The 57,671-nt window shown below is 55.9% G+C and carries 37 protein-coding genes; 28 read left to right on the forward strand and 9 right to left on the reverse strand.

Going from position 1 to position 57,671, the window contains the following annotated elements; translation table 11 throughout:
* The first annotated feature begins 518 nt into the window (after positions 1–518).
* A complete protein-coding gene (locus VMJ32_03690; GenBank protein HTQ38102.1) occupies positions 519–1,154 on the forward strand; it encodes a phosphatase PAP2 family protein in 636 nt (211 codons plus the stop codon).
* A gap of 439 nt (positions 1,155–1,593) precedes the next feature.
* Positions 1,594–2,880 (forward strand): hypothetical protein, encoded by a 1,287-nt coding sequence (locus tag VMJ32_03695; GenBank protein ID HTQ38103.1) that lies wholly within the window; start codon positions 1,594–1,596, stop codon positions 2,878–2,880.
* 147 nt (positions 2,881–3,027) lie between these two features.
* Here the strand turns inward: VMJ32_03695 and VMJ32_03700 are convergent, their stop codons facing one another.
* Positions 3,028–9,636, reverse strand: coding sequence for an autotransporter-associated beta strand repeat-containing protein (locus VMJ32_03700; GenBank protein HTQ38104.1), 6,609 nt, complete (start codon positions 9,634–9,636; stop codon positions 3,028–3,030).
* 674 nt (positions 9,637–10,310) lie between these two features.
* On the reverse strand, positions 10,311–11,663 hold the full coding sequence (locus VMJ32_03705; GenBank protein HTQ38105.1) for a PEP-CTERM sorting domain-containing protein: 1,353 nt from the start codon (positions 11,661–11,663) through the stop codon (positions 10,311–10,313).
* Between the two features lie 782 nt (positions 11,664–12,445).
* Here VMJ32_03705 and VMJ32_03710 point away from each other — a divergent pair.
* On the forward strand, positions 12,446–16,567 hold the full coding sequence (locus tag VMJ32_03710; protein HTQ38106.1) for a secretin N-terminal domain-containing protein: 4,122 nt from the start codon (positions 12,446–12,448) through the stop codon (positions 16,565–16,567).
* 398 nt (positions 16,568–16,965) lie between these two features.
* Positions 16,966–18,108, forward strand: coding sequence for a glycosyltransferase (locus VMJ32_03715; GenBank protein HTQ38107.1), 1,143 nt, complete (start codon positions 16,966–16,968; stop codon positions 18,106–18,108).
* Positions 18,109–18,203: 95 nt separating this feature from the next.
* Here the strand turns inward: VMJ32_03715 and VMJ32_03720 are convergent, their stop codons facing one another.
* Entirely contained in the window at positions 18,204–19,211 is a 1,008-nt protein-coding gene (locus VMJ32_03720) for a hypothetical protein (GenBank protein HTQ38108.1), read from the reverse strand.
* Entirely contained in the window at positions 19,151–19,675 is a 525-nt protein-coding gene (locus VMJ32_03725) for a hypothetical protein (protein HTQ38109.1), read from the reverse strand. The genes VMJ32_03720 and VMJ32_03725 overlap by 61 nt, the downstream gene beginning before the upstream one ends.
* 379 nt (positions 19,676–20,054) lie before the next feature.
* Here VMJ32_03725 and VMJ32_03730 point away from each other — a divergent pair, with 379 nt between their 5' ends.
* From VMJ32_03730 to VMJ32_03775, 10 genes are all read left to right on the forward strand, one after another.
* Positions 20,055–20,801: a hypothetical protein gene (locus VMJ32_03730; GenBank protein ID HTQ38110.1), complete on the forward strand. Its 747-nt coding sequence runs from the start codon at positions 20,055–20,057 to the stop codon at positions 20,799–20,801.
* Positions 20,802–21,117: 316 nt separating this feature from the next.
* The gene (locus tag VMJ32_03735; protein ID HTQ38111.1) at positions 21,118–22,830 is read left to right on the forward strand and encodes an ATPase, T2SS/T4P/T4SS family; all 1,713 of its coding nucleotides are present in this window, start codon (positions 21,118–21,120) and stop codon (positions 22,828–22,830) included.
* A gap of 61 nt (positions 22,831–22,891) precedes the next feature.
* Positions 22,892–24,103, forward strand: coding sequence for a type II secretion system F family protein (locus VMJ32_03740; GenBank protein HTQ38112.1), 1,212 nt, complete (start codon positions 22,892–22,894; stop codon positions 24,101–24,103).
* Between the two features lie 184 nt (positions 24,104–24,287).
* Complete coding sequence (gene gspG, locus VMJ32_03745; GenBank protein ID HTQ38113.1) at positions 24,288–24,710, forward strand: type II secretion system major pseudopilin GspG; 423 nt, start codon at positions 24,288–24,290, stop codon at positions 24,708–24,710.
* A gap of 109 nt (positions 24,711–24,819) precedes the next feature.
* Positions 24,820–25,491 (forward strand): prepilin-type N-terminal cleavage/methylation domain-containing protein, encoded by a 672-nt coding sequence (locus tag VMJ32_03750; GenBank protein HTQ38114.1) that lies wholly within the window; start codon positions 24,820–24,822, stop codon positions 25,489–25,491.
* Positions 25,488–26,015 (forward strand): prepilin-type N-terminal cleavage/methylation domain-containing protein, encoded by a 528-nt coding sequence (locus VMJ32_03755; protein ID HTQ38115.1) that lies wholly within the window; start codon positions 25,488–25,490, stop codon positions 26,013–26,015. The genes VMJ32_03750 and VMJ32_03755 overlap by 4 nt, the downstream gene beginning before the upstream one ends.
* Positions 26,015–27,178 (forward strand): hypothetical protein, encoded by a 1,164-nt coding sequence (locus tag VMJ32_03760; GenBank protein ID HTQ38116.1) that lies wholly within the window; start codon positions 26,015–26,017, stop codon positions 27,176–27,178. The genes VMJ32_03755 and VMJ32_03760 overlap by 1 nt, the downstream gene beginning before the upstream one ends.
* Positions 27,179–27,191: 13 nt before the next feature.
* Positions 27,192–29,549: a hypothetical protein gene (locus VMJ32_03765; GenBank protein ID HTQ38117.1), complete on the forward strand. Its 2,358-nt coding sequence runs from the start codon at positions 27,192–27,194 to the stop codon at positions 29,547–29,549.
* Positions 29,550–29,628: 79 nt separating this feature from the next.
* Positions 29,629–31,257, forward strand: a complete 1,629-nt coding sequence (locus VMJ32_03770; protein ID HTQ38118.1) for a hypothetical protein — start codon at positions 29,629–29,631, stop codon at positions 31,255–31,257.
* Positions 31,254–32,213: a hypothetical protein gene (locus VMJ32_03775; GenBank protein ID HTQ38119.1), complete on the forward strand. Its 960-nt coding sequence runs from the start codon at positions 31,254–31,256 to the stop codon at positions 32,211–32,213. The genes VMJ32_03770 and VMJ32_03775 overlap by 4 nt, the downstream gene beginning before the upstream one ends.
* Positions 32,214–32,432: 219 nt before the next feature.
* Here VMJ32_03775 and VMJ32_03780 read toward each other — a convergent pair whose 3' ends face one another.
* From VMJ32_03780 to VMJ32_03790, 3 genes are all read right to left on the reverse strand, one after another.
* Positions 32,433–32,744, reverse strand: a complete 312-nt coding sequence (locus VMJ32_03780; GenBank protein HTQ38120.1) for a hypothetical protein — start codon at positions 32,742–32,744, stop codon at positions 32,433–32,435.
* A gap of 347 nt (positions 32,745–33,091) precedes the next feature.
* Positions 33,092–34,462, reverse strand: a complete 1,371-nt coding sequence (locus VMJ32_03785; GenBank protein HTQ38121.1) for a hypothetical protein — start codon at positions 34,460–34,462, stop codon at positions 33,092–33,094.
* A gap of 88 nt (positions 34,463–34,550) precedes the next feature.
* Complete coding sequence (locus VMJ32_03790) at positions 34,551–38,381, reverse strand: secretin N-terminal domain-containing protein (protein ID HTQ38122.1); 3,831 nt, start codon at positions 38,379–38,381, stop codon at positions 34,551–34,553.
* Positions 38,382–38,779: 398 nt separating this feature from the next.
* Here VMJ32_03790 and VMJ32_03795 point away from each other — a divergent pair, with 398 nt between their 5' ends.
* Entirely contained in the window at positions 38,780–40,723 is a 1,944-nt protein-coding gene (locus VMJ32_03795; GenBank protein HTQ38123.1) for a hypothetical protein, read from the forward strand.
* Between the two features lie 62 nt (positions 40,724–40,785).
* Here VMJ32_03795 and VMJ32_03800 read toward each other — a convergent pair whose 3' ends face one another.
* The gene (locus VMJ32_03800) at positions 40,786–42,960 is read right to left on the reverse strand and encodes a hypothetical protein (protein ID HTQ38124.1); all 2,175 of its coding nucleotides are present in this window, start codon (positions 42,958–42,960) and stop codon (positions 40,786–40,788) included.
* A 201-nt stretch (positions 42,961–43,161) separates the two neighbouring features.
* On the opposite strand from VMJ32_03800, the gene VMJ32_03805 reads away from it, so the two are divergent.
* From VMJ32_03805 to hemQ, 12 genes are all read left to right on the forward strand, one after another.
* Complete coding sequence (locus tag VMJ32_03805) at positions 43,162–43,896, forward strand: dolichyl-phosphate beta-glucosyltransferase (protein ID HTQ38125.1); 735 nt, start codon at positions 43,162–43,164, stop codon at positions 43,894–43,896.
* 142 nt (positions 43,897–44,038) lie between these two features.
* Complete coding sequence (locus tag VMJ32_03810) at positions 44,039–44,485, forward strand: TIGR03067 domain-containing protein (GenBank protein HTQ38126.1); 447 nt, start codon at positions 44,039–44,041, stop codon at positions 44,483–44,485.
* Between the two features lie 316 nt (positions 44,486–44,801).
* The gene (locus VMJ32_03815) at positions 44,802–45,293 is read left to right on the forward strand and encodes a response regulator (GenBank protein ID HTQ38127.1); all 492 of its coding nucleotides are present in this window, start codon (positions 44,802–44,804) and stop codon (positions 45,291–45,293) included.
* A 429-nt stretch (positions 45,294–45,722) separates the two neighbouring features.
* Positions 45,723–47,768, forward strand: coding sequence for a serine protein kinase (locus tag VMJ32_03820; protein HTQ38128.1), 2,046 nt, complete (start codon positions 45,723–45,725; stop codon positions 47,766–47,768).
* 57 nt (positions 47,769–47,825) lie between these two features.
* Positions 47,826–48,941, forward strand: coding sequence for a DUF444 family protein (locus VMJ32_03825; protein HTQ38129.1), 1,116 nt, complete (start codon positions 47,826–47,828; stop codon positions 48,939–48,941).
* A gap of 77 nt (positions 48,942–49,018) precedes the next feature.
* Positions 49,019–50,533 (forward strand): SpoVR family protein, encoded by a 1,515-nt coding sequence (locus VMJ32_03830; protein ID HTQ38130.1) that lies wholly within the window; start codon positions 49,019–49,021, stop codon positions 50,531–50,533.
* Between the two features lie 249 nt (positions 50,534–50,782).
* Complete coding sequence (locus VMJ32_03835) at positions 50,783–51,262, forward strand: hypothetical protein (GenBank protein ID HTQ38131.1); 480 nt, start codon at positions 50,783–50,785, stop codon at positions 51,260–51,262.
* A gap of 198 nt (positions 51,263–51,460) precedes the next feature.
* Positions 51,461–52,123 carry an RNA polymerase sigma factor gene (locus tag VMJ32_03840; GenBank protein ID HTQ38132.1) on the forward strand — a complete coding sequence of 221 codons (663 nt, stop codon included), beginning with the start codon at positions 51,461–51,463 and terminating at the stop codon, positions 52,121–52,123.
* Positions 52,124–52,233: 110 nt separating this feature from the next.
* Complete coding sequence (locus tag VMJ32_03845; GenBank protein HTQ38133.1) at positions 52,234–52,680, forward strand: hypothetical protein; 447 nt, start codon at positions 52,234–52,236, stop codon at positions 52,678–52,680.
* A 14-nt stretch (positions 52,681–52,694) separates the two neighbouring features.
* Positions 52,695–54,029, forward strand: a complete 1,335-nt coding sequence (locus tag VMJ32_03850) for a hypothetical protein (protein ID HTQ38134.1) — start codon at positions 52,695–52,697, stop codon at positions 54,027–54,029.
* 74 nt (positions 54,030–54,103) lie between these two features.
* Complete coding sequence (locus VMJ32_03855) at positions 54,104–55,045, forward strand: hypothetical protein (GenBank protein ID HTQ38135.1); 942 nt, start codon at positions 54,104–54,106, stop codon at positions 55,043–55,045.
* Positions 55,046–55,076: 31 nt separating this feature from the next.
* Positions 55,077–55,913 carry a hydrogen peroxide-dependent heme synthase gene (gene hemQ, locus VMJ32_03860; GenBank protein ID HTQ38136.1) on the forward strand — a complete coding sequence of 279 codons (837 nt, stop codon included), beginning with the start codon at positions 55,077–55,079 and terminating at the stop codon, positions 55,911–55,913.
* 1 nt (position 55,914) lies between these two features.
* On the opposite strand, the gene VMJ32_03865 is transcribed toward hemQ, so the two are convergent.
* A complete protein-coding gene (locus tag VMJ32_03865) occupies positions 55,915–56,715 on the reverse strand; it encodes a YdjY domain-containing protein (GenBank protein HTQ38137.1) in 801 nt (266 codons plus the stop codon).
* 133 nt (positions 56,716–56,848) lie between these two features.
* Between VMJ32_03865 and VMJ32_03870 the strand changes: the two genes are divergently transcribed.
* Positions 56,849–57,601, forward strand: coding sequence for a YggS family pyridoxal phosphate-dependent enzyme (locus VMJ32_03870; protein ID HTQ38138.1), 753 nt, complete (start codon positions 56,849–56,851; stop codon positions 57,599–57,601).
* The last annotated feature ends 70 nt before the right edge of the window (positions 57,602–57,671 follow it).

Below are 57,671 nucleotides of genomic sequence, written 5' to 3' on the forward strand. Positions count from 1 at the left end.
AACTCAAAACTTTGAGTGACAAACAAAATGCGTGCGGGTTTTACGGGCATCGTTGGCGAATTTTCGGCCCCCGCCAAATTGCTGTCGGTAGTGAATAAGGCCACCGCCAGCGCTGCGATGACCAGCGCCAAGCGCGGCAAACGAGATAGCAACATTTTGCGGACTCCCCTTAATCGATTGTTTCTTTGCTGCCCACTCGGCCCACAACGGCATCGTAGCAGCATGATTCTGTAAGTTCAACTACGCCAGTAAGTTGGGCGGAGTTCAAATGAGGCTGCCGGATAATTAGAGACGCCATTTTGACATATGCTCAGAGCAGCAGACGCGTTATTCTTCGCCTGCGATGTTTGATTGGGCAAGCCCTTTCTCGCGTGAGCTACTGCCACCTTCGTGAAAAATGGTTTTGAGTGATGAGTGTATCCACGGAAAGCAATCACCCCACCGCCAAGAAGGCTCCAACGCCTTGGCATCGATTGGTTGGTGCAGCACCAAGCCGGACAACGACCAACCGAGTTGCGATGCGGCGCCTTGCTGCACCTGGATTTTTCACCGTGCTGGGATTTGCGGCGCTGGCAATCGATCTTCCACTGGCACGATGGATTAGCACGCAACCCCTTCCAGGCTTTTTGGAAAAGACTTGCGGTCTAGCCGAAGTGTTTGGCCACGGTCTGGGGGTGGCCGCAATTTTGGTTACGGTGTGGGTCTTGGGACCTCATCTGCGCAGCCGCTTGCCACGGGTCATTTGTTGTGCGTTTTTGGCAGGACTTATCGCAGACGGCATGAAATTACTGTTGTCACGAAGCCGACCATACAAAACCGATTTTGCTTCGATAACCAGCGTGTGGGAAACTTTCCAGCACTGGTTTCCATTTGTTTCCGCCGGCAGTGGGCAACAAAGCTTTCTCTCGGCGCACACCGCCACAGCCGTTGGATTGGCGCTGGGACTTTCGTGGCTTTTGCCCCGGGGCAAGTGGCTGTTTGCTTTTTTTGCTCTGCTCGTTGCATTGCAGCGGATAGCAGGGACAGATCACTTTGCCAGCGATACGCTATGGGGCGCAGCCTTAGGCTGGCTGGTGGCCGCTGCATTCTTACCCGGCGGGTGGCTAGCGGCGCGATTCGATCGGCTGGAACACCCATTGTCTGCTGCTTGGTGAATCCATTGCGAGCCGGGATGTGTCGGATAGCGATGATTGGCGATCGTCTCGGCTGATTGCCAGTGGTACATTTCCGCGTCGCTCAAGCCAGGCGGCAATCCGCATTTTTCTACGTCGATTTCAAAACGTCGACATCCTCGTGCGTTGGCCGTTTCTTCTGGCGCGTGTTAAGCTGCACAAAAGGCCTTGGGTTTGCGGATTCCGTTGAGTTTTCTGGCCGCCGTAACTTGCTATCCAGCAATCGCTTAGCAGCAAAATACTAGTTTAGGAATTGGCGCGGAAAATCCGACAATTCCATTGCCTCCAAACCGATAACCAATGATGAGTGTAGCGGACATGCAGGTGTTGCCGGTCGACTCCGCCCCGATCCGGTAGCCGCCAGCCACTCTTCACCATCACCTAATTTAAGACGCGCGGTATCTCGAAGGAGTGAGAAAACATGGCACGGAAGCCTATCCATTGGATTTTGCGAGCGGCACTGGGCTTGGCTCTGCCGGTCCTCTCGACCGCTATTGCGGACGAAATGCCCTCGATCGCGATCAACCCGCCCAGCGCCAGCGATTCAGGCGTTCAGCACGCGGTGGCCACGGAGGCTGCCCCACCGGCCGTCAGCAACAGTCCGACCGAGGCCGCGCCCCTGAACGCAGACGACAAAGCATCAGGAAGTGATACGGAAAACGGCATCGAAGTGATTCGGGAACGCTACCCCGATTCGACGGTCAAAGTTGAGCGGCACGTCACCCAAGACTCTGAAGGCAACTACTACAATCACGGTCTGTGGACCGAATGGGACGAAAAAGGCCGTTTAGTCGGCAGCGGTGAATATCGCTACGGAAAACGCCAGGGGCGCTGGCTCCGCTGGTACGGACAATCGGAAGCGCCGATGTTCGGTGGCCCGCTGTACAAGGATTTTCAACCGCCGTTTGTCGGAGAAGCCACCTTTGAAGACGGCGTGCTTAACGGCACCTGGAAGATATTCGATTCCAAGAACCGCAAGGTCAGCGAATGGGAATTCGACCACGGCGAACGCACCGGCAAAAGCGTGTGGTATTATCCCACTGGCCAAAAGCACCGTGAGGTAGATTATCGCCAAGGCGAAATCGACGGCGAAGTGTTGGAATGGGGACCAGATTACAAATTGGCCTCGCGTGAGAAATATGTCGACGGTCGACGCCTGGCGGAGCAGGACGATTATTATTCGCCGGGGCAAAAACGCGCCGAGGGTTGGATTTTATACGCCAAGGAAGTCACGAAATCGAACTACGATTTTTGGAATGGCGTAGCTTCGACCCAGGTAGTCGGCACCGAAGGTGCGAATCAGCGCCATGGTTTGTGGACCTGGTGGCACAAAAACGGCCAGAAACAAATGGAAGGCCGCTACGAAGCCGACCAGCCCGTGGGTAAATTCACCTGGTGGTATCCCAACGGCCAAAAGCAATTGGAAGGGGAGTACTTGGCCGGCAAGCAACAAGGCAAATTTACTTGGTGGCACCCCACCGGCCAGAAGCAGTTGGAAGGCTCCTACGTAGCCGGAGTGCTTACCGGCAAGTGGACCCGTTGGAATGCCGAAGGACATGTGGTCGAGGTCGGCGATTACACCGCCGATGGCAAACAGTTGGCCCAGGAACCTCGCCCGCTGCCCAACGCCGACGAAAGCTCCGCTACTCCCAACTTGGAGGCCGAGCAACCGTCGAACTTGGAATCATCTTCACGGCTGAAACGCTAGGCGGGTTGCGTTGGAGCCATTGTGCAAACGCCGTCAAAGCAAGTCGTTTTCAAAACAAAAAGCCCAGGGGGTTATCCCCCTGGGCTTTTTCACTTGCAAAGTTAACTGTTGGAAAAGAACTCTTTCATCACGAACACCATAAGTTCGTTATGCAGGTTTTCTGCGGCGACGTGAGGCTACCCATACCGCCGGCAGTGCCAAGCCAAACAGAACCAACGAACTCGGTTCTGGAACACCCGCAGTGTTGCCGTGGCCACCGTTGAGATAGCCTATGAATGATTGCAGGTCGGCGTAGTTGACTAATCCGTCACCGTTGATATCCATGATGTCTTGCACATCTGCAAAATCGTAACCGTTCGTCGATTCATAGCCTGCTAGGTTCGCCAAAGCCTGTTCGAACGGCAGAATCTGGTTGGCATCGACATGCGGATAACTAGGGTTGACTTCGCCCAAGATGAGGTGGGTCGAGGAGTTAAGCGGTACAATTTCGCCGCTGCTCCCCACGAATTTCGCTCCGGTTAAGTAGCCGTTAAAGTGGACGTCAGCCAGTTGACCGGCACTCAAGCCGCTGCTGCTTCCAAACAACACTTGGTCCTGGCCACCGCCACCGGCGAGTCCAACCCAATCTTTAATCCGTAGAATACTGCTCCAAGCAACTAGATGGCTGTCCGCAAATTGGAGATGATCCGACGCATCTTGGGTAGTACCAAAGTCCAACGCCGAGTTCGTCCCCTGAACTTGCAGGGTGCTCAGCGATTGGTTGTGTCCACCCGAGGACAGCGTACCACCGTTAAGTACGATTGCCGATTGGTTGGAAATGGCATTCACAATTCCCATGGCCAGGGTACCCTGGTTGACGGTAGTTGGGCCGTTGTATGTGGAGGAGAGGTCCGGGCCAGGATCGCCCAGCGTAAGAGTTCCCAGGCCGCTCTTGGTTAAGCCATCGTCCAAGCCGGCACCCAAAGTTGGATCGTGAATCAGCGGTGCGACAATTGTGATCGCAAAACCATTGGTATTAATCTTGGCGCCGAGAGCCTGAACGACGGGCCCCTGCTGATTGAAGGAAGCATTCGTACTACCTGTATTGAGGACCGGAATAAAATTGGTTGTAGACTCACCTGCAACAATAGTTCCACCATTCAAATTGAACGCAGTCCCGCCGGTTGACAAGCTAGTCCCAGGAGTTTGCGTAAAGTCGCCAACATTCAACGTACCGCCGTTTAATTGAAGCGTGGTTACCGAGGTGCCCCCTTCCCCATTGAGCTCAAAACCACCAGGCGCCCCACTCAACGCAAGAGTTACAGCAGCATTGTCCTGTACCGTAAAAATAGATGACGTCGTCGTGGCGCCACCTGCCGCAAGAATAATCGCTGGAACAGTCATCGTCGAATTATTTTTAACCGTGAACGTTGTCGAGTTTCCAGCGCTTCGACCAACCCACAGCGTCTCGCTTGTGGTAACGTTAAACTGACCAGTACCAGCAACAACAAAATCACCACGTTCCAAATCGAAGAAGCTGAGCGGCGCGAAATTTGCAATGCCGGTAAAAGTAACCGAAGTAGTTGTATCGCCTGCAACACCGCCGGCAACTAATCTTAATTGCGCACTGGACGTGATGCCGGTCGTTGTAATATTACCGCTGATTGTTGGATTCGATCCTGCGACAACATCCAACGAGTCATTGATGTTCGAGCCATTTGGGGCAAAATTGACATTCGCAGCCACATTGATGTTGCCGGACAATTGCAACACACCATTCGTGGTTGGATTCGTGTGGACTTGGATTGTTGTTCCGGCCGCGACGGCGGTGCTGCTGGTCAGCGTTAAAATGCCGCCATTGATGGTAGTGTTACCGCTATAGGTATTGATTCCTGAGAGCGTAAGATTTCCAGTACCAGCCAAGGTCAGCGCAACGGTCCCACCGGAGGGTCCGGCGGTGTTTTGGATATTACCAGAGAATGCGGTAGTTGTAGTCTGGTTGTCCGTTAATACTGAAGCAGTAGTCGAGCTAACATTATCGATGGTGCCACTGCCGCTAAGCGAATTGACGGAAGGACTAGCCCCATTCAAATCCAAAATGCCGCTGGTCATAGTCAGATTACCCGTACCAATATTACTGCCGCTGCCAATCTGAAGGGTTCCTGAATTAATTGTGGTGGACCAAGCGCCGCTGTTTGCGCCGCTTAGCGTGGTCATGCCACCGCCGGATTGAATGAACGTTCCGCCTCCGGTAATCGAATTCGTAACGTTATAGGCGTTGGGCCGATTTACTGTCAGCGTGCCGTTCAATGCGACGCTTCCAGTTCCCAGCGAGGCAGTTGTCGATGTGCCGTTGCCAATTTGCAAGGCATTGTTCAAGTCAATGGAAGTATTCGCATAGGAGTTTGCGCTGGTGAAAATAACATTGCCAGCTCCATTACTAACGGACACGTTGTAACTGCCGCCGCTGATGCTGCCCGTGCTGCCGCTACTGTTTCCAATGGTGAGCGTATCCGTCGGATTGGTAGCCGTCAGGGTAACGTTATCGGCCAAGGTGACGTTCGCAGTGATGGCATGATTGCCATTGGTGACAACAACGGAAGCTCCATGGGTGTTGTTATTGAGCGTTAGCGTACCGGCCGGACTGCCCGGATCGATCGAAAACTGCGCGGCTGTGTCATTGAAAGTAACCGAACCTGCCGTCCTAGCGCCATTCAGGGCGATGCTGGTGGCTCCCGAGGCTGCGGAGTTGGTCGAGTTAAATGAAACCGAATCGCCTGGATTACCGGGCGCAGTCCCTTGATCCCAGTTCGTGCCAGTTTGCCAGTTCTCACCGGAACTGTGAATCCAGTTGTAGATTGGCGTCAATCCACTGATTTGCAAAGTAATGTTAGTGCCACCGCCGCCGTCAGAGGACTCACCCCAGGTGTACATGGCTCCGCCTGCTGGATTATTGATGACGACATCGGAATTCAATGTTCCAAGCGAGGGCACTGTGCCGCTCTTAATGTCAAACAATGTAAATGTTCCATTAAGCGTATACTGACTCAACGAACCGCCCGCGTACAAATTCAGTTTCGTCCCACTGTTTAGATTCAGCCCATTGGTGGAAATGGTCTTATCGTTGGCGCCGCCCGAAAGATCTTCATTCAGAATAGAACCCGTGGCAAAAGTCAGGCCTCCTACGGTCAAAGTCCCGAAGCCACTAAAGCCATTGGCAGCCGGGATACCTGGAGAAAGTTGGCCGCCACTTTGAAGAGAAACGGCGCCGGTGATAAATCCTGCCGTGCCTCCGGCATTACCGCCGCCTAATATACCATTGCCCCCGACGGTGACTGCACCGGTGCCGGTAGCCGACGAGCCTGAAGCATTGCCGGCATACAAAGCACCATACACAACATTCGTGCCGCCGGTATAGGTATTGGCTCCGCTAAGCTGCACACCACCGCCAGTTAGGACCTGTGCATTGGCAGTGCCTGTTCCAGTTCCAGGAAGTTGGCCGATGACGCTTCCGTTTGCGCTGGAAGACGGCACACCGATGGTGAGCGGGCCAGACCCACTAACCACACCACTCACGGTCATGTAGTTGTTGGTTGCGGTCGTGGTGGCCGCAATTCCGCCTCCTGAGAGGCCAAGCACAACCGGCCGTTTATTGGCGCCTGCGTTATCCAATGTGTATGATCCGCTGGCAACATTTCCCACTAAAGTGCCGCCGTTCAAGTTCAATTGGGCACCGGTGGTAACAGTTCCCAAGCTTCCGTTAGAAAAGATTTCTGTGTATCCGCCGTTAAGATACGTTTGCCCCGTATAGGAGTTGGCAACAGAAGTCGGCATGACGACCGTACCCAAACCGGCGACAACATAAGCGCTGCCTGCAGTCTTACCATCGCCCAAGGCCGTATTGAATACCAAATTACCCAGAGTATTATTTTGCCAGAGCACCATCGAACCGGCGCTGGAGCTGCGCAAGCCCGGCTGAAGGTCGCCATTGGGTCCCGAGACGGTTACGTTAAATGCTCCGATATTCGGCGTAACTAAAACTCCTCCCGTGCTGACAACCCCCGTAAGTGTCCATGTAACGGCAGAAGTATTACCGGGGAGGTTGAAACGCACTGTGTTGGGATTGTCGGTATTGTGACTTCCCAAAGCTGCCGTGGACGCATCAACATTGCCCGCCAAAGTGGCGTTGCCGGTTTGTGGGTTATAGAAATTAGGAACCTGGCTGCCGCCGATAATGGTATACGGACTGGTTCCCAACGTTCCGTCAGTCAAGCTGGTGCTGGCCCAGTCATACAAACCGACCGTGGCGTAGGCTGCCGCATAGGAAGTGCCCGTGTTGTTAAAGGAAGTGAGGACGCCATTGCCATTGCCGGCGCCTGTCGCCGCAACTCCTGCAGTCGTCGTCTTAATAATTCCTGTAGCAGCAACGTTGCCGCCACCGTTAACGGTTGCTGGCCCATTAAACACCACGGTGGAGCCAGTGTTATAAGTTAGCGCGCCCAACGCCAAGATGGGCAAATTTCCCATTGAACCTGTCGTGGGGGCCACGGAGACAACCGAAGCGCCTGCATTGAGGGTTGTGCTGGCAAACGTTTGCGAGTTTCCTCCGCTAAAATCTTGATTACCATTGACGATCAGCGAACCGCCGCCCAAGGCGAGCTTCCCGCTGCTATTAACAATGTTGGAAGTTAGAGAACTGCTCGGGAAATCAAGGATCAACGAACCCCCGTTGGCTGCTACGGTTCCGCTGAACCCGCTAGCGTTTCTCAATAACAATGAGCCGGTTCCGCCGGTGCTCGCAACAGTGATTGTGCCGGTTCCGCTGAAAGTATTTGGATAAGTCTGGCTGTCACTGCGGTTGTAAATCAAGTTGGCACTGGGACCGATTGCCACATTGCCGCTCCCTAAAGATCCGCTTGTCCCTCCGTTGCCGATTTGCAAGCTGCCTCCCGAGACATCGGTAACCCCGGCATACGTATTAGAGCCAATTAGGGTCGCAAGTCCGCCGCCAAGTTTGGTCAGACTGCTGGTTCCGTTGTCAACAATCGCCGAACCAATCGTCAAGTTGCCGGCAGTGTTTTGTTGATTCAAAATCAATTCTCCGCCGGACGAGGCCTGCAGGTTGCCTCCGGTAATGACCGAGGAATTACTGCCTACCGCGCTGCTAACTAAAATGCCGCCGGAGGTGATGGTGTTTGTTCCGCTTAAGGTAACCGTATTGGCCGCAGCGGACCCAAAGCGCAGGCTGTTGGTGGTCGAGCTGGAAGTCGGACTGGAACTTGTTGTGACCGTCGTGTTATTCCCCGCGGACCACGTATCGTTGGTGTAGCTGCCAAGGACAGTGATTGCTCCCGCAATCGAGCCGTTACCGGCGCTGACAGCCCAATCGGTTCCGCCGACGGTGGCCCAGCCGCCCAGAATCGAACTGCCGGTATTGGCATTAATGGCGGTAATGCTGCCGGATGTCGGCAGGGTGAAATTGACGCCTGCTCCCGTATTCCGAGTAATGGTGTTCAAGGCCAAAACGCCGCTGCCGGCGACAGTGGCCGCTGTGCCAATATTGCCGCCGGTCAACGCCGTGAGAATTGTCCCGCCGGTAAAGCTATCGCCCGTTCCGGCAACGAACGTGCCGTTGCCGAGGTTCAATTGCGTAGCGCTAGTGGCCCCGGTAAGCGTCATGGTGCCGCCGGCAACGTTAAGCGTAGTGGCCGAGGAACTGGTTCCGGTCACAGTGAGCGTGCCGGCATTGATGGTCATTGTTGTGGCGCTGGAGTTTCCACCAATCGACAGCGAACCACCGTTCACGAGTACCGTAGATGCCGCCGCATTGCCGCTAACCGTCATCGTGCCGGCGTTAACGGTAATCGAACTTGAGGCCAAATTTCCCGTTACCGACAAAGAACCGGCGTTCACCGTCGTGGAGCCGGTGTAATCCTGATTTGCGTTCAGGGCTAGCGCGCCGCTGGTATTCTTGATTAAAGAGCCAATGCCACTGATGTCCCCGGTGTAGGTGCCGGTGTTGGTGGTCATGGTAATTGCAATGGTGTTGTTGTTGACATCCGCTAAGGAGATATTCCCGGCCCCACCTATTCCGCCGACCGTAAACGACGTGCTCGCCGCCGCGGTAGAATCGAATACCAGCCCCCCGTTAGTTGGATTAATAGTAACCGTTGTGGCTGCAACAGCGTTGGTGTTGGCGAGTTTCAGTATATTGGTGGCGCCAATCGTGGTAGCGCCCGTGTAAGTGTCCGCGGCGTCCAAGGTGAGCGTGCCGGTGCCGGTCAACGTGAGACCGCCGGCGCCGCTGACAACGGCGCCGGTGCCAAAGGTGATGTTGCCGCCCCCGGCGGTCATGTTGATCGTCTGCGCCGTCGTCGTCGACATGTTGAAGTTAATGGTCTGCAGGTTGGTGCTCAGGTTCGAAATGCCTGTGCCGGTGGGCGTTGCTTCCAAAACGTAAACATTTGTTGCCGTACCGGCATTGATGGTGTAAGCAACTGCGCCAGCATTGAACGTAATGCCCCCGAAGTTAACGGTGGTGGCCAAATCATTGGTGAGTAACGCGCCGGTATCGTTCTGGCTGCCGAAGAAAAAGAAATCGTTATTCGCCGGGTTTGTAGCAGGATTCCAACTGCCCGCCGTGCTCATAGTGGTTCCACCAGTGCCAGTCCAAGTGCGATTGGCTGCCTGCGCTGTGGAAACCAAAAACAATCCTGAAGCAGCAAGTCCAATGACGACCATCAGGACAATAGACTTTTTCGCAACCTGCGTATTCATAGTCGGCTCCAGTTTTTGGCAATCGTCAGTACAGTTAGTAGGAAATATTTCTCACGCTCTATAACACCATGCCTGCCGCATTCGTATCACGAATGCGATTTCAGGCGTTCTCGAATGTCATGTCATTCAACCAACGGATTTCTAAACAACTGACAAACTACAACCTTAGTTTATCCGCTCTGTGTGCTCTTTCCCCCGAGCGCACGTTAATTACAGATGGCGCTAAAAGACCAAAACCTGTTCCCCGAAACAGATTAAAATACCCCCCAAACGTGAAGATCAGCGCGCTCAATATAATTAGAAATTACAGACCAGTCAATCAAATATCCGATTTTTGGTAAAAGAACGAAAAAGAATCCACTAAGAGGCACTACTTCGAGCTCTGAGGTACGGCTCTGCGGTACTGCTTCCCTGGCGGCCGTTACCGCAGCTTTGCGATGAGCGCCTGCGACTTCCTTCGAAACCGAGCCTGAGCAGAACCCATCCGTGCCAAGCACAAGAAAACGTGGTCGGCTAATTTGAACTGCACAGGATGTAGCAAACGCCTTTACTCAGGCGTTTTCCCTGAGAAAAACGCCGAGCAGCTAAGGATCCCGGCGCGCCGGGAGGTCCACAAAACCAAGTTGCCCCCAGCAGTGCAATTCCTCGGAGATTTTCCCCTTTTTATGCTGGCATCAGCCCCGAACTGCGCGGCGGCGGTAGCCACCCAACAGGGTCAATCCGCTGATCGCCAGTAACACCACCGAGGCGGGCTCCGGAACGGGTTGCACGTTGTAAATCGCCACGTCGTTGCCGCCCGTCAGGCTGCTGCCACCCTGCGTACCGGTCCAGTTGGCCAGATACGTGATTTGGCCGGTGTAACCACCGCCAATATTGACCGTGCCCCCTTCGCTTGTGCCGTTGAACAAGGTCGAGAACGCGCCGGAGTCAGCCCGGCTCATAATGTAGTATACATCCGAAGGACTGGGCACGAAGCCGTTGATTACTGAAAGGCCAAGAACCGACGAACTGTTGAGTGCAACGCTGCCGGAAGCGTTGGTGAAGTTCAGTTGGTCGTAGTTAGACGAGGTATTGCCTGGTGTGTTTCCAGCAATTTCAATCGACAAACCGCCGGTCGATGAAAACGGTGCTGTTAATGAACTCACGTTCAAAACGCCCGGGCTGTCGCCCGGTGCGATCGTACCATTGACGTTGAAAGCGCCCGTTAACGTTGCGGTACCAGTGCCGCCGAGTATCGCGTTGGCAGCGACCGTGACCGCGGTCGCGGTCAAAGTGCTGTTCAGTTGCGCCGTACCGACATTGACGTTAAAGTTATTCGTGGTAATCGTGCCACCAAACACTTGTGTACCACTGCCGATTTTGGTAACGGCGTTACCCGAGCCACCTGACATGCTGATTGTGCCTGTATAGTTTCCATTGGCATTGTTGTCTCCAACGGTTAACGTTTTCGAGTTGCTTGTGGTCTTCGTAATGGCGCCACCGCCCGACAATCCGTTGATCTGAAGACTCGCGACGTTCAAGTTAAGTGTTCCGCCGCTATTTATGATGACATTTCCTGCGCCTGCACCATGCGGAAGTAAATTATCTGTATTCAAAACGCGCAGTTGGCCGCCGCTTTGGATAGTCGTATCACCATTGTAGGCCTTCGCAACGGTTTCAAACGTAACAAGTTCGTTCGACGAGCCACCACCGGTAATATTAACTCCCCATGTTTGCCCGGAAGCGGCGGTCAGAGTGTTATTGACGAGGAAGCTACTAGAAGTGTTGGTCGTATTGTTGAATGTGGCGGTAAACGATCCGCTAGAACCGTTGCCCAATTGAATGGGCGCGTCAATGACAAGCAGCCCGCTAGTGGCGGTCAAAGCCACCGTGCTTCCAGACGAGTCGGTAGAGGTTAAAATCAAAGTACCTGCCGGCGACCCAGCCTGAATATCAATTCCCTTGCCACCAGTTCCAGCTGCGACATTCACACCGCCGACCGTTTGACTCGTTGCATCTAGGGTTATTGCGTTGCCAGTGCCGGCCAACGTATTTGTGAATGTAGCCTCGTCGCTTGAGCCAGGTAAACTTGGATTGCTGCTCCAGTTGGCGCCATTATTCCAACTACCGGTTCCGGTGGGAACCCAATTCACCGTTGTAGCGCCGACCGTAGTTGAAAGCACAAACACAGCAGCCACTACGACAAAGTAAAACAAACCACTCGGCCAAGCTTTGGCACAGCGGCTGGCTTTGATATAGGGGGAGAGAAAAAAGACGCGAGGCGATGAAGCCGAGTTCATTGGCAAATCTCCAAAGACGCAAAGCGCAGACGTTTAAGCCAAATGGCAAGTACGTTTGCTCTTCTCTGCTCTCTGGAATCGCCACTCTCTGCACGCTCCTCGCGCAGAATTCAACGCTCTTCCTTGACCGGTACACCGCAGATAGCCTGCCTCAAGGCCGAATGATGCGGTTCCCCAAAAAACCCCAAACTGGACAAAATATAACCAGCAGCTCCGGCGCAGTCAACAAAATTGGATAAATTAGTATGAAAACATAAGCTCAATTCGGGCTGCTGCATTGGCATTGCTTTCTAAGTACCTCCTAGCCAGAATTTTATGAATTAATCGGCTGCGGCCGGGAATTGTTGTTTCCGTCGTAACTCTTGCTTAGTGGCGGGGTTAAATGGGTTGCCCCAGATAGTGTAAGCATGCTGGGTCAGTGGGAATTAACCGATTGTCAATATACTGGGGATAGGGATCCTTAATCTCCGCGAATCACGGCGGGCTCACCCTGAGCGTTTGCCATAAACCGCTAACAACACGGTGGCGTGATGCAACGGCATATTGTGTTTTGCACGATGGTGGGGTTGTGCGCTATGCTTTTAGCGCCCGTACTGCAGGCGGCCGACTCCACATTTGTGGGTGTCTTGTCCTTGGCCACTGAAGACTCGGTCGCCAAGCAATTGGGGCTTTCGGACGACGCCCGGGCTGCATTGGATCGGCTGATCAAGCAGCGCGAGGACGATGCGCTGGAATTGTCGCAACAGATTAAGGACCTGTCGCCTGATGAACGGGAAACGAAACTCGCCGCGTTCCGCAGCGAATCGGAGCAGATGGGGCTGAAATTATTGAGCGACGAACAGTGGAATCGCTTACAGCAGGTTCGCTTGGGGCGCGACGGATTGGCTTCGCTGGCCGACCCAAGCATTGCCAAACAACTCCAGCTTACGGCGGACCAGCAGACAAAAATCGCCGAGATCATGAAGGAGCGCGAAAAACAGTTGGCCAGGGCCACGCCACAACAACAGAAAAATTTATTGGCGTATTACGAACGGGCACTGGGCGATGTGATCACCCCGGAGCAACACACGAAGTGGGAATTATTGGCCGGCGGACCAAGCACCGATGCTGATGCCAAGCCGGCCGACAGCGTGGCGCAATCCACCGATGGCGCGGCGAAAACAAGTGACGGCTCGGCAAAGCCGACCGATAACGCTTCCAAAACCGCCGCCGATGCTGCGGCCGCACCGTCGAATTCCAGCGCGGCCAATTCGGCTGCGTCGAATGCCCCTGCACCCAATACTGCGGCGTCAAATCCCGCCAGTGCCGCACCAAATTCCGGCAATTCTGCGTCCAGTAGCGCTGGCAAAAGCTCCGGGAAAACCGCGGCTGCTCCAGCCGGTCTGAAACGGACCGACAACGGCAAAATCCTGTTCAACTTCCGCTATGCGCCCTGGAAAGACGTCCTGGAATTGTTCGCCGAAAAAGCCGATCTGTCGCTAGTGATGGATCAGCCGCCGCCGGGCACATTCAATTATCAGGACGATCGGGCGTACAGCATTGGCGATGCTATCGACGTGCTCAACAGCGTGTTGCTCACACGAGATTATACGCTGATTCGCCGCGACCGGATGCTGATGGTGGTGAGCCTGAAAGACGGCATTCCGCCGAATTTGATTCCCATGATTTCGCTCGACGAACTTGCGGACCGCGGCAAGTATGAGTTGGTTTGCGCGGCATTTCCCATCAACAATATGAGCATCGACGAGGCTACGCAAATCATTAAACCGCTGTTGAGCATGCAAGGCGCTTTGCAAGGCACCGTGGTGCCGCTGCCGCAGGCGCGCGAACTTTTAGTCACCGACACGGGCGGCAAGCTCCGCACCATCAAACAAATTTTGGATCGCAGCGAAAACCCGGACTTTGCCAATCGCGACGATTTGCGGCATTTCGAAATGCACTACGCGGCGCCCAATGATGTGCTGACCATCGCCAAACAACTGCTGAACGTTCCCAGCGACCAAAGCAGCAATTCCGCCGGCACCTTGCGGTTGATGCTGGAACCCGGCGGCAAGCGCATTCTCGCCAGCGGCCGACCGGAAATGATCGACCGCTTTGCGGAGATCGTCAAAATGTTGGATGTCGCCGGCAAAGGGGGCGAAGCCTACGCCGACGAGCAGTTGGAATTCGAAGTGTATCCGATCACTTCCGTCGATCCCAAGCTGGCCATGGCGGTCATGCAAACGCTGTTGGCCGGTCATCCCGACGTGCGGCTCAGCCAGGTCCCCGAAACCGGCACGCTGTTGGTGTTAGCGCGGCCCAGCGAGCATGCCACCATTCGGGCCACGCTGAATCAAATGCAAAACGAGGGAGAGAAAATCGATGTCATTCAATTGCGCGAGCTTGATCCGGAAAAAGCTGTGGTCGCCATCAACAAGTTGTTTTCCGGCGGCGATGAGAAAGCCGCCAGCAATGCGCCAAAAGTGGAAGCCGAAACCACGTTGCGACGCTTGCTGGTGCGCGGCTCCGATGCGCAAGTCGCCCAAATCAAAGCCATGGTCGCCAAGATGGAAGGCCCCGAAACTGATATTACCGGCGCCACGGATCGCGGCAATATCCGCATGATACAACTGACGGGTCGACAGGGCAGGGCGGCGCTGGAACAACTCCAGCAATTGTGGCCCGCTACCCATCAAAACTCCATTCACGTCATCACGCCCAGCGGCGGCTATCCGGAAATCCGACCCGGCAGCAGTAGCGGATCGGGCCTTTCACCTGGCGGCATCATCGACGAGCGCCGCCCGTCGCAAGCGCCTGCCGCTCCGGAGGAAACCCCCTCATCTTCGCAGTATGTTCCGAATGCTCCGCGCGGCGTCGCGGCTACTCCCAGTGCCAAATCTGCGCCGCTGTATCCCAGCTTCATCGCTCCGTCGGACGTCGCCAATAAAAACGCGGAACAGAATGCGGACCAGAACAAAGCCGGCCAGAATCAGCCGAAGCCAAGTAAAGCGGACGATAAATCGGACGGGCAAAAATTGAATGTCGTGCCACTGGACCGCACCACACATGCCAAAATCGTTCGTTTCCAATTCGTCGATTATCCTGCGACGGCAACGTCACAGGACGATGCGCAAGCAGGCCCGGCAATTACCGCTTCGAAGAAAACAAATTCAAGCGCGGCCACCCCGTCGATTGCAACTCAGCCGACCGCGAATGAATCGCCTGCAACGGCGCCAACAACAAATGCCTCGACGACCAATGTGGCGGCTACCGACTCGACTCCCGCCGGCTCAACGCCTGCCGCAACATCAAAAGCGTTGACCAAAGAGGCAACCCCAAAGACGACAACAGAAAAGGATCAAGCCGGCGGCGAGCAAGGCTCCACTTTGAAACTAAAAGACAGCGACAAAGCCAGCGTTCCCGGAGCGCCCATCGTGGTGGTCGTCGGCGCCAGCGGCGTGATGATTGCCTCGGAAGATAAAGACGCCCTGAACGATTTTGAAAAACTTCTTTCCGCGCTCGTCAGCAAGCAATTTCAAGGCCAACGCGAATACACCGTTTTCTATTTGAAGCACACGCATGCTTCCGTGGCTGCGGAACTATTGGGACAAATTTTCGGCGGCGGCACGATTTCCGGCGGAAGCGGCGGAGGAAATTTGGTCGGCGATTTTGCCCAACGAGCCATCGGCGGTTTTGGCGGCGGCTTGGTCGGAAGCTTGTTGGGCGGCGATGGCGACAATAACAACACGGCGCCTGCGGGCATGGTTTCGGGCGCGCGCGGCACTGGCGGACCGGTGGACATTGTGCCCGATACTCGATTGAACGCGCTGATCGTCCAAGCCAGCCCGGCCGATATCGACACGATTGATCAACTTCTGCGAGTTCTGGATCAGAACGACAGCCCCGAAGATGTTTCGCTTGTCACCCGGCCGCGAATGATTCCCGTATATAACACCACGGCAGATTCCGTAGCCGACGTCATCAAACAATTGTACGCCGACCGATTGAATGGGGCGGCAGGGCAACAGCGACAAATGAATCCGCAAGATTTCATCATGGCCATGCGCGGTGGCCGTGGTGGCCGCGGCAATCAAGGGGACCAACAAGAAGAATTACCCAAGATGAGCATCGGCGTCGACGAGCGAAACAATGCCCTGGTGGTGGACGCGGCCGATCCCCTCTTTAACGAAGTGAAGGAATTAGTCACCCAACTCGATCAACCTTCCACCGAAGAACGCGAAACCACGCGCTTGGTGACGCTGAAAGCCACGAGTCCGGAATCAATGAAAACCATGCTGCTTTCCGTTCTCGGCGATCAGGCCCACAGCAGCACCACCACCACGACTCCCAACGGCGGCTCTTCAACATCTCGAACCGCGAGCACAGGCAATCAACCTGGCGGATTCGGGCAAGGTCAGAATGGTTTTGGAGCGCTTCGCCAGCTGGGCGGATTCGGAGGCTTTGGAGGCTTCGGTGGTCCCGGCGGCGCTGGTGGCTTTGGTGGATTTGGCGGACCAGGCGGCTTTGGTGCCGGTGGCTTCGGCGGAGGAGGATTTGGCCGTGGAGGCGGCGGTGGGGGTTTTGGCCGCGGCGGTGGTGGAGGGGGTCCCGGAGGCGGTGGATTCGGCCGAGGGGGTGGCGGAGGCGGCGGTCCGCGGGGCGGCGGAAATTAGCTAATTCGCTGAAATCAACAAGTCAGCAATCTGTCGATTTTTCTCTCAAATTATTCCCTCAACGAATCATCGGCTGAACCATCTTCCATTCGCGGTGTGTTCACAAGCCTTTGGCTCACGCGAAAATACCACAACGGTCATCCGCAACTTCTCTGTCGGTCGATGCCAGAACGTGGCTCATTTAGATGGATCTCGCAGCCGGCCGATACGCTACAGGTATGCAAGACGCACTCTAAATTTCAAATTGCCTTGGCCAAAACAGAGCAAATCTCAGATAATGGCCGCGCGATCTCAATGGCAACCTCGACACGCAGCCCAATACACCTCGGCTGCCAAAAGTTTGAAATGACGTCGTGCTCGCCTGTCAGTTATTCCGGCCAAAGAGTTGAAATCGAGCCGTGTCCTCGAATCTGAAAACAACACGCATTTCCATCGTTCAACCATTGTTGAATGAAAGTTCCGAAACTTTTTTGCGGGCCCACGCCGAGCGACTGCCGGCCGACGTGCAAGTGATCCATTACACGGGCGGCGTGCCGCAGGTGGAAAATCAACCGCTCCAATCGCAAGCCAGGGTTAGCCAAATTTGGCGCAAAACCTGCCGCACGGTGATGCTGCGACCACGAACATGGAAACTGACCCCTGGCATTCTCCAAGGGATCCGTCGCCATCGTTCGCAAGCCGTTCTGGCCGAATATGGTCCGGCAGGAGTCGCGGCGTTAGACGCCTGTCGCATCGCCGGCATACCGTTGATAGTGCATTTTCACGGCTATGACACCTCGATCAAGAAAATTTTGCGCAAGTATGCCGCCAAGTACCGGCGATTATTCAGGCAAGCAGCGGCGGTGATCGCCGTCTCTCGACCCATGCGCGAGCGGTTGGTCGGCATGGGAGCCGATCCGGCAAAAACACATCTGATCGTGTACGGCGTCGATTGCAGAATGTTTGCCGGTGCGTCGCCCGCCCAAAGCGATCCACGTTTTGTCGCCGTGGGTCGATTTGTCGAGAAAAAAAGTCCCCATTCCACCCTGTTAGCCTTTGCCGAAGTCCGGCGAAAAATTCCGGCCGCTCGATTGCGGATGATCGGCGAGGGACCGCTGCTGGAATCTTGCAAAATGTTAGCCGGCGAGTTGGAACTGGCTGGCTGTGTCGATTTCCTCGGAGCTCGATCCCAAGAGGTCGTAAGTCGCGAAATGCAACAGGCACGCGCTTTCGTGCAGCATTCTGTCGAAGCTCCCGACGGCGATTGCGAAGGGACGCCTGTCTCGATCATCGAAGCAGGGGCCGCCGGATTGCCCGTCGTGGCGACACGTCATGGGGGAATTCCCGACGTCGTCGAAGATGGTCGCACAGGCTTTCTGGTCGACGAACTTGATGTCGCCGGAATGGCCCAGCGAATGATCCAATTAGCGGAAAATCAAGAACTTGCCGGCCGAATGGGACAGGCCGCCCGGCAGCGCATCGCCGCAAATTTTTCCATGGAGCAAAGCATCGGCTGCCTGTGGTCGATGATTCTATCCACGCTGCCTCATCGACATACCTGAAAACAACCGCCATCTCAAAACCACGGCCATCGCTGCAGCCAGCGGAAGAATCATCGCTACCTTGCAGCCACCGCGCAACCGCACGTCCCATCAACTTACTTCTTGGGCGGTGAAACTTTGAGGACTTCGTCCGGCGTGATAAAACCGTCGCCGTTGAGGTCATATTTGGCAAACTCGGCGAGCTTGCTTTCGGTCCAGGTCGAAGCAAATTCGTGCATGCTCACTTGCCCGTCGCCATCGGCATCGTCCTGGGCAAACCAATCGGGCAAGCCCTCCGGCAGCCGTTCCTTGGGCGTAAGATAGTGTTTTCCCGTGGCTGTGGAACCGCTGGAAGGCCCGGGGCCGTTATCTCGCCGGCCACCCAATCCGCGACTGCCGCCCGGATTGCCCCCTGCCGCATCGGCGGTCGCCGTAGAGCCGGAAGATGAAGTCCGACTGGCGCCTGCCCCGGACGAACCGGAACTATCGGATCGTGAAGCCATAGAAGCGCTATCATCATGGTTCCAATTCTTCAAGGTTTCAACAATTTCGTCCAGAGTGACTTTGCCGTCGTGATTGCGGTCATACCGCTCGCCATTGCTCATTTGCGACCATTCTTCTTTTTCCAACACGCCATCGCCATTTTTGTCGTATTGCTTCATCATGCTGGCGGCGTAGCCGCGAATTTTTGCGTCGTCCGTTGCTCCGCTGGAACTAGAAGCGCTCGACGAACTGCCGCCAGCAGGGGCACTTGTGGAACTGCTGGATGCGCCGCCTGAGGAAGCAGTGGCGACTTGACTGTCGCCGGTGAAAGATGCGGTCGCCAAGACCAAATCTTCACCGAAGCCGGGCACGGAAGGAGCATCCACCGATTCGCCAAAGGGGGGAACCAGCGGCGGCGTATTATCTTCCTCTTTGTTCTCGCGCGAGGCATCGCCCGAATTTGCGACATTTCCCGGACTTCCTTCGCCGCCCCGGTTGAAGCGTCCACCGCCTCCACCTTGGTTGCGCATTTGATCAAAGGCGGCCGTGGCCTTCTCGATGGAAATGGGTCCATCCGTGTTCAGACCGGCGCGTTGCAGCATGAATCGGGCGCGATCGTTGAGTTCGCTCGGTTCGAGCATGCCGTTTCCGTTGGTGTCCAAGCGCCGCAGCATGTCGCCGACATTTGCGCCACCGCCGCCGAATCCACCTCCTCCAAAGCCGCCACCACCGAACCCGCCGCCAGGACCGCCGAATCCACCGCCGCCAAAGCCGCCACCCCCAAATCCGCCTCCACCAAAGCCACCCCCAGGACCACCAAATCCGCCACCGCCAAAGCCACCCCCAGGGCCACCGAAACCGCCACCGCCAAAGCCACCACCGCCTCTGCGGCCAAAACCACCGCCGCCCATACCGCCCATACCATCGCCGAATCCACCCCCGCCAAAGCCTCCGCCACCAAATCCTCCACCCCCTGGACCGCCGAAGCCGCCCCCACCGAACCCGCCTCCGCCACGACCCCCTCGACGTCCAAAGCCACCTTGCCCTTGTCCATCGCCGCCTCCGTCGTCCCGTTGTGCGAAACGACCACCCCGAGCCGCTCCACCGGAAGAGTCGCCGGAATCCTGGGCTAGGACGTATTTTGCCGTCCCGGCCGAGGCGGTAACTACCAGCACGATGAAAATGCGGTTAAAGCTGAGCATCGTAGTTCGATTGTAACCCCAAAGTATAAAACCACCTAACGGCATTTTTTGTTCCGCGAGATTGCACCAAATCGGGTGAAATTCGTATGCTGAAAGCCAGAACCTAGCCGGGCTCGACGGGGTTTAAGTGATTGCTCGCTAGTGTGGGTGGGCGGCTGGAGTTACGTGCGGCGAAGGAGCTTGATTTTTCGCGCTGTGCAACAAGGACCTAAAGTCTGCAATCCAGCCAATTTGAAAGGTCGTGGGAGGTTTCTCAAAAATACCCAGTGGAGGAGTTTCGTCATGAGAATTTGTTTAAGTTGTCTGAAGGTTTGTGTGGCAGTGGCGGCGTTAGCGATTGCTGCGGACGCGCTAGCACAAGCAGGCGGAGGAGGTGGTGGTCGTAGAGGCGGATTCGGTGGACGTGGCGGTGGTTTTAGCCCCCTGATGCTGTTGCAGGCCGAACCGGTTCAGAAAGAATTGGAATTATCGGACGATCAGAAAACGCAAGTGACTAAGTTGGCCGATGATGCACGGCAAGCATTCGCGGGCGGCGGCGGGCCCCCGACAGCGGAAGAAATGCAACAGCGCCGAGACGATCAGCAAAAGAAAATCGACGCCATTTTGCTGCCGAATCAGCAGGAACGGCTGCAGGAAATTCTGCTTCAATTGCAAGGCGCCCAAGCCCTTTCGGATCCCAAAGTGGCCGAGAAGCTGCAGTTGACCGATGATCAGAAAACCCAGCTCCAACAGTTGGCCGACGATTACCGCCAAAAAAATCGGGATTTGCGCCAAGGTGGTGGGCGGCCAGACCCAGATGCCGTAGCCAAGTTGCGAACTGAACAAACCGACAAAGCCATGGCGATTTTAACCGCCGATCAAAAAGATCAGTTCACCAAGATGGAAGGAGCAAAAATTGACATTGATCCCGCTACCATCATGCGCGGCGCCTTCGGTGGCCGTGGCGGCCGTAACCGCGGCAACGGCGGAAATGGCAATGGTGGGGGTAATGGCAATGGCGGAAAAGGCACCGGCCAGCCGGATGCTTAACTTCGCCAAAATTGGGCAATCGTTCGGCTGAATTCGTATCCGAAATAGCCCAATGCAACAACGAGGTAAGATAGGACTTTCACCGCGCCGCCCAAGATGCGAAAATGGTCACATGAGTTGGCTATTTTCGCATTGGGGTTGGCGCTTGGTTTGCCTGTTTAGCATTCGTTGCCGAAAATGCCATTCTTTGGCTTTCGATGGTGTTGAAACAGGACCCGAGGCCGGCTGGGTATAATGTAGGTTTGTGGCCTTCAGCCTTGGCTGCGTGACGGTTCCCTCCGCATTCCGCCCTCCTTTTCCTTTCGCGTGTAAATTCATGGATGCTGCAGATATTCTTGTTCGGCGCGGATTGTTGACGGAACGTCAATTGGCGGAAGTGCGCGCCGCCCAGAACAACGGCACTCAACTGGAACAACTTGCCGTGCAAATGGGTTATTGCACGGAAGAGGCGGTCCTTAAAGCGCTGGGTGCGGAAGTCGGGCTCGATTACATCGATTTGGCGGAAACCCCCGTCGACTTGTCGCTCTTGAAAGATTTTCCTCCCAAGTTGCTCCATCGCCAGGCGCTGTTTCCGGTGCGCCGCGAAAACGGCAGCCTGGTGGTTGCCACAGCCGATCCGTTCGATTTGTACCCGCTGGACGAACTCAGCGCTTCGACCGGTTTAACCGTCGTGCCCGTCCTGGCCAGCCGCGCGGAAATTTCCAAGCTCATCAAAACCCATTTGGGCGTGGGCAGTGAAACCGTCAGCAGCTTGGTGTCGCAAAGCGACGACAACGTAGAACTGCTGGGCGAAATTGAAACCGACGGCTCCGAGCTGTCCGAAATGGCGCAGGAGGCCAGCGTCATTCGGCTGGTCAACGAAATTTTGCTGGAAGCCATCGAAACCAGGGCCAGCGACGTGCACATCGAGCCGCAAGCCCATGGGCTGTGGATTCGTTACCGCATCGACGGCCTGTTGCATCCGCAGCCGGTGCCGCCGGAAATCACGCGCTTTCAAGCGGCCATTCTTAGCCGGTTGAAGATTATGGCGCGGTTAAACATCGCTGAAAAACGGCTACCGCAAGATGGCCGCATCAAGCTGCGCGTCCGAGGACGGGAAATTGACGTGCGCGTGTCCGTGATCCCCATGATTCACGGCGAAGGCATCGTCATGCGCATCCTCGACAAAGGCGCTATGGAGTTCAAACTCCAAAAGCTGGGCATGGAGGACGATTTATACAAAACCTTCCACGAACTCATCACGTTGCCGCACGGCATTGTTTTGGTGACTGGCCCAACCGGCTCGGGAAAAACCACCACGCTGTATAGCGCGCTGCTGGAAATCCGCAGCGATGACACCAAAATCATCACCACCGAAGACCCGGTCGAATATCAGCTCGACGGCATCAACCAGATTCAAGTGCATACCAAAATCGGTTTGACCTTCGGGGCCTCGCTGCGGAGCATTTTGCGTCACGATCCGGATATTGTTCTGGTCGGCGAAATTCGAGACCAGGAAACGGCGGAGAATGCCATTCAAGCGTCTCTGACAGGTCACTTGGTCTTTAGCACGCTGCACACCAATGACGCGGCCGGCGCTTACACCCGCATGATCGACATGGGCGTGGAGCCATTTCTCGTGGCCAGCACAGTGGAAGGCGTCATGGCCCAACGGCTGGTCCGCCGTTTGTGCCCGCAGTGCAAGGAAGCCTTCGTCCCCATCGAAACCGATTTGCCTTCCGATTTCCCCCGAGACAAACTAAAGGAGATCGGCGGAAAGTTGTATCGCGCGCGCGGATGTCGTGCCTGCCGCAACTTCGGCTATTCCGGCCGAATGGGTATTTACGAGCTGTTAATCACCACCAATAAAATCCGCCAATTAGCTCACGACCGAGCCAGCACCTGGGCCATTACCGAGGCCGCCGTGGCCGACGGAATGACAACGTTGCGGCAAGACGGTTGGCGAAAAGTCCTTTCCGGCCGCACCACGATTGACGAAGTGGCCCAGGCCACTAAGGGCGATATTTCCACGTTCAAACTCAAACATTGAAAATGCCCTTCGTCCGTTGTCAGTTGCCCGTTGCAAATCGTTGATCTGACCACTGATAAATATGCCCGATTTTGCCTACATCGCCCGTGACCATACTGGCCGCAAGGTTAGCGGCACACTTTCGGCGTCCAGCCGCCGCGACGTCGTGGCATCTTTGGGCAAGCAATCGCTATTTCCTTTGGAAGTCAAAGATGCGGTCGCCGACAACGTGGTGCATGTCAAGCGCGGACGCAAAGTGAAGCCGCAGGTGATGGCCACGGTGTATGCGCAGTTGGCCGATTTGCTCCGCAGCGGCGTGCCGTTGTTGCGCGCGCTGGAAGTGCTAAAAAATCAAAGCTCGCAGCCGGCGTTGAAGGAAGTAATGGGCGAAGTTTACACCGCGGTGGAAGACGGCACCAGCATCGCCGACGCCATGCAAACCAATCCGCGCGCCTTCAGCGAAATGGCCATCAGCATGGTGCGCGCCGGCGCCGAAGGCGGCTTTCTGGAAGATGCCCTGGCCCGGGTGGCCCAATTCACGGAGCAGCAGCAAGACCTTAAAAATCGAACGACAGGCGCACTCGCCTATCCCGCTTTTTTGGCCGTTGTAGGTGTGACGGTTGTCACGGTTCTGATTGTTTTCTTTGTTCCAAAATTTGAAGATTTGTTTGCCCGGCTGCGCGACCGCGGCGAATTGCCCGCCCTGACCGATGCGCTGCTGGCCGTCAGCCACACGCTGGGCTCCTGGGTCGGTTTGGTTATTCTTGGCGCGATGGTGATGGGTTTTCTTTTCGCGCGAAAAAAATTGTCGACCGAGGCGGGACGGGTTTGGAGCGATCGCATGAAACTAAAATTGCCCGCGATTGGCGGCATCTTTCAAAGTTTAGCCGTTGCCCGGTTTTGCCGCGTGCTGGGCACGTTGTTGCACAACGGCGTGCCGATTTTGCGTTCGTTGGAAATCTCCAGTGCCGCCGCCGGAAACAGGATTTTGGGCGCCGCGATTTCCGAAGCGGCCGAAAACATTTCAGCCGGGCAATCGCTCGCCAAACCGTTAGGCGCCAGCGGTTATTTCCCGCCGGAAGTGGTCGAAATGATCGCCGTGGCGGAAGAATCCAACACCCTGGAAAGCGTTCTGACGACCATTTCCGACGCACTGGAGCGAAGAACATTTCGCCGCTTAGATTTAATGGTGCGCTTGCTGGAACCCATGATGCTGTTGCTGCTGGCCGGGATGGTATTAATTGTCGTTATTGCCCTGTTAATGCCCGTGATGCAAATGAGCCAAGCTGTGTAAAATAGAATGCGGCGGAAAAACTTGTTTCTGAACGATCATCGGTTCGTTTTGAGGGCCAAAAATGGCAGAAAAGCGTGGCAAATTCGCCACCTGGGCTGTTTTAGCGGGGTTTAATAAGTAGCCTGCGGAAACCTTCATCGAAAAACTTCTCAATACATATATCTTTCTTGTGGAGGTCTGAATTATGTCCGGCATTCACGCACGTCGCCCATCGCGCGCGGCCTTTACGTTGATGGAAGTGTTGCTGGTGTTGGTCATCCTGGTGGTACTGGGGTCTTTGGCGGTCGGTATGTTCACTGGTGCTCAGAAACGGGCAAATCTGAATGCAGCACAGGTGCAAGTCGAAGCCATTTCCGACCAATGTGAGCGTTATAACCTCGACATGAACGCCTATCCAACAACTTTAGATCAGTTGTTTACAAACCCCGGTGGCCCCAAAGCGGATGCTTGGACCGGGCCGTATCTAACCAAAGAAGTGCCGTTGGATCCTTGGGGAAATCCATACCAGATTCAATCGCCCGGTGCGCGGCATCCCGATAAAGTCGATGTCTGGTCGTATGGGCCCGACGGCCAAAACGGCACGCAAGACGACATTTACAACCATTGATTCCCTGGAATCGGCGAGCGGCATTTTCTGCCGTGCCGTGAAAGGTCAGTGGATCAGCAGTCAAAAAGCCAGCAGTTAGTTGCCACCCACCGGCAACGGACAAAAGAGAATGGACAATGCAAACAAGCAACTGCCGATTGCTAAGCGCTACCTTCGCTCCGGCTTCACGCTTGTCGAGCTGATGTTGGTGTTGGCGGTGCTGGCAGTGTTTGCCGCCATGGCTTGGCCGTCCATTCATCGAGCGTACGAAAGCGTCCTCCTAAAAGACGCCGCCCAGCAAGTTCAAGCCGCTTTTGGCCATGCGCGGGTGCAGGCCATGACGAGCGGCGTGTCGCAAGTGTTCCACTTTGAGCAGGGAACGAGCCAGTACACTATCAGTGCTCTACAAGACGACACCGCAGCAACGGAAAGCGACAGCACGTCGGATTCCACCGCTGTGTCGACCATGACTCTCGGGGGCAATTCCCCAGCGGCCTCGGCGGGAACGTCGAACGCATCCGGCGATGCTTCGGCAGGATGTGCCTACCAATTACCCGACGGGTTTACGTTTACCAGCGGAAATCGCGTATTGGACGCCCGCGCTGCCGCCGCGGAAAGCGAAGCCTCGGGAAACAGTTCGTCCGACAATGCGCCGCCTGTGCTGTTTTATCCCGACGGAACGGCGTCGGAAGCAGTGGTGACCATTAGCAATCAGTATGGCCGGAATATATCGATCTCGTTGCGCGGTTTGACCGGCGTGGCCCGCATGAGCGACATCTTCAGCGGAGAGGCCCCGCAATGAAACGCAGCAAACATCAGTGGTCAGTTGCAAACCACGGACAACGGACAACAAACAACGGACAACACCGTGCAAACGCCGAGTTCCAAAACGGATTCACTTTGCTGGAAGTGACTTTGGCCCTGGCGATTTTAGCCGGCGCTGTCGCCACTCTGGGCGAACTCGTGCGCAGCGGATTGGCAAACGCCCAAACGGCCCGCGACCTGACCCGGGCGGAAATGCTGTGCGAAGGCATTGAAGAGCAAGTGGTGGCCGGGGCCATTGCCCCTAGCTCCGCTTCCAGCGTGCCTTGCGATGATGATCCACGCTGGTTGTATTCGATTTCCAGCGAATCCGACCAAACCGGATTGTTGACCCTGCAAATCACCGTCACGAAAGATGTGCCCGCCGGTCAGCATCCGGTGCAATTCTCGCTGTGGCGCTGGATGATCGATCCTGGCGTCGCGCCGGAATCGAACGACAATTCGCAATCCACTTCGTCCTCGTCCAGTGGAACAACAAGTGGTTCCAGCACGGGAGGCCAATGATGGGACGCACTCACAACCTTCCGCGGTTCTTTTTCGAAATCTCCACTTGCCGTGCAGAGCAGAGGCAAAAGCTCGGCTTCACGCTGTTGGAAGTGATTCTGGCCTTGGGGCTTACGGTCTTGCTGATTGCTTTAATTTCAGCATCGGTCAGCGGCACGCTGCGATTGGTCGACACGGGCCAAACCAAAACCCAGCGCGATCAACTGGCGCGGGCCGTTATGGCAAAAATCGTCGCTGACGTGCGCGCCACCATCCGCTACGAGCCGTTCGATTCCAGCGGAATGATGTCGTATCCGAAGACCGCCTTGAACGATTCCACCGGCGCCCAATCGGGAAGCAGCACGAGCAGCTCGACTGGGAGCACCGGAAGCACCAGTGGCACAACAGGAAGCAAAACTGGAACCAGTGGCAGCAAGGGAGGCGGTAGCACGGGCTCGAGCAGTGGTTCAGGCTCGAGCAGCGGCAGCGGTTCATCTTCCAGTTCCGGAAGCAGTTCTAATTCCAGCAACAGCAGCGACTCCACGACTACCGAAACAATAGCCGGCGTGGTTGGCGATACCTACGGGCTGATTATCGATGTCGGTCGACTGCCGCGAATCGACGAATACACTGGCAACAGTGACAATTCATCTACCGTGCCACCAAGCGACGTGCGAACCATCACGTATTTCCTCGCCGGCCCCACGGCGCCACCTTCGCAAGTGATTTCTACTAGCAACGTGGTCGACGGAACGGGGCTGGTCCGCTGCGAAATGGATCACGCCATGTGGGAATACGCCTCAGAAAATGGACAATCCACGACCGATGGTGCCGTGATTCTCGCGCCGGAAGTTCTGGGCTTGGAGTTTGCATACTTCGATGGATCCGAGTGGGATACCTCGTGGGACACCACTCAAAACAGCGGCCTGCCGCAAGCCATTAAAATTTCGATGATTTTGGCCGACCCCGCGCATGCCGGGCAGGCCAACTACACGCCACCCCAGTATGCGTCGGTCGCCGATGCAGCGGCCCAGGACCCCGACAGCGTCTACAGCACGGTCATCCGTTTGCCGGCCAGCGATCCGATTCAGTTGCCAGCCAGCAGCTCACAGTCGTCGGGCTCCAGCGGCAGCAGTTCAAGTTCTGGTGCTTCTAATTCGGGAAGCAACACCCAAGCCCAGTAACGGAGACCTACTGATGAAAGACTGCAGCCGCGGTTTCAACCTTCAGCGAAAGGGTGTTCGCCGCGTTCGTCGGGCAAATGCGCGGTCGACCGTCGAATTTCATCCCGAACGCAGCGCCCTGGTGCTGGTAATCGTGCTGGTCGTGATCGCCGTGATGACTTTGGCCGCGTACAGTTTCACGGAACTGATGCTAACGGAACATCAGGCCGCTCGCGTAGTCGGGCGGCAAGCCCAAGCGCGGGCTTTGGTGGAATCGGCAGCCGATTTTTTGCGCACGTATCTGTCTCAGACGCCGGACGCCATCACTCAAGCCGGCGGTTGTTACGATAATGCGGCTCAATTTCAAAGCCAACTGGTCATGGACGATGGCACACCGCGCGGGCGTGGGCGGTTCAGCATCGTGGCGCCGAAAATCGAAAACGGCACCGTCACCGGAGTGCGCTACGGTTTGGAAAACGAATCGGCCAAGTTGAACCTTAACGCCTTGGTCCAAATGGATAAGGAAAACCCCGGCGTGGGTGAACAGTTGCTAATGACCTTGCCCGGCATGGATGTCAACATTGCCGACGCCATTTTGGACTGGCTCGATCCCGACGACGATCCGCGCGAAAACGGTGCGGAAAGCGATTATTACGCCGCGCTGAATCCGCCTTACGCTCCCAAAAATGGTCCGCTCGACACCATCGAAGAGCTGTTATTGGTTCGCGGCGTCACGCCCCAATTGCTCTTCGGCGCAGACGCCAATCGCAATGGCATCATTGATGCCGGCGAGCAGGGAAACGCCTCTCTGGCTCAAAGTTATGGAGCCGATCCGGAAATGGACCGCGGCTGGGCGGCGTATCTCACGCTGTGCGGCAAAGAGGCCAACGTGCAACCCGATGGCACACCCAAAATCAATCTCAACGACAAAAATCTCCAGGAATTGCACGACAACTTGTCTGCGGTGTTCGACGACGACTGGGTGAATTTCATCCTGGCATATCGAATTTACGGGGGTACCCAACCCAGTTCCGGCTCGTCGACCAATGGTTCGTCTGGGACGTCAAACGGCGGAAATGGTGGAAACGGCGGAAATGGCGGGCCGACTGGAGGACAAGGAACTCCAACCGGTCTGGTCCTGCGGCACTCTCCATTTCAATTCGTGTTTTTCCAAGCGCCAGGAGGTGGAGGTGCGGCGGCAGGCGGAGGACGCGGTGGCGCGGGCGGCGGGGGTGCTGCCGGTGGTGGCGGTGGTGCGGCGGGCGGCGGCAGTGGTGCAGGACGCGGAGGCCCAGGTGGTCAAGGAACGGGTGGCAATGGCGGGCCCGGTGGCGGCGGACGTGGAGGAAAAGGTGGCGGCGGCAAAGGTGGACCAGGAGGGGGTGGTCCCGGTGGCGGCGGACGGGGCGGACGCGGTGGTTTTGGCGGCGGGGGCGGCCCGGGTGGCGGTGGGGCATTCGGCGGCGGAAGAGGAGGTAGAGGCGGCGGAGCTGCGGGCCGTGCTGGCGGTGGAACAGGCGGCGGAAGCGGAAATGAAGTTTCTCCCGGCGACATCGATCTGGGCGACCTCTCCAAAGTTCAGCCCAAGGCCAACATTAACAGTGTGCTGGACTTGATCGGCGCACGAGTCCAGGTTCCCAAGAACGCATCGACCACTGGAGGAACTACCGGAGGAGGCGGAGGTGGAAACTCGGCGACGGCAACTGTTACGCTGAGTTGCCCATTTCCAGCCGAGGCCTCGCAGGCTGAACAATACCTGCCCGAATTGACCGATTACGTGACGACCAGTTCGGCACAGTCCTTCCCGGGCCGGATCAACATCAACCAGGCGTCACGGACGTTGTTGTTGGGCATTCCTGGCTTGACCAGCGACATGGTCGATCAAATCCTCTCGCAGCGCGAGCCAGAATATACCGGTCAACACCCCGAGATGCGGTCGGAAACTTGGCTGTACGTTGACGGCATCGTTACGCTGGACGAAATGAAAACGTTGATGCCCTACATCACTGCCGGAGGCAGCGTTTATAGCGCCCAAATTGTCGGCTATTTTGACGACGGGGGAACAGCCAGCCGCGCCCAAGTAATTATCGACGCCACCGCCAACTCCAGCCAGGCCACAGGCGGCAGCACTACGGGATCGACCAGCGGTAGCTCTTCTTCGTCGGGAAGCGGCAGTACCGGCTCCCAGGCTTCAACCAGCAGTTCGCAGGGCTCAAGTAGTGGCTCCAGTGGGAGTTCCGCGAACAGCAGCGCGAGCAATTCCAGCAGTTCTGCAACGGCTGGTAGCGGCGAAACTACAACTAGCCTTCCCCGCATAGTATTCTGGAGAGATATGACCCACTTGGGCCGCGGCTTCCCGTTGGAGACCTTGGGCGTCGGAACTACTCAATAATTCTCACTCAACCGCAGCATTATTTCGGCGCGCCCCAAACATCTCATTCTGAAACCAAGAAACTACACATCTCCACGCCATGGCTCAACTTCTTGCACTTGAATGGGACGATGCTGAAGCCCGAGTGGCCGTGGCCGACCTACGCCGCGGCAGCGTGGTGTTGGAGCAAGCGTTTGCGGTTTCGCTGCCGGGCATTTACCGCCCGCTCGGAACCCCGCTCTCCGAAACGGCCGGTCCATTGTCGTTGAGCGGCGAGCATGACCTGGGCGCGATCGGACGGCGAATCAGCGAGGCACTGGCCGCCCGCGGAATCCACCATGGAAAAACTTTGGTGGCAGTCGGGCGCGCAAACATCGAATTGAAAAATCTCACGTTGCCTCCCGCTCCGCCGGAAGAACTGCCGGAGTTAGTGCGCTTCCAGGCGGAACGCGAATTTAACACGCTGACCGACGACTGGCCCTTGGATTTCATTCCCTTGCCGAGCGAATCGGGCGAAGCCCTCACCGTGTTGGCGGCTGCCATTTCGCCGGAACTGGTGGGCGAAATCCAAATCACCTGCCAGGCCGCCGACTTAAAGCCGGCACGCTTGATTTTGCGTCCCTGTGCAGCGGCTTCGCTGCTGTCGCGCGCCCGTCCCGGCAGTGAAGGAAAATTGCGGCTGTTGGTCGATTTGCTCGCCCAAGAAGCCGACCTAACGGTTCTGGCGGGCGATTCGGTCGTATTCATGCGCACGGCGCGGCTGCCGTTGGAGGCCTTCCAAACCGACCCGGTTCGCACCATGTTGCCGGAAATCCGGCGGACCATTGCCGCCGTTCATGCGCGCCTGCATGGACAACACATCGAAGAAGTATTTTTGTGCGGCGAGGGTTCGGCCCAGGGAGTATTGGCGCGGGAAATCGGTCGGGAATTGGAACTTCCTGCCGAAGTCTTCAACCCCTTAACCTGCTGCACGCTGGGGGGCGATTTGCGGCGGAACATGCCGGAACATCCCAGCCGATTCGCTCCGCTGGTCGGCATGCTGCTGGACGAGGATGCCCCGGGCATCGCCACCATCGACTTTCTCAACCCGCGCCGCAGGCCCGAAGCGCCAAACCGACGGCGAGAGTGGACCATTGCGGGCGTTGCGGCGGGAGCATTGGTGGCCATCGGCGTGTTGTTGATTTGGCTGAAACTAAACAGCATGAACGGGGAGATTACAGCGCTTGCCGAGCAGGCGAAACAGATGAATCCGGACCTAAAGCATGCTGACGAAATCATCAAAAAAACCGCGGAAGTGGAAAAATGGATCGGCGGCAACGTCAATTGGCTGGACGAAATTGCTCGTTTGGCTTCCAAAGCGCCACCGGCCCAGGAATTCATGCTCACGTCGATAACCACGCCCAATGACAACTTAAAAAACATCAGCAACATCCACTTAGAAGGACGCGCCCGCGATACCAGCGTCGTCGAGCATTTGCCGCAATCTCTGCGCGACGAGCAGCACGAAGTTACGCCCAAAAGCGCTGAGGAAGACGATCGTCAACGGAAAGATTATCCCTGGACGGTGAAAGCCGATATCCGCATCAATCCGGTTTCAACCGCCGTGCCCGCCAAATCGCCCGCTTCGGCCGCGGCATCGAAGACGACGGTCCCAGAGAAAACAGCACCGGAAGCGCCGCAGGCCGCCGCGCCACTGCCTCCCAAAACCACGGAGGCCGGCTCGCCATGAATCCTCGCGAAAAAAAATTGGCCGTTGGTTTGGCAGCCGTGGTGGGCTTGCTGGCAGTGTACTACCTGTATGAGACCGTCGCCGGCAAGTTTAGCGACCGTGAAAAGCAAATCGACAGGTGGAATCAGACCATTGCTGATAACCAAGCCAAAATCGACGCCGGCAACCGCGCACAAAAGAAAATGAAAAACTGGGAAAGCATCTCGCTTCCCAGCGATACGAAGATAGCGCCGTCATTATATCAAAGTTGGTTGATGAAACTCGTCGACGATGCGCAGCTTGAATCGGCCACCGTGCAACTGCAGACGACAGTCGGTCACACCGCCACCTTTGAGAAGTACGACTTTCAAATCAAAGCCGATGCGGACATCTCGATGAAGCAAGTCGTGGATTTCCTGTACCGATTTTACTCTTCGAATCAACTTCACAAAATTCGCCAGTTGATGATTAAGCCCCATGCCGATGGCAAAGCGCTGGACGTCACGATCGACATCGAAGCGCTGCTGCTGCCCGGCGCTGACCGGAAAGACAAGCTCAGCAACGAGAAGCTGAACCAACTAGCGCTGGGCGACGTCAAAACCTACGAAAAAGCCATTGATGATCGAAATTTGTTTTCCGAGTACGTGCCCCCGCGTCAACGCGCGGAGCCAACACGTCCAAGGAGTTCGCCGCCTATCGACGTGGCCAAGTTCGCCACGGTCACAGGCATCGTCGAGCAGGACGATCAACCGCAAGTTTGGGTGTTGGTGAAAACGACGGGCGAGCTGCTCAAACTGCACGAGGGAGAAGAATTCACCGTGGGCAACGTGAAGTGCAAAGTGCTAAAAATTGGCGTCCGTGACGCCGTGATCACCACCGAGGGAAAACTCGTGCAGGTTTTCATCGGCGATAATCTACGGGAGGGAACCGCCGTGCCGGCAGAGGATGCCGCGCCGCTGGATAATGCTTCGCAGTGAATGGCGCCGGCAGCGATTGCCGCAGGCAGGAAATGTCTCTAACCGACCGCTGACCGGCTTCCAAACATTCGAGATTGCCGAATAAGACGATTTTGTCGCGCTACTTGTCCTAGCGCCTGTTGTTTTATTTATGTTGACAAACTCACCCGACAGATACAGCGCAAAGGAGGTTTTAGACCTCCGGAAACACCCCTTAAATAGCTTCAGCATTGCGGCCGGTCATTGGAACGCTATAATTTCTGTCATGAGTAAAGCTTCTTTATCTTTGATTTTTCTCGTCGGGGCTGGCTGCTTGCTAAGCAGTAGAATTGCCTGCGCCCAATATGGGGGCGGCATGGGAACGGGATATGGCGGAACGGGCGGCTCCAGCTTTGGCAGCATGGGGGGTGGCGGAGTCACCGGCAGCATGACTTCCAGCGGCGGCGCCTTCGGACAGCGAACCATTGGCGCCGGCGCCGGATTAATGGGCGGTTCGAATGGTTTTGGCTCGATGAACGGCTCAACTTCCGCCTTCGGCACCGGGCGCGGCATTGGATTTAACAATCTCACTTCCGTCGGAACCCAAGGCGGCAATTTCCAAGCTCAGGAGTTTGTCGGCGCCAACAGCGGCAGTTTCGTCGGCCAAATCCCCGGTTTAACCACCGGTCAAAACGGCATGAACGGAGGACTGGGCGGCGCCCTTGGCGGAATCGGCCAATTCGGCATGCAAAACAACCGCAATCGCATGAACCAGAATTTCGGCGGGCAAGGCGGCAACAATCGCGGCAGCATCGGCGCCACAATGCCCACCAATTACACCGTCGCTTTCAGCTATCCCGCGCCGGCGAATTCGCAATTAGGCCAGAAGTTGTCAACCGAACTTTCCAAATCGCGCGGCATCACTGCGCTGGGGCCAATTGCGGTGCAGATGCAAGGGTCGACGGCTGTTCTCCGCGGGTCAGTGGCCACTGAGCACGATCGGGATCTAGCCGCGCAATTGGCGCTCCTAGAACCCGGGGTTTATCAAATCCGGAACGAACTGCGTTTGCAGTCTGATAATCTGCCGACCCCGGAAAACCATTCGACGCCGTCGAGTTCATCACTCCCGACATTGCCGGCGCCGTAGGGTTGATGTTTCCATTTTGTCCCGGAAAGCCCTGGTAAGCCGAAGGCATCTGACCAGGCACAATCATCTGACCCTGATTGTTGGCCGGCCCCTGCATGGGCATTTGCACCTGCACCGGCATTTGGTTCTGCACAGGCATTTGGCTCTGCCCGGACATTTGATTTTGCATCGGCAGGGCAACAGGAGCCGCTTGCTGAACCACGCCAGGAGTGAAAGCGGTGGCGCCAAATGGGGCAGCCGCCATGCCGCCTGCCGTTGGAACAGCAAATCGCGGCCGTGGCACTTGCGGTATGCTGATGGTCGTCGTTTTCATGCGGCCATCGGGCGCCGTGGAAACATCGATCACCCCGTTTTGGTCTTCGGCGCCCGCCACAGCGGTACGAGCAACTCCGGAGGTATTGGAGGTCTGCATCACGCTGAACATTTGCGACTGCCCCGGAACCGCAGCCACTTGTTGGTAACCGACCCCTTGCACCGCTGCCGAAACAGGCCCTGCAACCCCCAGCGGCAGTTGTGGCACCGTCGGCAAGACAACCGGCTGGCCACTCAGCGTGACAGCCGCGGTTTGCGCAGCGGCATTCTGTTCAGCCGGCAGGGCTGGCTTTTCGGGCGTGATTCCAGGCAACAATTGATGCCCCTCGTCGCTGGTAATCATTTCACCTTTTTCACCCGTGAACCGCACCACCAGACTAATTTGCTTCTGGAGCCCGCCGACTTCGTCCCACGGCAGCCAAATGCTGTACGAATCGCCCAATGAGCTTTTACTGTATTTCTTTTGAAACTGGTCGGGGGTGAAAATGTATTTCTTGTCGGGAATGACATTTTTGGGATCACGATTGGTTTCGTCGAAGGCGTAGATCACCAGCGTGCCCTTAACTCTGACCGGCTTGTTCGGGTCTTTGCCGTAAAAATACAGCCGACCGCCAAAGCCGCGAATGCCCTTGGGTTTGTCGGGTTGGGTTTGAACCGCATCAGACCAGAAGGCAACTACCTGCATGGGCGTATCAAACTTGCCGTCTTTGCCAATCTCCCAGGGAATGCCCTTGCTGAGATCAAACTCTGTGGCGCAGCCAGACAACATGGCCACGGCTAACGGGAGCGCCAACAGGGCCATGTTCGCGAGCAAGTGGTGATGGCTTTTCATAATGTACCTCGATCTTTGACTTCACACATCAACCGACTTTTTCTCAAAAAACTTTTGTTGCCGCGGGATAATCACCCGGTGGACCGCACTATTCAGACTTCGCTGGCGTCGGCTGCTGCGGCGGAGTCTTAGGCTTGGACGGCAGGACCGAAGGAGCCGGCAGTTCCTCGTTCCCGGTCTTGGGCAAATCAGGTCCCATCGGACTGCCGTCCGGGTGCAACTCGGGATAAACCACCGTGGTTTCGCTGTCGCTGAAATCATCCTTCCGGGTTCGTAAGCCGGAGGGGCCGTTTAACTTGATAACGTCGCCCAGGCACCAACTCATGCGGGCCGCTTCCGCCTGCTTGATGCGGTCGGCGTCGTCCTCGTTGCGCACCACGTGCGGCGTCAGCACAATCAACAATTCGGTGCGCTGTTGATTGACCAAATCGTAGCGGAATAAATTACCTAATAGCGGAATGTTGGAAAGATACGGCACTCGCCGGTGATCTTGGTCTTTTTCACTGGTGATCAACCCGGCCAGAACAATGGTTTGTCCTTCCACCGCCTGCACAGTTGTTTGCGCCAATGTCGTGTTGTAAAACGGCGAGCGAATCACTTGCCCGTTGGTGTTAATCGAAATGGGGATGCCCTGATCTTCCGGACCCAACGACGATTTTTCCGCGTCGATCGACATCACGATTAAGTTGTCCGGGCTCACGCGCGGCTGAACTTCCAAAATGATGCCCACGTTGTCAAGCGTCACGGTATTGATGGTGCCGGTGGCCGTGACCGAGGAGCTAGTTACTCGCGGCACTTGCTGACCAACTTGCAAGAACGCAGGCTGATTATCCAGCGTCATAATTTGCGGGCGGCTCAGGATGTCGGTCCGGCGGCATTCCGACAGGGCTCGCAACAAAGCACTCACGCTGTCGCTGCTGGCCGAAAGCACCAAACCACCGTAACCCAATTGGCTGTTGGCCCGGCCCAAACCCAAATTTGTGAGTCCCTGCGCACCCACTGCACCTGGATTGGCTAACGCGGCATCGCTGGCGCTATTTCCCAAGGCATTGGTGTTGTTGAAATTGAAGCCAGGATTGTTATCCGCGCCCACAATCGTGTCGCTCGTCACTTGCGTTCCCGCCACGGTCGTGGTGGTTACGCTGCGCGTAATGAAATTCGTGGCGCCCACCAGGCTGCGATCGAATAACACAGAATCTTGCAAACCCAACTCCACGCCGAATTCGTCGGTGTTGTTGAGCGTGACTTCCGCAATCAGCACTTGAATCATGACCATCGGCGGGCGTTTATCGATTTGCTCGACGACCTTCATAATTTCGTCGTAATAGCGCGGCGTGGCGCTGATAATCAGGCTGTTGCTGGTCGGTTCGGCCACCACAATCACTTCCTGGTCGATTTCCGAAAATGGATTGGTGGCCCCTTGCTGTTGGAATTCTTGGTTCAACGTCCGCTGCTGCGTTAAAAACGTGGTGATGGAGTTAGCCACGTTCACTGCCGCCACGTTTTTCAAACGGTAAATTGTCGTTTTCCGCAAGCGCACATCGCTTTCGTCCAGCCGCAGCAAAATGGCTTCGACCACCGCCAAATCGCTGGCGGAGCCCGACGCAATAATGCTGTTCGTGCGCTCGTCGGCGGAAAACCGCACCGGGACCAAAATGTTTTCGACTTCAATCGCTCCGCCTTGATTTATGCCGCCGGCGCCGCCCCCGCCGGTCGTGGTGGTGGTCCGCACCGTTTGGCCAAACAGCGTTTCCAACATTTGAATTAAATTGACGGCGTCGCCGTTTCTGATTTCGAACACTTTAATCTGCGATTCCGACGAAGGCATTTGATCTAACTGTCGAATCAACGCCGCAATCAATTCCATGCTGTCCGACGGTGCGGAAACCAACAGCGTATTGGCTCGCGAATCGGCCGTGATATGCACATCGCTTAAAATCCCGGAGCTGAAGGCTTGTTTGGTTGCCCCGTCGATCATTTCAAAGTGCAACACGGACGAGCGCTGTTGATTTTGCTGCTGATTTTGCTGCTGATTCGCAGCGCCCGCCGCGCCGCCAAATCCACCCCCTGCAGCTCCCGCGCCGCCAGCAGCGCCCGGGAATCCGCCGCCGCCAAACCCGCCGCCTGGTGCTCCCGCGCCGCCAAATCCATTGGCCCCTCCGGCGCCGAATCCGCCGGCGCCGCCAAAGTTGTTCGCGCCGCCGGCCGTTCCGGGAAATCCTTGCTGGCCATTTTGTTGCCCTCGCGCGCCCGCGCCCTGTGCCTGCGGATTAATCGCCGTTTCCAGCACTTGGGCCAATTCTTCCGCCACCGAATTTTTCAACGGGAAAATCCGCAGCTCGTTGACCGCTGGGCTGCTGTTCGTGTCGAGTTTTTTCAACAGCGCTTCGACTTCCTGCAGATCGCGCGGACTGGCTTGAACAATCAGCGAATTGCTGCGGAAATCCGCCACGACCGATGCCGTGCCCCCCAGACCGCCCCGGGCCACAAAAAATTGGTTTACGGTCTGCTGAGCGGCTGTGGCCGAAGCGTGCTTCAGTGGAAACACCTGAAACAGCGCCGACGGATTCACCGGCTGATCCAGCCGCTTAATCAAGTCGATGACGCTTTGCACCGCTTCGTCGCGACCAATCAGCAACAGGCTGTTCGGCTTAACCAGCGGCGTAATGCTAACGGGGCCTTGTCTTACTGCCAGGGTTTGGCTGTAAATCGATTGGATCAGATTGTACAGCGTTTGGCCGTTGACAAACTTCAACGGATAAATTTCGATCCGTGGTTGCGTGACCGTGCTCAACTGCTCGATTTGATTGATGATTTGCATCACGCGCTCCACGTCGCGCGGATTGCCACGAACCACAATCGCATCCAGCCCTTCCAGGAATTCAATCTGCACTGGGCCAATCAATTCTCCGCCCGGTTCCGGGGAAGCCGGCGGCGCTTGATTTTGATCCTGTGGATTTTGATTTTCGTTTGGATTTTGCGCTAGCGGCGGTGTTGGCGCCTGAGCAACCTGCTGCGAAGGCGCATTGGCTTGCGCCGAAGAAGAGCCCGCATCGGCCTGATTTCCCTCTTGCTTCGGCTGAAAAATCATGTTGATAAACCGACCAGCGGCAGCGCTATCGCCATTTTGCAGGGGTTGGCTTGCTGTGCCGGCGGCCCGGGGCTCACTGCTGGCCGTGGAGTTGTTCTCTCGCAATACGGAAAGCGCCTTGATCACGTCGGACGTTTTGGCCGCGTTTAACGTCACCACCCGAGTATCGTCGTTGGCCTGCTGCGGATGATTGTCGAGCGACTGCACGATTCGCGCCCAGGCGTCGGCCAACTTCACGGGACCTTCCAACGCCACCTGCCCGGCTTTTCGATCCACGATCAGGTCGACACGGCCACCACGGGTTTCTAACACGTAGCGCGCCCAATCGCCACCGTGTTCCAGGGTTACCGGCAGCGGCTTGCCAAAGATGCCGTTTAACGATGCTTCAAATTCGCGCCAGCCAAGATGGCTGAGTGGCACGACTTTCGGCCCGCGTGTTGTAGCATTCGGTGCGGTCTGTTCTGTCTTGGGTGCGGCGTCCGTTGCCGGGGGATCCCCTTGCAGCAACGCGCCAACTTGCTCCTGAATTGCCGCCGGGGCAACCACAAGAATTTGAGAAGTGCGTTCATCCGGCGAGATGCGCACTCCCGTCGAAGCCGGAAATCGTTTCGTCAACTGCTGGCACACCTGCTCTAATGTGGCGGGTGGAACTACCGTATACGCCCGAACCACCTCGTCCTGATCGCTTCGGCCGGGATTGGTTGCCCCCGACGTTTGCAGAGGCGGCGCAGGCGCTTGCCCATGGGACCTGCGACCGCATAGCAGGATCGCCAGGAAGGCCAAGCTCCAAATCAATACAAAGCGGTTGGTGAATTGTGGGCTGTTCATGCTTGGGGGGGATAAAACTTTGCCTTGGGTCGAAGTCCGTAAGGATCAATGCACCGCAGGAAAGCAGGGAACGCAGCCCGGTAGCGCCCGCAAACTCTGCGCAATGCGAATAATCGGAATAACCTTCCCAAATCTCCAAGAAATCGTTCGGAAAACCGCTACAGTTTGAAATCAGTGTTGAAATGGGTATTTTAATAAGAATGCGAAAAAAAATTTCCGTAGAAAGTCGGCAAATATCGCAATTCTTGCGTGCGACATGCGAACTGCTGTCAGCGCGTTACTCCGACTGAAACATCGGCCAGTTAAGTCAGGTACAATGCTGGGTTACATTGGTTCAAAAACCAGACCTTATTCTGCTACCGATGCCGCTCTGACCGAGCATCATCGATGCATTTGCCATGCGTCTTTCCTTCCTTATTCAACCCTACACATTCAACAAAGAACGCCCGACAAAGGATCGAAAAATGGGGCCAGATAAAATCGAATGCCTTCCGGCGACCCTGGTGAACGCCAAATCCGACTGTCACCAGCGTCACTTTTCCAGCGTGTTGTGGTGGATGTTTGTCCTGCTGCTGTCAGCGTTGGGCGTGTCTTCCGCCCAGGCCCAGCATGTGTCAGCAGAAAAGCTGTTGCCAAAGAACACGCTGGCCTACGTGCATGTGGCCAGCGTTCCTGAGTTAGTCGAGGCATTCCAGCAAACCAACTTGGGGCGAATGATTGCCGACCCTCAAATTCAGCCCTTTGTCACCAAGCTGTACGAAGCCGCCAACAATGCCCTGACCCAAGTGAAGGAGAGCACCGGGCTATCCCTGGACGAAATTGCACACATTCCTCAGGGAGAAATTACGCTGGCCATGTTGCCTACCGGAAAACCTATTTCCGAGGGCCCATCGAAACCTTTCGGATTCGCTGCCTTGGTCGATTGCGGCAACAGTATTGAATCGGCCCGCAAATTCACCGATACCATTCACACCGCACTGGAACACAACGGCTACGTAGGAAGGCAGGAAAGTGTCGATGGATTTGTCATCTCGATTTACGAACACGGCGGCGACTCTCCGTCGCTGGTATCGGTGGAGCGTGACAACACCCTGGTGTTTTGCACGAATTTAGATGTCGCCAAACAGTTGCTGTCGCGCTGGACCACCAACAATGAAGATTGCTTGGCGGAAAACCCACGGTTCGCAGAAGTCATGAACCATTGTCGGGGCACCAAAGACGAAGAGCCACACCTCACGTTTTTTGCGGACCCCATTGCTATTTTCTCGGAAATTGCCAAAACCGATGCCGCGGCACAATTGGCTTTGTCCATTCTACCAACCATTGGATTGGATGGAATCAAAGGCGTGGGAGGAAGCTTCGTTCTGGCCACGGAAGATTTCGACGGCATCTCGCAATTCTATCTGGCCCTGGGCTATCCTCGTTCCGGCGTGCTGGAGCTCCTTGCGCTTGATTCTGGCGACGATACGCCGCCGACTTGGGTGCCCGGCGACACTGCCAGCTTTTCATCCCTCCATTGGAACTTGCAACAGACTTTCGACAAGGGGACCAAGCTGGCCGATACCTTTAACGGACCCGGCGCAACGGCGAAAAAAATCAACGACCGCGTGCAGCGTCGGACGGGAATTGACTTTGAACACGAATTGCTGCCCGCTCTCACCGGCCGATTTTTGCACTCTACATGGTTCGAACAGCCTGCCAAGCCCGGCATTGGTGCGCATAACTTATTCGCCTTGCAGCTGCGCGATCCCAAGGCCTTCAACGATATCTATCAAAAACTTATCACCAATTTAGGACCGCGATTAGACAAGAAAGCTTTCGCCGGCATCGACTATTACGAAACCAACGGTCCAACTTATTTCGATCTACTATTCCTTGCCTTTGATGGTCCCCGGCGCCGCGAAGACGAAACCCGCCCCGTCCCCTGCATGGCGATTCTGGACGATTGGCTGCTGATCAGCGATCGGGCTGGCATTTTAGAACACATTTTTTCGCACCGCGATGAGGTCGAAAACGATCTGGCTTCTTCGCTCGACTTCAAACTTATCGCCTCCAAAGTCTCTCGGCAGCCGGGCGGCGACAAGCCGGGCATGCTCAGTTTTAACCAATCTGGATCCGGCCTGAAGTATTTGTACGATCTGGCCGCTTCTGACGATGCCCGCCAGACTCTTCAAAAACGGGCAGGAAACAGCCTGTTTTTCAGTGTGCTCAACCAGGGGTTAGATCAAAACCCGCTGCCGCCGTGGGACGTGATTTCGCGCTATTTGGCCCCCGAAGGCGCCATGGTCACCGATGACGAGTCCGGCATTCATTACATGTCGTTCGCTTTGCGGCGAAAATAACACATGCGCAGGATCAAGCTCAGTCGTTCGTTCCGTTCGTAATCCAAAACTACCTTGCGCTGCTAATTCATGGTTCGTATTGGCAAACTTGCTTTCGCTTCCGGTTCGCAATCGGGCAATAATTCGACGGGCGCCCCTTCTAGCGCTTTTTGAATTTCGGCATCACTGAGGCGATAGATCAGAATCGAGTGACCCACATTATCGTCGGGTTCCCGTTGCCGCAAAAACGCGCACAGCCGTGCCATCTGCAATTGCTCATACAGCTGGCAAACCTGATCCATGCTTGGCGCACCAATGCTCGACGTAATCTGCTGAATCGCATCCGCATTCCCGCCTGCTTGCCGATAGGCGAGTACTGCCTTACTAAGCTGTTGATACAAATCTTCGTATCGTGCATTCCATTTTCCGGGAAACTTAAAATAAACGCCTTCAAGCATGGTGGCGCTAATGCAATAGGCGCCGCCAGCCAGCGGTTTGGGAACGCCGGGCGCTGGTACGTCGATGAACCCAGGCAGCCTGATCGCATCAATCCCGTAATACGTGGAAGAAGCCTCTCCGAAATACGACAGGTAAACGCGTCGGGGATCATGGGTATCATCCGGATGCGCATCCAGCCAACGCTTTAGCTCTTTCAAATCTTGACCCCAATCGAGCGAACTGTCGACCAAATGCTTGTAGCCTTGCGCCGGCCCGCCGGCCAACACGTTGAAATACGCCAAATAGTCCGGCCACATCCACAGGCCCTCGAGCATGGCCAGCACTAAGGAACCAGCCAGCAAGACTCGGGCCCCCCACAGCACTTGATGAGAGAAGCTCGGCGACGACGGCGCAACATCAACGGCTTTACGGCCTGTCTCCCTGGGCTGGTTTGCCAAGGACTTAGGCCACGCCCGAAACCAGCATGCCGCGGCCCCGGCCAAAATAAACATCGGCGGATAGGTGGGCAACAAATGCCGCTGTCCAATGTTCAAATGACTGGTCAGCGAAAACATCCAGTACACCGCCAGCAACACCCACAGCGGCGTCAACGAATACAGATGGCCGCTTCCAGGATTTGTAGAAGACAGCCTACCGTCGCGGCCGCTCGTTCCCCGCCAGAACCAGGCTCCCGCCGCCCCCAACAGCAATATCACAAACACTTCCAAACGCGTTTTCACGGCCAGACAATACGGAAAGAAGCCGAGCCAGCCGTGAGTCCCAAATTCACCGTTCAAAAACGCGCGCCGGGCTTCGGTGGTCGAAAGCGTATAGGAAAAGCCGTACAAAAAAGGCTCCGGCAGCCAGTGGCGCTCGCCGATGAATTCGACGACCGGCCGAACCATGCCCAAATGGTCTGCAAAATACTCCCAGGCCGTGGTAAAGGGAACTTCTTGCCTAGCACTAGGGTTCAACGTGGCATATCGAAAGCCGTAGGAGGCCCAAATCAAAAGATCGACCACCAACAGTTGGAGTAGCATCGCGCCGGCTAGCACCGCCAGTTGCTTCAGCCGGCCGCGAATTGCATACCGCCCCCCCAAGGCCACAACCAGGGGCTTCGAGTTGCACAGCCGCACGCCCAACAGCAGCAAGCCCATCGGCACGATCAGCACGCCGGAAAACTTCGACAACACTAGCCCGGCCAGCGTGAAGCTGCTGATCGCCACAGTAAAGGGAGAAACACGCTGCAAGAAGGTCCACAAAGACCAGCTGGCAGCCGTAAAAAACAAGGCTCCCGCCAAATCCGACGTCACCAACCAGCCGTTGCCCAGCATCGTCGGCGAGAAAGCGTACAGCGACAGGCTGATCAAACCGCCGATTACGCCAAACAACTGTCGCGACCAAAAATACACCACCGCTCCCAGTGCGGCGCTCAACAAGCCAATCATCACCCTGCCTTGAAAAATCAGGCTGTCGGCGTCGTTGCCGGAAGCGTACAAAAATTCGTTGGAAAAATCGTACCGCATGCCGTTTATCCAAGCGGAATCGTCAGCCGGCGGAAATCGATTCCCCTCTAACCAAACCGGCACGGCGGCCCAACGCTGCGGCCAGTTGCCGCTTTCAGCATTTAAACGGTAATCGTTGGCCACCCAATAACTTTCTCCAGCCGCTAAATGCAAGCCTTCGTCAAAGGTGAGCGTTTTGCGATGGGCAGCGCTCAACCCCAACCACAGATGGCAACCCAAAAGCAGAGCCACCGGCCACAGACTGTGCAATAAAGCATGAACCCAACGTGGCGACGATTGTGGGTCGTTGTTCATGGAAACAGACGCTCGGCATAAACCATGGCCTTAAACATTCATCCTGTCTTGCATCACCGCCGATTGTCAATAAAGCTAGAGAGACTGCTTGAACATGGCTCGACGGTGTCGATCGGGAAAATCACTGTCCGAAATTCGATCTTCCCACTCCCGGAGGCGTCAGGTTAATTCGCCGCCACATTCTTAACCAGCCCTTCGCTCATGCCACAGACAAATCCCGCGATTTTCTTGTCCGTCGTTATCCCGGCGTTTAACGAGGAAGCGCGTTTGGCTGAAACCTTGGCAGCGGTCGGAAATTTTCTCAATCGCCAAGCGTACTCCTGGGAAGTAGTCGTCGTGGACGATGGCTCCACTGATCAAACCGCGCGGGTCGTGACCGATGTCCGCGCATTGGATGCCCGGTTCCAATTGCTGCAATACCAGCAAAATCGGGGCAAGGGATATGCAGTCCGTTATGGCATGCTGCACACCAGCGGAAAGTACCGTCTGTTTATGGATGCCGACAACTCCACAGCCATTGATCACATCGCCCAGTTTCTCACGCTACTGGAAACGGGAACCGACATGGTCATCGGCTCGCGCGCCGTCTCAGGCGCCAATGTTCTCGTTCACCAACCGCGCGGGAAGGAATGGTTGGGAAAGCTCGGGAATCGATGGATCCGGTTTTGGGCGGTCCCGGGCATTAAGGACACGCAGGCAGGTTTCAAAGCGTTCCGTGCTGAAGCGGCAGAAAACCTTTTCTCCTTGCTGACGATCGACCGTTGGGGCTTCGACGTGGAACTTTTGGCCATCGCACAACACCGAGGCTACAAAATTGCCGAGTGCCCTATCCGTTGGACCAACGATCCGCATTCCAAGGTAACGCCCCGAGCCTACCTTGAAGTGCTGAAGGAAGTGCTGAAAGTGCGGCTTAATCTCTGGAGAGGCCTTTATTGAGCCAATCACTTTCCGCCGCGCATAGCATCGTCTCTAATCGATCAAACCAGCGGCCGCCGCTGGCACTCAGCGCATGCTAGACTTTCCATAGTACCGAACGCCGTTCGGACCGTGTTGCCTATCTGTTTAAGGGAACTGCTCCATGCAGCGATTACAAATCATAACGTCGTTGGTGGTTTTGGCGGCGGCAGCATTACTCATCAACCGGGCTGCCGCTGATGAATTGGAAAACGATTTTCTAAAATTGCAGGGCACGTGGACGCTGTACTACGCCGAATGGGAAGGCTCCAGTTTCCTCCCCGGCGCAAGCGTTCGACTGGAAATGAATAACGATCGTTACCTTTTGGCGCCTAATACGCCTTCCGCCACTTTAGGCGGTTTCGCCCTGTTCCAAATGACCTGGCCCAGACAAATCAATTACGTCCCGCTCACCGGTCCCAACGCGGGACAAATGTGCTTGGGAATTTATAGCGTGACTGGGAACATCCAAATGGTTTGCTTTGCCCCGCCGGGTCAGCCTCGGCCAACGGATTTCACGACCTTTCCAGGAAGCGGTCGCATGTTGAACGTCTGGCTCAAACAACAGTGACCCTCGGTCAAAGACGAGCCTGAATATCCGCTCGTCCTTATTTCTGGAAACTAATGCGGCTCAGCCTGTACGAATGAGATCGTTGATCCAAGGCAAAACGGGCTCGCCATCTACCTAATCTTTCCTAAACCGCCAAAAACCAATTGGCGGCTTGCATTTCCAGCCACGGCGCGATAGGCATATCGTATCGCTAAATTCATTTCTGCCCGTTCTCCCTCCCCAACATGTTGCGGCTCTGGATCCACGCCGCTAGGGCGGGGTGTAAACTTTGGCTCACTTGCCTCTGGCGAAAGCCATCTGCTTCAAGGACCTTTCCATGACGGAAGCCGGCAAAACAAAAACCGCTCAGCCTAAAGCCCCCTCGCAAAAATCGGCCGCCAAACATCAACCGGATGGACCGCAACGAGTCGCCCCACAAACAGCCGCTACAGCCAAAGTCGCCTCATCAACCAAGCGAATTTTACTGGTCGACGACGATCAGGAAATTGTGGAATCGATGCGAATGGCATTGGAAGCCCACGGCTACCAGGTAATGGTTGCTCGTGATGGCAATCAAGGCTTAGTCCTGTGCGAACGGGAGGATCCCGATTTGGTGATTCTCGACATGATGATGCCCAAACGCAGCGGATTTTTGGTCCTCGAAAAACTCCGCCGCACCCGGCCCGTGCCGCTGCGGATCATTATGATTACCGCCAACGAAGGCAGCCGCCACAAGGCCTATGCGGAGATGCTGGGCGTCGACGATTACATCCGCAAGCCGTTCGCCATGGACCGGCTCATGGAAAGCGTCGAACGCTTGTTGACCTAGCGCATCGGGCTGGTCCAGCCTCCATTCCGCTTTTGCTGCTGCCATTTTTTCGCTTTGCCGCCATTTGGCCCAAAAACTGCTATTGATTCAATCGGGGTTTGTGGAAATACTTAGGATAGTGGGCACAGAGCATGCCAGCCGCCCAACTATTTGCTGGTCTGCCACGAACGAGAAGTAGGCTCCCGCCAGTCCACCGCCTCGACACCACTCATCCTGCTCTTTTGCAACCCTCTCTTACGCTTGCAGAGGCTCTGCGAGTTCCTAGGCGTTTCGTTGGTAGCCGTACTTAGCTTACATGCTGCGCGAAACACCACCACTGGAGTTCCGGGCTTTTGCCTGCGCGTAGGGCCATATGACCTGTAGATATTCCCTTTGACCATAGCGCCCATGAATCCCTGACTCCCGAACTCCCGACGCGGAGGACTTGCCATGACCGGCGGCCGCGAACTTGTTTCTCTGATTGGACAACGACAAGACCTGGACCAATTTCGTAAAAAAAACTGGGAAGGGACTTTCGACCAATATCTTGATGTCGTTTCTCAGGATGGCCGTGTTACACGCAATGCCTTCCAACGCGTGTACGACATGATCCTTTCCTACGGCACCGAAACCTATGAGGTCGCCCGCGAAAAACGCCTCCACTACAAGTTTTTCGGCGACCCCGATTTCGGCGGCCGCGACGCCGTGTTCGGGCTAGATCAAGCCCTCACGCAATTGGTCAATGCCTTCAAAAGTGCGGCCCAAGGCTACGGTATCGAAAAGCGGGTCCTCTTGTTACACGGCCCCGTCGGAAGCAGCAAAAGCACCATCGCTCGGTTGTTGAAAAAAGGCCTGGAGCGTTACTCGCAGGGGGACGATGGCGCCCTCTACACGCTGGGCTGGGTCGATCTGGAAGATCCCGATCAGGTGCATTGGTGCCCGATGCACGAGGAGCCACTGCACCTAATTCCGTCACGCTTCCGCGACGAAATTCAAACACGCCTGAATGCCAAGCGCGCCCCGCACGATTTCCAAGTCCGCATCCAGGGCGAGCTGTGCCCCTTCTGCCGCTATGTTTATGGCGAACGCCTCAAACGCTACGACGGCGATTGGACCCGCGTCATTGCCGACGTCCGCGTCAAGCGGCTCATCCTGAGCGAGCAAGATCGGTTGGGCATCGGCACGTTCCAACCCAAGGACGAAAAAAATCAAGATAGCACCGAGCTCACCGGCGACGTCAATTATCGCAAAATCGCACAGTACGGCAGCGACAGCGACCCACGCGCCTTCAATTTCGATGGCGAATTCAACATCGCCAATCGCGGCATCATCGAATTTGTCGAAGTACTCAAGCTAGACGTGGCGTTCCTCTACGACCTGCTGGGCGCCAGCCAGGAACACAAAGTCAAGCCCAAGAAATTCGCGCAAACCGACATCGACGAAGTCATCGTCGGCCACACCAACGAGCCGGAATATCGCCGTTTGCAAAATAACGAGTTCATGGAGGCGCTCCGCGACCGCACCGTGAAAATCGACGTTCCCTACGTCACCACGCTGACCGACGAAATCAAAATTTACGAGAAAGATTACAACAAGCAAAAAGTGCTGGGCAAGCACATCTCTCCCCACACCATCGAAATCGCCGCCATGTGGGCCATTCTCACGCGGCTGGAAGAACCCAAAAATGCGAACCTTTCTCTGTTGCAAAAGCTCAAACTTTACAACGGGAAAACGCTCCCCGGCTTCACCGAAGACAACGTGAAAGAACTGCGCGAACAAGCCGCCAGCGAAGGCATGCTCGGCATTTCGCCCCGTTATGTCCAAGACAAAATTTCCAACGCCTTGGTCTCCCACCCCGAGGCCACCAGCGTTAACCCATTCATGGTGCTCAACGAGTTGGAATCGGGCCTGAAACACCACAGCCTCATCACCAACGAGGAAACGCGCAATCACTACCGCGAACTCATTGGCGTGGTCAAGCAGGAATACACCAACATCGTGAAGAACGAAGTGCAACGGGCCATCGCCGCCGACGAAGATGCCCTCAAGCGCCTCTGCTCCAACTACATCGACAATGTCAAAGCCTACACGCAGCGCGAAAAAGTCCGCAACAAGTTTACCGGCCAATACGAGGAACCCGACGAACGGCTGATGCGTTCCATCGAAGATAAAATTGACATCCCCGACAGCCGTAAGGATGATTTCCGCCGCGAAATCATGAACTACATCGGCGCGCTGCTCATCGACGGCCGCACTTTCGATTACAAAAGCAACGAACGTCTCCACCGCGCGCTGGAACTGAAGCTATTCGAAGATCAAAAGGACACCATCAAGCTCACCAGCCTGGTTTCCAACGTCGTCGATGCCGACACCCAAGCCAAAATCGACGTGGTCAAAAGCCGCTTAATCCGCGATTTTGGCTACGACCAGGAAAGCGCCACCGACGTCTTAAACTACGTCGCCAGCATTTTCGCCCGCGGCGATGCAAAACAGTAAACAGAATATGGAAGATCCATCTGCGGGGCACGCCCCCGCGCTTGCGGTTTAGCTGTTATGGTTCTTAACATCGATCACGATCATCGTCGCTTTCGCCACATTGTGCGGGGCAAAATTCGCGAAAATCTGCGGAAGTACATCACACATGGCGAGATGATCGGCCGCAAAGGGGGCGACTTGGTCAGCATCCCGCTGCCGCAACTCGACGTGCCACACTTTCGCTATGGAAAAAACGGCTCCGGCGGAGCAGGGCAGGGCGATGGCGAAGTAGGCCAGCCCATTGCCGGCGGGGGCGGCGGAGATAAAGGCGATGGCAAAGGCCACGCCGGTAGCGAGCCCGGCCAGCACATCCTGGAAGTCGATGTGCCGCTGGAAGAATTGGCGGCCATCCTGGGGGACGAACTGGAACTGCCCCACATCGAGCCCAAAGGCGCCGCCACCATCAGCCAGGAAAAATCAAAGTACGACAGCATCCGCCGCACGGGCCCGGAATCGCTGCGCCATCGCAAGCGAACGTATTTCCAGGCCTTGCGACGGCAAATCACGACCGGCACCTACGATCCGCACAAGCCCCTGATCGTCCCCATTCCTGATGACAAACGTTACCGCTCGTGGAGCACGATTCAACAGCCCCAGGCCAATGCTCTCATCATTTACATGATGGATGTCTCCGGCTCCATGACCGACGACCAAAAGGAAATTGTCCGCACCGAGGCCTTCTGGATCGACACCTGGCTCAACAGTCAATACGACGGCGTCGAAGTCCGTTATATCATTCACGACGCCGTGGCCCGCCTGGTCGATGAAGACACGTTTTATCACACCCGCGAAAGCGGCGGCACGCGCATCAGCTCGGCCTACAAAGTCGCCGGCGACCTCATCCGCCGCGAGTTCGATCCCGCCGCCTGGAACATCTACGGCTTCCAGTTCTCCGACGGCGATAATTGGGGGGAAGACAACGACCAAAGCCTCCGCTTGTTGGCCGAAGATTTATTGCCCACTGTCAATTTGTTCTGCTACGGCCAGGTGGAAAGCCCCTACGGCAGCGGCGAATACATCCGCGCCCTCCGCAACCGCTTCGGTGAAAAGCACGACAAGCTGGTGCTCTCGGAAATCGAAGACAAAGAAGGCATTTACAAATCGATCAAAGCATTTCTCGGTAAAGGAAAGTGATATCAAGCCGCGACCGTTGGTCGCGCCGCCGACCGATCACCGCTTATCGCTAGTTGCTAACCGCTAATCGCTTGATCATGGCCACCGTCACCCATTTCGATCCGTTGCCCGGTTACCTGGCCGACATCCAGCGGCAAATGGAAGAATACGCGCGCGGCTATGGGCTGGATTTTTATCCCACCATTTTCGAAGTCGTCGATTACGACCAGCTCAACGAAATCGCGGCCTACGGCGGTTTCCCCACGCGCTATCCGCACTGGCGGTTCGGCATGGAGTACGAACAGTTGGCCAAAGGCTACGAATACGGCCTGCAAAAAATTTACGAGCTCGTCATCAACAACGATCCCTGCTACGCCTACTTGATGCGGTCCAACCACACGACCGATCAAAAACTGGTCATGGCCCACGTCTACGGCCACTGCGATTTCTTCAAAAACAACAATTGGTTCAGTCAAACCAATCGCAAAATGATGGACGAAATGGCCAATCATGGCAATCGTGTGCGGCGCTACATGGATCGGTTCGGCGTGGAGGAGGTGGAAAACTTTATTGACGGCTGCCTGAGCATCGAAGATTTAATCGACGTTCATGCGCCGTTTATCAAACGCACTGCGGACAAGCCCAAGTACGAATTCAAACGTGCCGACGAGGAAGAACTATCGCCGGTGGCCGGTCGCTTTGCCGCCAAGCATTATCTCGAATCATTCGTCAATCCGCCCGATGTCTTGCTGGCCGAATCGGAGCGGATGCGGAAAGAAAAAGAACTCGAAGAACGTCGCCCCAGTGGCCCAGCCCGCGATGTGATGAAATTCATTCTCGACCATGCCCCGCTCAAGCCCTGGCAGTCCGACGTGCTGTCGATCATCCGCGAAGAAGCCTATTATTTCGCCCCCCAAGGCCAAACCAAAATTATGAATGAAGGTTGGGCCAGCTACTGGCACAGCACCATTATGACCCGCCAAGGGCTGGAGCCGGCCGATGTCGTCAATTACGCCGATCATCACAGCGGCACTATGGCCAGCAGCCCCACGCGGCTCAATCCGTACAAGTTGGGCATCGAATTGCTGCGCGACATCGAAGACCGCTGGAACCGCGGCCGCTTCGGTAAGGATTTCGACGAGTGCGACGACATGGGCCAGCGCCGTGCCTGGGATACGCACGCCGGCCTGGGCCGCCAAAAAATCTTCGAGGTTCGACGCATTTACAACGACCTGATGTTCATCGACGAGTTCCTCACGCTTGACTTTTGCCGCCAGCACAAACTATTCTCGTTCAACTACCACGACGACACCGACACCTACAACATCGAAAGCCGCGAGTTCCCCAAAATCAAGGAACGGCTGCTGTACAACCTTACCAACATGGGCCGTCCCATCATCCAGGTGCGCGAGGGCAACTACAAAAATCGCGGCGAGCTATTCCTGGAACACCTACACAATGGCGTCGATTTGCAAATCAGTTACGCCCATGACACGCTAGCCAATCTGCACCGCCTGTGGACGCGCCCCGTGCATATCGAAACCCTGGTCGAAGGCAAAAAAACTACGTTTTCGTTCGACGGCAGCGAGCACAAGACCGAAACCGCCAAATAACTTACAAAGCCGCGACCGTTGGTCGCGCGAAGTGCGATCCGACCGAACAATCCGCTTGCGGCTTAGCAGGAACCGATAACCGGTGACGACCTTCAACCATCCTGGCAACTAAACTTTTAGACTCTTCGACGATTAGACTTTTAGACCGTGTGACCCCCCTGGCCCATAATTTGCAATAACCTCTCCCGCTTCTCGACGATAACACCATTAGCAAAACACCTTTGATTCCTCTGTTTTGTGAGATTCGCCATGACTCTTAAATCTCAAGCCCAAACCGCTCTAACCAATCTGAATGCGTCGAATCAAACGTCACAAACACTTGCCATTGCCGATGGCGGCCAGCGTTTGACCGCCCACCTCGTCGCTCTCGATGCCTTGGCACTGGCGTTCGAGCACTTGACCCTGGTCAGCGACGCGCTTGCCACGGCCCCCATCGACCAGCTCAAAAAAGTAGCCGATTCACTTTCCAAGCGGCTCACCTATTTGTTGGAACCGATCAGCCCGATCGAAGTCGATGCCGATCAGTGCGTCGTTCAGCTCCGCTCCAATCCGCCGCAGCGCGACGACAATGGTACCCAGTACTACGAACTGCTGGTCCGCCGAGGCGGCGAACTCAGCCTGCGTCGCTATCAAAAACAGTCCGGCGGTATTCGCCAACCGATTCCCGCCCAAGTCACCCGCGAAGTCTTCTTGCGGCTGGTTGACGATTTTGCCGACACCTCGCGGTAAATGAGCGTTCGTTTCGTCCGCTCGTCTTTATCGCCTTTCTCTGGGGCCAAGTCCCGTGGCTCCCGGCCGCCAGCCCAACTAGCGGCTTGCTCTTCCTCTGCGCCCTCTGGCGTCCTCTGCGGTGTTATATAATGCGGCAGTCATAATTGTCCTTTGTCTGCCTTCTGCTTTTTTATTTCTGTAAGATTTCCCACCCCCATGCGTCTAATGCTGTTAACCATGAGCGACAGCCCGGCCAGCGCATCCGCCGCGTCCAGCGGGATTCGTCGGACGGCTCCGGCCGAGGACGAAACGGCGCTGCTTGCGCAGGCCAAAGTCGGCAGCTCATCGGCCTTCGATCAAATCATCACCATTCATCAGGAGAAAATTGCCCGGCTGGTGCAGCGATTATTGGGCTGGCAGTCCGACGTCGACGACATCGTCCAAGATGTGTTCGTCGATGCCTTGAAAAACTTGCCTCGGTTCGATGGCCGCAGCAGTGTACTCACCTGGCTTACTCGCCTGGCCATTAACCGCTGCCGCAGCCACCAACGCCGGCAATGGCTCCGCCGCCATCTCCCGTTCGCTCCGTTTAGCCGCGACGCGCAGGCCGCCGGAGCGGAGCGCGCGAGTGCCATTACGGGCTCGTCCAGCAATGCAGAACACGAAATTATTACCGCAGAAACAATCGCTCAAGTTCACGCCGCCATCAAAAAACTGAACCAGCGCGACCGGGAAATTATCGTTTTGCGATACTTGGAAGAATTACCGATCGAACAAATCGCTCAAACATTAAAACGAACCCGCGGCGCGGTTGACGTGCGACTCAACCGTGCCAGGCGGCGACTCGAAGAGCTGCTGAAACCCTATATCGAGCAATGATTCAGAACGATCCACTCCTCCGTGCCTTACAAACTGCCGACGCTGCAGTGGGTAATCCTGCGCCCCCGGCCGATTTGCCGAAACGAGTTCGGCGACGGCATGCGCAACAAATGCGAAGCGTCAAACGGTTGAAAGTTGGCATGGTCGTTACTACCGGTGTCTTTGTCATCGCATCTGTGATTTTGCTCCACCAACGTTTGGTGCATTCCAACGCTTTAAGTGTCGGAAAAATTATCCAATTGCAATCCCAAGCCGACGCCTTGGGCGTCGAAGCTGACGCCTTGGAAAAACAATTAAATCTCGCCCAGCAAGAACAAACCCGCCAAGACCTGCGCGACGAATATCGCCGGCAACTGGCCATCGATTCACACAACGCCACCGAAGAATCGCCCATCGACCGCGCCGCCGCCATCGCCTTGTGCGAGGGGGACTATTACTGGGAACAACAAGCCCGACAACCGGCCCAAGCGGCTTACCAAAGCGTGCTCGACAACTTCCCCCACAGCCACTGGGCCGACGTGGCCAAAGAACGGTTAAGTCAATTTCAAATGAATTAAAGCTGAGGACAATTATGAAATGCAAGAACTTGGTGCATTGCATCGTCGTTTTGGCCATTTGCGCCAGTTGCATAGCTGAAATCGGTGTCGCTCAAGAAAATACCCCTGTGCAAAGATCAAACCCAGCAACCATTCCGCGACGGCCCCAGCCACAACTTAACAGAATACTGTTTAGGCTCGTCCTTAAAGGCGAGTCCGCATTGAGTGGACCATATACCGTCGACGCGCTGAAAGCGCTGTTTATCCAACGGCCTGAACTGATTGTGGACACCATCAAGGAATTCTTTCCGGACCTTGGTAAACAAATAGAGGTCCGAGCATTATCTGGTTTTGGATCCGACCAATGGGACGACGAAACCAGCGTGATTGTCTATGTTTCTCTCGCAAGCATAATATCAACTGACCGTCAGTATGCTGGTTATGACTTGCAGGTTCGTGGCATCCCATTACCACACGACATTACTCCGCCAGAGGGCAGGCAGCTGAGAGAGAAAATCTCGCGCCGAATTATAGAAAAAGTAGCTGCGGCACTCCCGGATTTCAGCCGCGATTACATAGCCAAGCGATTAAGCGATAGTCAACAACAACTCGAACAACAGCTGACAAAGATAAGAGACCAAGAGAGCCGCGCCCAAAACGACGTAATCCGCAGTAGCGGCATGCCGTCTGAAAAATACAGCGAACAGTTAGCCGAAATCAGCCGCCAGCAAATTGCGGCCAAGCTTTCGCTGGTTGGCATGGATGCGCGGCAAAAAGCAATCGATAACGAAATGGCCAAAACACAAATCAAAATGCACGATTCGGCGGATTCGGACGACACTCTCAAAAGTTTGGAACGGCTGCTGGAATTGCGAACCGAGCGGCTTGAAACCTTAAAAAAAATGCGCGATTCGGGCGTCGCGCCGACAGCCGACATGCAAGCGGCGGAAGCGGACGTTTTGAGCAGCAAAATCGAACTCGATAAAACCCGCTCCGCATTAAAACGGGCCAACGGCGGCGAGCAACTGGATGCCTGGAACAACGAACTTAGCCGCTTGGCAATCGACCGGGCGGAAACCGAAGCCCGTTTGAAGTTTTTGGGGGATGTAAGCGCCGAAACTGAGCAGCAATTGCGTGCCCGCCGTGATGCCGAAAAACAGGCGGAAGAGGCTCAACCCAAATTGGCAGAGGCCGAGAAGCGAATCGAAGAACTCTCAAAGCAACTGGAGGAAGTCAAAAAATCCCAAGAAAGCATCGAGCCGCTCCGCGTTTTGCTACCAGACGATACAGATGATACCGCAAAGTCGGCGACGGCCACCGAGGCCGATTCCGAGAAAACAGATTCTAACGCTGCTAAAAATGCAAAATGACAACTCCCACTCTTCGTAGTTGGGCGTTAGAATAAGGCGGATTCAAAAGCTATCACACACGCCAGCACTCCGCCATGAATCGATTTTCTATCTGCCGATCGCTCAGTTGCCGTTGGCAAATAGCCGCCGCAATTTTGTTATCGTTCGTCTTGTGTCATGCCCTTTCTGCAAATGGCTTAGCCGATTTATCCGACGGCAAAACCAGAATTTGCATCATGAACGCCGACGGCAGCAACTTGCAATCGCTCGCACGGGTCGAACCATACACCCGTCACGAGCAGCCACGTTTCTCGCCCGATGGCAAACAAGTGGTATTCGGCGTGAGCTGGAAGACCGATGGAACTTACGACCCACGAGTTTTCAAAGTCGCCACCGATGGCTCGGAACCGATCGACATGGGACCGGGCAAAACGCCATCCTGGTCGCCTGACGGCAAGCAAATTCTGTTTCGCATTCCACCCGATGCCGGTTTGGACATGACCGACGGCGTGTGGGTAATGAACGCCGACGGACAGGGCCGACAACACTTAATTCTCGGCTTTCAACCTTGTTTCTCCCCGGATGGCGGCCGGATAGTCTGCACCAGCAGCCACGAAGGCCAGGACAACATTTACATTTACGACGTGCTGGAAGCGACCAGCCGAAAGATTGATCCATTGCACCCCAAGATAACCGGCTACCCAACCTGGTCGCCCGATGGCACAAAAATCTGCTTCATCGGGAAAAAAGATTCCGGTGAATTTGATTTAGTCGTTGCCGATGCCAGTGGTTCGCAACCCCTCAAAGTGCGCTTGACCAGTGCGGATCTTTCGCAATCTCCGTCATGGGGACCGGACGGAAAAATCCTTATCGGCATGCGCGTCTCCGATGGGCTGCATCGGCCATTCACGCTTGATCCGAAAACTCAGGACGATCCACAGGTATTGGAAAAATTGGACGATGATCAAGAATTTCGCGATGCCAGTTGGTCGGCCGACGGTAAAAAAATTGTCGTAGTCACCGGTCGTGAAAGATGAATAATTTAACAATGGAATACCTCGAAGAATCATGGCCGAAACAACGCCGCAAGACATTTCCTTGGAACCGCTCGAGGGCTGGCATTGCAGCCATCTGTTTTACCGGTTCGACCGCGCACGGCTTGCGACCATGAGCCCGGCGCAAATTGCCAGCGGATGCGAGCAGGTCGCGGAACTGCTGAATCCGGCCGCTGCAAATGCTCCCGCCCGGTTGCAAACCAGCGTGGTCAGCGGACACAAGGCCGATTTCGGCCTGATGCTGCTCGACGCCGACCCGCTCAAAATCGGCGCCATTCATCATCGTCTGATGGCCAATCCGCTGGGTTCGGCAATTGTGCCTACCTATTCGTTCACCTCCATCACCGAAGTTTCCGAATACGTGCCCACGCTGGAACAGTATGGCCAGCGGCTGGTGGAAGAAGGGGAGCAGCTCGACAGTCCCAGCTACAAAGCCAAGCTCAAGGCGTACGAAAACCGCGAAGGCATGATGCGGAAGCAACGGTTAATGCCCGAGCTACCAGCGTGGCCCTCGACTTGCTTCTATCCGATGAACAAAAAACGGAAAGTCGGCGAAAATTGGTTTCTCCTTCCCTTCGCCGAACGTAGCCGGTTAATGGCCGAGCACGGCCGCACCGGCATGACCTTTGGCGGCAAAGTAACGCAGCTCATCACCACTTCGACCGGTTTCGACGATTGGGAGTGGGGCGTTACGCTCTGGGCCCGCAACCCACAATTTCTGAAAGAAATTGTCTACACCATGCGCTTCGACGAAGCCAGCGCCCGCTACGCCGAGTTCGGGCCGTTCTACGTCAGCTACGTTATGACGCCGGCACAAATGTTGGAACATTGCCGGATTGCGCAGAAATAGTTTATTTACTGGGAGCGTTATCCGCTCCATGGGCGGCACCAGCGCCGTTGAGAACCTTGTCAGCCCCGTCTGATTTTTTGTCCGCTCCCTTGTTTTCGATCCGCGGCATTAACACCAACAGCACTTTGGTTCCTTTCGGCGGAATGTTTTCGGTAAAGGCCTCGAACAGCAAATCGTCGTTGTCCGAAGTGCTTTCGATGGGCACGTCCAGCATGGCGTCTGGAAAGTTCGAAACGCAAATAAAATCGCCCGCCTCAGCCATGTAATACTGTTTTTTGGTAGCCTCATCGGTATAAAAACCGCTGCCGGCAAACACCCATCCTTGCTCCATTGCTTTTTTGGTTTTCACGTCGCGCACCCAATCCTGGGCGCGATCCTTGTGTTGGTCTCCCTTATCGTCCGTCCAGTACGCCCAAATGTCGACGGGGGTTCCCGCCGGGGGCGCAAACTTGGGTTCGTACTTCACCGTCGTGCCAGGCACGGCCCCAACTTCCAACAGCGCCGCATGGACAACAAATGCTTTGGTGTTGACCGCCACGACCGATTCATGCTCCTTCGTCCCTTTGGTCACCGCGAACATTTCCAACGGACCGCGCGTCAGGCAAATCTCGCCTTGCATGACAACCTGTCTGTTTTTGAAATCGATCCACACGTCGTAATTCGGCATCAGCCGCTTGAGCGTGGCGGTGGGATCAGCCGGATTTTTAGGTTCCTCCGCCCACAACTGGCTGGCAAATAAAATGATCGCGCCACAAACGCTCAGGACCCACGTGGCAACATTTCCAAGTTTACGAACCTGCATGCTGGTCCTCCTATGCCGCATTGGTATCTTGCATTCGATGCGTGCCGACGGGCCGACAAACAATTTGCACGCTCCGATTACTTGCTAAGATAACGCCATCACACACAAGCAATCAATACGGCGAACGATCAATATGACGACGCAGCGGAAGTTAATCGAAAATCTTGCGGCGGTTCGCGGCCAAATTGCCGAGGCGGCGCACCGCAGCGGCAGAACCCCGGACGAAATCACGCTGGTGGCCGTCACCAAATACGTGACCGCCGACATCGTGCAGCAGCTTGTGGCCGCAGGCTGCCACGATTTGGGCGAAAGCCGTCCGCAGGAACTGTGGGCCAAGGCCGAGGCAATTCAAAAATCTGCCGCCCTGCAACCGACGACCAACAAACCCAATGCCGGTACGCAACCCATCCGCTGGCACTTGGTTGGGCACTTGCAACGCAATAAAGTTTCGCGCACCTTGCCGCTGGTATCGCTGATTCACTCGGCCGATAGCCTGCGGCTGCTCAATGCGATCAATCAAGCGGCCGCCGGTTCGAACCGCCGCATCCCCGTGCTGATCGAGATAAACATTTCCGGCGACGCCGCCAAACATGGTTTCCAACCCGACGAAATGGAACCGGCTCTGCCGAACATGACAGTCTTTTCGTCGCTGGAAATCCGTGGACTGATGGGCATCGCCAGCCGCGCAGGCGATCTTGCCCAAGCCCGCCGCGAGTTCGCCCGGCTGCGAGAGCTGCGCGATCAACTCCGGCGCGTCGCGCCCCCCAATCTCCAATTTCACGAGCTCTCGATGGGCATGAGCGGCGACTTCGAAGCAGCCATCGAGCAGGGCGCCACGTTGGTGCGGATTGGCGCGGCGCTGTTTCAGGGCGTCATTGAACAGTAAGAGCCACCGGACAAAACTAATCTTGCGTTGGTTGTTGAGTAGGGATCAATATGATGTCCTTTTGTGTTTC

The sequence above is a fragment of the Pirellulales bacterium genome (genome assembly GCA_035499655.1).
Lineage (GTDB): Bacteria > Planctomycetota > Planctomycetia > Pirellulales > JADZDJ01 > DATJYL01.

Bases quoted from the DNA above. Each gene is read 5' to 3' on its own strand.
- VMJ32_03690 (HTQ38102.1), top strand. From the start codon at position 519: ATGCGGCGCCTTGCTGCACCTGGATTTTTCACCGTGCTGGGATTTGCG.
- VMJ32_03695 (HTQ38103.1), top strand. From the start codon at position 1,594: ATGGCACGGAAGCCTATCCATTGGATTTTGCGAGCGGCACTGGGCTTG.
- VMJ32_03700 (HTQ38104.1), bottom strand. From the start codon at position 9,636: ATGAATACGCAGGTTGCGAAAAAGTCTATTGTCCTGATGGTCGTCATT.
- VMJ32_03710 (HTQ38106.1), top strand. From the start codon at position 12,446: ATGCAACGGCATATTGTGTTTTGCACGATGGTGGGGTTGTGCGCTATG.
- VMJ32_03720 (HTQ38108.1), bottom strand. From the start codon at position 19,211: ATGCTCGAACCGAGCGAACTCAACGATCGCGCCCGATTCATGCTGCAA.
- VMJ32_03730 (HTQ38110.1), top strand. From the start codon at position 20,055: ATGAGAATTTGTTTAAGTTGTCTGAAGGTTTGTGTGGCAGTGGCGGCG.
- VMJ32_03735 (HTQ38111.1), top strand. From the start codon at position 21,118: ATGGATGCTGCAGATATTCTTGTTCGGCGCGGATTGTTGACGGAACGT.
- VMJ32_03740 (HTQ38112.1), top strand. From the start codon at position 22,892: ATGCCCGATTTTGCCTACATCGCCCGTGACCATACTGGCCGCAAGGTT.
- gspG (HTQ38113.1), top strand. From the start codon at position 24,288: ATGTCCGGCATTCACGCACGTCGCCCATCGCGCGCGGCCTTTACGTTG.
- VMJ32_03750 (HTQ38114.1), top strand. From the start codon at position 24,820: ATGGACAATGCAAACAAGCAACTGCCGATTGCTAAGCGCTACCTTCGC.
- VMJ32_03755 (HTQ38115.1), top strand. From the start codon at position 25,488: ATGAAACGCAGCAAACATCAGTGGTCAGTTGCAAACCACGGACAACGG.
- VMJ32_03760 (HTQ38116.1), top strand. From the start codon at position 26,015: ATGGGACGCACTCACAACCTTCCGCGGTTCTTTTTCGAAATCTCCACT.
- VMJ32_03765 (HTQ38117.1), top strand. From the start codon at position 27,192: ATGAAAGACTGCAGCCGCGGTTTCAACCTTCAGCGAAAGGGTGTTCGC.
- VMJ32_03770 (HTQ38118.1), top strand. From the start codon at position 29,629: ATGGCTCAACTTCTTGCACTTGAATGGGACGATGCTGAAGCCCGAGTG.
- VMJ32_03775 (HTQ38119.1), top strand. From the start codon at position 31,254: ATGAATCCTCGCGAAAAAAAATTGGCCGTTGGTTTGGCAGCCGTGGTG.
- VMJ32_03780 (HTQ38120.1), bottom strand. From the start codon at position 32,744: ATGCCGCGCCCGGTGCCGAAGGCGGAAGTTGAGCCGTTCATCGAGCCA.
- VMJ32_03785 (HTQ38121.1), bottom strand. From the start codon at position 34,462: ATGAAAAGCCATCACCACTTGCTCGCGAACATGGCCCTGTTGGCGCTC.
- VMJ32_03790 (HTQ38122.1), bottom strand. From the start codon at position 38,381: ATGAACAGCCCACAATTCACCAACCGCTTTGTATTGATTTGGAGCTTG.
- VMJ32_03795 (HTQ38123.1), top strand. From the start codon at position 38,780: ATGCGTCTTTCCTTCCTTATTCAACCCTACACATTCAACAAAGAACGC.
- VMJ32_03800 (HTQ38124.1), bottom strand. From the start codon at position 42,960: ATGAACAACGACCCACAATCGTCGCCACGTTGGGTTCATGCTTTATTG.
- VMJ32_03805 (HTQ38125.1), top strand. From the start codon at position 43,162: ATGCCACAGACAAATCCCGCGATTTTCTTGTCCGTCGTTATCCCGGCG.
- VMJ32_03810 (HTQ38126.1), top strand. From the start codon at position 44,039: ATGCAGCGATTACAAATCATAACGTCGTTGGTGGTTTTGGCGGCGGCA.
- VMJ32_03815 (HTQ38127.1), top strand. From the start codon at position 44,802: ATGACGGAAGCCGGCAAAACAAAAACCGCTCAGCCTAAAGCCCCCTCG.
- VMJ32_03820 (HTQ38128.1), top strand. From the start codon at position 45,723: ATGACCGGCGGCCGCGAACTTGTTTCTCTGATTGGACAACGACAAGAC.
- VMJ32_03825 (HTQ38129.1), top strand. From the start codon at position 47,826: ATGGTTCTTAACATCGATCACGATCATCGTCGCTTTCGCCACATTGTG.
- VMJ32_03830 (HTQ38130.1), top strand. From the start codon at position 49,019: ATGGCCACCGTCACCCATTTCGATCCGTTGCCCGGTTACCTGGCCGAC.
- VMJ32_03835 (HTQ38131.1), top strand. From the start codon at position 50,783: ATGACTCTTAAATCTCAAGCCCAAACCGCTCTAACCAATCTGAATGCG.
- VMJ32_03840 (HTQ38132.1), top strand. From the start codon at position 51,461: ATGCGTCTAATGCTGTTAACCATGAGCGACAGCCCGGCCAGCGCATCC.
- VMJ32_03845 (HTQ38133.1), top strand. From the start codon at position 52,234: ATGCGAAGCGTCAAACGGTTGAAAGTTGGCATGGTCGTTACTACCGGT.
- VMJ32_03850 (HTQ38134.1), top strand. From the start codon at position 52,695: ATGAAATGCAAGAACTTGGTGCATTGCATCGTCGTTTTGGCCATTTGC.
- VMJ32_03855 (HTQ38135.1), top strand. From the start codon at position 54,104: ATGAATCGATTTTCTATCTGCCGATCGCTCAGTTGCCGTTGGCAAATA.
- hemQ (HTQ38136.1), top strand. From the start codon at position 55,077: ATGGCCGAAACAACGCCGCAAGACATTTCCTTGGAACCGCTCGAGGGC.
- VMJ32_03865 (HTQ38137.1), bottom strand. From the start codon at position 56,715: ATGCAGGTTCGTAAACTTGGAAATGTTGCCACGTGGGTCCTGAGCGTT.
- VMJ32_03870 (HTQ38138.1), top strand. From the start codon at position 56,849: ATGACGACGCAGCGGAAGTTAATCGAAAATCTTGCGGCGGTTCGCGGC.